The sequence below is a fragment of the Pseudomonas sp. TSRC2-2 genome (assembly GCF_049897785.1).
GTDB lineage: Bacteria > Pseudomonadota > Gammaproteobacteria > Pseudomonadales > Pseudomonadaceae > Aquipseudomonas.
On sequence record NZ_JAFCWZ010000007.1, the window covers coordinates 342,176 to 399,846 of the forward strand.

The 57,671-nt window shown below is 60.3% G+C and carries 44 protein-coding genes and 2 pseudogenes (2 of these 46 running past the window's edge); 32 read left to right on the top strand and 14 right to left on the bottom strand.

The features are described 5' to 3' along the window. Positions 1 to 121: pseudogene (locus ACP7D9_RS16690) on the bottom strand (MCP four helix bundle domain-containing protein); its annotated part reaches 602 nt to the left of the window's first position; the annotation flags it as partial. A gap of 277 nt (positions 122 to 398) precedes the next feature. Here ACP7D9_RS16690 and ACP7D9_RS16695 point away from each other — a divergent pair. From ACP7D9_RS16695 to ACP7D9_RS16710, 4 genes and pseudogenes are all read left to right on the top strand, one after another. Then, the gene (locus ACP7D9_RS16695) at positions 399 to 629 is read left to right on the top strand and encodes a hypothetical protein (RefSeq protein WP_016772015.1); all 231 of its coding nucleotides are present in this window, start codon (positions 399 to 401) and stop codon (positions 627 to 629) included. Beyond that, complete coding sequence (locus ACP7D9_RS16700; RefSeq protein ID WP_101156537.1) at positions 626 to 928, top strand: cell division protein ZapA; 303 nt, start codon at positions 626 to 628, stop codon at positions 926 to 928. The genes ACP7D9_RS16695 and ACP7D9_RS16700 overlap by 4 nt, the downstream gene beginning before the upstream one ends. A 144-nt stretch (positions 929 to 1,072) precedes the next feature. Then, a pseudogene (locus tag ACP7D9_RS16705) lies at positions 1,073 to 2,098 on the top strand (cache domain-containing protein); the annotation flags it as partial. Positions 2,099 to 2,233: 135 nt separating this feature from the next. Next, positions 2,234 to 2,965 (top strand): methyl-accepting chemotaxis protein, encoded by a 732-nt coding sequence (locus tag ACP7D9_RS16710; RefSeq protein WP_425644154.1) that lies wholly within the window; start codon positions 2,234 to 2,236, stop codon positions 2,963 to 2,965. 91 nt (positions 2,966 to 3,056) lie between these two features. Here the strand turns inward: ACP7D9_RS16710 and ACP7D9_RS16715 are convergent, their stop codons facing one another. Beyond that, positions 3,057 to 4,859, bottom strand: a complete 1,803-nt coding sequence (locus ACP7D9_RS16715) for an acyl-CoA dehydrogenase (RefSeq protein WP_426158648.1) — start codon at positions 4,857 to 4,859, stop codon at positions 3,057 to 3,059. Positions 4,860 to 5,079: 220 nt separating this feature from the next. Next, on the bottom strand, positions 5,080 to 9,033 hold the full coding sequence (gene putA, locus ACP7D9_RS16720; protein WP_426158650.1) for a trifunctional transcriptional regulator/proline dehydrogenase/L-glutamate gamma-semialdehyde dehydrogenase: 3,954 nt from the start codon (positions 9,031 to 9,033) through the stop codon (positions 5,080 to 5,082). A 457-nt stretch (positions 9,034 to 9,490) separates the two neighbouring features. Here putA and putP point away from each other — a divergent pair, with 457 nt between their 5' ends. From putP to ACP7D9_RS16740, 4 genes are all read left to right on the top strand, one after another. Then, complete coding sequence (gene putP, locus ACP7D9_RS16725; protein WP_101156529.1) at positions 9,491 to 10,975, top strand: sodium/proline symporter PutP; 1,485 nt, start codon at positions 9,491 to 9,493, stop codon at positions 10,973 to 10,975. A gap of 347 nt (positions 10,976 to 11,322) precedes the next feature. Further along, positions 11,323 to 13,338: a type VI secretion system tip protein VgrG gene (locus ACP7D9_RS16730; protein WP_426158652.1), complete on the top strand. Its 2,016-nt coding sequence runs from the start codon at positions 11,323 to 11,325 to the stop codon at positions 13,336 to 13,338. Beyond that, positions 13,328 to 14,041, top strand: a complete 714-nt coding sequence (locus tag ACP7D9_RS16735; RefSeq protein ID WP_312997726.1) for a DUF4123 domain-containing protein — start codon at positions 13,328 to 13,330, stop codon at positions 14,039 to 14,041. The genes ACP7D9_RS16730 and ACP7D9_RS16735 overlap by 11 nt, the downstream gene beginning before the upstream one ends. Before the next feature lie 326 nt (positions 14,042 to 14,367). Further along, positions 14,368 to 14,688: a hypothetical protein gene (locus tag ACP7D9_RS16740; protein WP_258710895.1), complete on the top strand. Its 321-nt coding sequence runs from the start codon at positions 14,368 to 14,370 to the stop codon at positions 14,686 to 14,688. Positions 14,689 to 14,787: 99 nt separating this feature from the next. Here ACP7D9_RS16740 and ACP7D9_RS16745 read toward each other — a convergent pair whose 3' ends face one another. Next, positions 14,788 to 15,204: a hypothetical protein gene (locus ACP7D9_RS16745; RefSeq protein ID WP_101156521.1), complete on the bottom strand. Its 417-nt coding sequence runs from the start codon at positions 15,202 to 15,204 to the stop codon at positions 14,788 to 14,790. 194 nt (positions 15,205 to 15,398) lie between these two features. Here ACP7D9_RS16745 and ACP7D9_RS16750 point away from each other — a divergent pair, with 194 nt between their 5' ends. Further along, the gene (locus ACP7D9_RS16750; protein WP_249482627.1) at positions 15,399 to 16,238 is read left to right on the top strand and encodes a 23S rRNA (adenine(2030)-N(6))-methyltransferase RlmJ; all 840 of its coding nucleotides are present in this window, start codon (positions 15,399 to 15,401) and stop codon (positions 16,236 to 16,238) included. Between the two features lie 107 nt (positions 16,239 to 16,345). On the opposite strand, the gene msrA is transcribed toward ACP7D9_RS16750, so the two are convergent. The 5 genes from msrA to aceE form a co-directional block, all read right to left on the bottom strand. Then, on the bottom strand, positions 16,346 to 17,011 hold the full coding sequence (gene msrA / locus ACP7D9_RS16755; protein WP_426158655.1) for a peptide-methionine (S)-S-oxide reductase MsrA: 666 nt from the start codon (positions 17,009 to 17,011) through the stop codon (positions 16,346 to 16,348). A 200-nt stretch (positions 17,012 to 17,211) separates the two neighbouring features. After that, the gene (locus tag ACP7D9_RS16760) at positions 17,212 to 19,908 is read right to left on the bottom strand and encodes a putative bifunctional diguanylate cyclase/phosphodiesterase (protein WP_426158657.1); all 2,697 of its coding nucleotides are present in this window, start codon (positions 19,906 to 19,908) and stop codon (positions 17,212 to 17,214) included. A gap of 254 nt (positions 19,909 to 20,162) precedes the next feature. Next, positions 20,163 to 21,560, bottom strand: coding sequence for an alkaline phosphatase D family protein (locus ACP7D9_RS16765; RefSeq protein WP_426158659.1), 1,398 nt, complete (start codon positions 21,558 to 21,560; stop codon positions 20,163 to 20,165). Between the two features lie 278 nt (positions 21,561 to 21,838). Next, positions 21,839 to 23,797 (bottom strand): dihydrolipoyllysine-residue acetyltransferase, encoded by a 1,959-nt coding sequence (aceF, locus tag ACP7D9_RS16770; RefSeq protein ID WP_426158661.1) that lies wholly within the window; start codon positions 23,795 to 23,797, stop codon positions 21,839 to 21,841. An 11-nt stretch (positions 23,798 to 23,808) separates the two neighbouring features. Beyond that, complete coding sequence (gene aceE, locus ACP7D9_RS16775; RefSeq protein ID WP_101156503.1) at positions 23,809 to 26,454, bottom strand: pyruvate dehydrogenase (acetyl-transferring), homodimeric type; 2,646 nt, start codon at positions 26,452 to 26,454, stop codon at positions 23,809 to 23,811. Positions 26,455 to 26,716: 262 nt separating this feature from the next. On the opposite strand from aceE, the gene ACP7D9_RS16780 reads away from it, so the two are divergent. From ACP7D9_RS16780 to ACP7D9_RS16860, 17 genes are all read left to right on the top strand, one after another. Further along, entirely contained in the window at positions 26,717 to 26,842 is a 126-nt protein-coding gene (locus tag ACP7D9_RS16780; RefSeq protein ID WP_256584330.1) for a hypothetical protein, read from the top strand. Next, on the top strand, positions 26,839 to 29,778 hold the full coding sequence (gene glnE, locus ACP7D9_RS16785; RefSeq protein ID WP_426158664.1) for a bifunctional [glutamate--ammonia ligase]-adenylyl-L-tyrosine phosphorylase/[glutamate--ammonia-ligase] adenylyltransferase: 2,940 nt from the start codon (positions 26,839 to 26,841) through the stop codon (positions 29,776 to 29,778). Before ACP7D9_RS16780 ends, glnE begins: the two co-directional genes overlap by 4 nt. Positions 29,779 to 30,033: 255 nt before the next feature. Continuing rightward, positions 30,034 to 31,068 carry a lipopolysaccharide heptosyltransferase II gene (gene waaF, locus ACP7D9_RS16790; RefSeq protein ID WP_101156498.1) on the top strand — a complete coding sequence of 345 codons (1,035 nt, stop codon included), beginning with the start codon at positions 30,034 to 30,036 and terminating at the stop codon, positions 31,066 to 31,068. Between the two features lies 1 nt (position 31,069). Next, on the top strand, positions 31,070 to 32,131 hold the full coding sequence (gene waaC / locus ACP7D9_RS16795; protein WP_426158666.1) for a lipopolysaccharide heptosyltransferase I: 1,062 nt from the start codon (positions 31,070 to 31,072) through the stop codon (positions 32,129 to 32,131). Continuing rightward, positions 32,131 to 33,252: a glycosyltransferase family 4 protein gene (locus ACP7D9_RS16800; protein ID WP_426158668.1), complete on the top strand. Its 1,122-nt coding sequence runs from the start codon at positions 32,131 to 32,133 to the stop codon at positions 33,250 to 33,252. Before waaC ends, ACP7D9_RS16800 begins: the two co-directional genes overlap by 1 nt. Further along, positions 33,252 to 34,058 (top strand): lipopolysaccharide core heptose(I) kinase RfaP, encoded by an 807-nt coding sequence (gene rfaP / locus ACP7D9_RS16805; RefSeq protein ID WP_101156489.1) that lies wholly within the window; start codon positions 33,252 to 33,254, stop codon positions 34,056 to 34,058. Before ACP7D9_RS16800 ends, rfaP begins: the two co-directional genes overlap by 1 nt. Beyond that, entirely contained in the window at positions 34,058 to 34,792 is a 735-nt protein-coding gene (locus ACP7D9_RS16810) for a lipopolysaccharide kinase InaA family protein (RefSeq protein ID WP_101156486.1), read from the top strand. The genes rfaP and ACP7D9_RS16810 overlap by 1 nt, the downstream gene beginning before the upstream one ends. Then, entirely contained in the window at positions 34,789 to 35,541 is a 753-nt protein-coding gene (locus tag ACP7D9_RS16815; protein WP_426158670.1) for a lipopolysaccharide kinase InaA family protein, read from the top strand. Before ACP7D9_RS16810 ends, ACP7D9_RS16815 begins: the two co-directional genes overlap by 4 nt. Next, positions 35,541 to 36,992: a lipopolysaccharide kinase InaA family protein gene (locus tag ACP7D9_RS16820; RefSeq protein WP_426158672.1), complete on the top strand. Its 1,452-nt coding sequence runs from the start codon at positions 35,541 to 35,543 to the stop codon at positions 36,990 to 36,992. Before ACP7D9_RS16815 ends, ACP7D9_RS16820 begins: the two co-directional genes overlap by 1 nt. Before the next feature lie 162 nt (positions 36,993 to 37,154). After that, positions 37,155 to 37,484, top strand: coding sequence for a YceK/YidQ family lipoprotein (locus ACP7D9_RS16825; RefSeq protein ID WP_101156478.1), 330 nt, complete (start codon positions 37,155 to 37,157; stop codon positions 37,482 to 37,484). Positions 37,485 to 37,656: 172 nt separating this feature from the next. Further along, on the top strand, positions 37,657 to 39,414 hold the full coding sequence (locus ACP7D9_RS16830) for a carbamoyltransferase family protein (RefSeq protein ID WP_101156475.1): 1,758 nt from the start codon (positions 37,657 to 37,659) through the stop codon (positions 39,412 to 39,414). Further along, positions 39,398 to 40,528 (top strand): glycosyltransferase, encoded by a 1,131-nt coding sequence (locus ACP7D9_RS16835; RefSeq protein ID WP_101156472.1) that lies wholly within the window; start codon positions 39,398 to 39,400, stop codon positions 40,526 to 40,528. The genes ACP7D9_RS16830 and ACP7D9_RS16835 overlap by 17 nt, the downstream gene beginning before the upstream one ends. Beyond that, positions 40,528 to 41,424, top strand: coding sequence for an antimicrobial resistance protein Mig-14 (locus ACP7D9_RS16840; RefSeq protein ID WP_426158675.1), 897 nt, complete (start codon positions 40,528 to 40,530; stop codon positions 41,422 to 41,424). Before ACP7D9_RS16835 ends, ACP7D9_RS16840 begins: the two co-directional genes overlap by 1 nt. A gap of 8 nt (positions 41,425 to 41,432) precedes the next feature. After that, positions 41,433 to 42,833 (top strand): PIG-L deacetylase family protein, encoded by a 1,401-nt coding sequence (locus ACP7D9_RS16845; protein ID WP_426158677.1) that lies wholly within the window; start codon positions 41,433 to 41,435, stop codon positions 42,831 to 42,833. Positions 42,834 to 42,914: 81 nt separating this feature from the next. Next, positions 42,915 to 43,871: a glycosyltransferase gene (locus tag ACP7D9_RS16850; RefSeq protein WP_101156467.1), complete on the top strand. Its 957-nt coding sequence runs from the start codon at positions 42,915 to 42,917 to the stop codon at positions 43,869 to 43,871. A gap of 54 nt (positions 43,872 to 43,925) precedes the next feature. Continuing rightward, positions 43,926 to 44,687, top strand: coding sequence for a glycosyltransferase family 2 protein (locus ACP7D9_RS16855; RefSeq protein ID WP_426158679.1), 762 nt, complete (start codon positions 43,926 to 43,928; stop codon positions 44,685 to 44,687). A 54-nt stretch (positions 44,688 to 44,741) separates the two neighbouring features. Continuing rightward, the gene (locus ACP7D9_RS16860) at positions 44,742 to 45,833 is read left to right on the top strand and encodes a glycosyltransferase family 4 protein (RefSeq protein WP_426158681.1); all 1,092 of its coding nucleotides are present in this window, start codon (positions 44,742 to 44,744) and stop codon (positions 45,831 to 45,833) included. On the opposite strand, the gene ACP7D9_RS16865 is transcribed toward ACP7D9_RS16860, so the two are convergent. Continuing rightward, positions 45,828 to 46,433: a lipopolysaccharide kinase InaA family protein gene (locus ACP7D9_RS16865; protein WP_426158718.1), complete on the bottom strand. Its 606-nt coding sequence runs from the start codon at positions 46,431 to 46,433 to the stop codon at positions 45,828 to 45,830. The genes ACP7D9_RS16860 and ACP7D9_RS16865 overlap by 6 nt on opposite strands. A 111-nt stretch (positions 46,434 to 46,544) precedes the next feature. Between ACP7D9_RS16865 and ACP7D9_RS16870 the strand changes: the two genes are divergently transcribed. From ACP7D9_RS16870 to hldE, 3 genes are all read left to right on the top strand, one after another. Next, on the top strand, positions 46,545 to 47,717 hold the full coding sequence (locus ACP7D9_RS16870) for an O-antigen ligase family protein (protein WP_426158683.1): 1,173 nt from the start codon (positions 46,545 to 46,547) through the stop codon (positions 47,715 to 47,717). A 15-nt stretch (positions 47,718 to 47,732) separates the two neighbouring features. Beyond that, positions 47,733 to 49,538 carry a lipid A export permease/ATP-binding protein MsbA gene (gene msbA, locus ACP7D9_RS16875; RefSeq protein ID WP_426158685.1) on the top strand — a complete coding sequence of 602 codons (1,806 nt, stop codon included), beginning with the start codon at positions 47,733 to 47,735 and terminating at the stop codon, positions 49,536 to 49,538. A 99-nt stretch (positions 49,539 to 49,637) separates the two neighbouring features. After that, entirely contained in the window at positions 49,638 to 51,059 is a 1,422-nt protein-coding gene (hldE, locus tag ACP7D9_RS16880; protein WP_101156451.1) for a bifunctional D-glycero-beta-D-manno-heptose-7-phosphate kinase/D-glycero-beta-D-manno-heptose 1-phosphate adenylyltransferase HldE, read from the top strand. Between the two features lie 84 nt (positions 51,060 to 51,143). Here the strand turns inward: hldE and ACP7D9_RS16885 are convergent, their stop codons facing one another. The 4 genes from ACP7D9_RS16885 to ACP7D9_RS16900 form a co-directional block, all read right to left on the bottom strand. Beyond that, entirely contained in the window at positions 51,144 to 52,112 is a 969-nt protein-coding gene (locus ACP7D9_RS16885) for a metal ABC transporter ATPase (RefSeq protein WP_101156449.1), read from the bottom strand. A gap of 32 nt (positions 52,113 to 52,144) precedes the next feature. Beyond that, complete coding sequence (locus tag ACP7D9_RS16890) at positions 52,145 to 52,957, bottom strand: aldo/keto reductase (protein WP_426158688.1); 813 nt, start codon at positions 52,955 to 52,957, stop codon at positions 52,145 to 52,147. Continuing rightward, positions 52,954 to 54,129 (bottom strand): NAD(P)/FAD-dependent oxidoreductase, encoded by a 1,176-nt coding sequence (locus ACP7D9_RS16895; RefSeq protein WP_426158690.1) that lies wholly within the window; start codon positions 54,127 to 54,129, stop codon positions 52,954 to 52,956. Before ACP7D9_RS16895 ends, ACP7D9_RS16890 begins: the two co-directional genes overlap by 4 nt. A 186-nt stretch (positions 54,130 to 54,315) precedes the next feature. Then, positions 54,316 to 54,648, bottom strand: a complete 333-nt coding sequence (locus tag ACP7D9_RS16900) for a DMT family transporter (protein WP_426158692.1) — start codon at positions 54,646 to 54,648, stop codon at positions 54,316 to 54,318. 107 nt (positions 54,649 to 54,755) lie between these two features. Here ACP7D9_RS16900 and ACP7D9_RS16905 point away from each other — a divergent pair, with 107 nt between their 5' ends. The 3 genes from ACP7D9_RS16905 to tssI all read left to right on the top strand — a co-directional run. Further along, positions 54,756 to 55,652: a LysR family transcriptional regulator gene (locus ACP7D9_RS16905; RefSeq protein ID WP_426158694.1), complete on the top strand. Its 897-nt coding sequence runs from the start codon at positions 54,756 to 54,758 to the stop codon at positions 55,650 to 55,652. 11 nt (positions 55,653 to 55,663) lie between these two features. After that, positions 55,664 to 56,938: a lipid IV(A) 3-deoxy-D-manno-octulosonic acid transferase gene (gene waaA, locus ACP7D9_RS16910; RefSeq protein WP_426158696.1), complete on the top strand. Its 1,275-nt coding sequence runs from the start codon at positions 55,664 to 55,666 to the stop codon at positions 56,936 to 56,938. 339 nt (positions 56,939 to 57,277) lie between these two features. After that, positions 57,278 to 57,671: the 5' portion of a type VI secretion system tip protein TssI/VgrG gene (tssI, locus tag ACP7D9_RS16915; protein ID WP_426158698.1), read on the top strand. 1,628 nt of this gene lie beyond the right edge of the window; the window shows 394 of its 2,022 coding nt (coding positions 1-394); the start codon lies at positions 57,278 to 57,280; the stop codon falls past the right edge of the window.

The following is a 57,671-nucleotide window of genomic DNA, read 5'->3' on the forward strand; positions in this document are numbered from 1 at the left end:
CGGCCGCGCGGATCTTGCTCATCTGGTTCAGCGCAAACACGCCGAGAATCAACATCAGGCCGCCAATCAGGGCGAAACCGGTGAACGCCCGTGGGGCGATATTCATATTGCGAAGGGACATGGGCGGATACCGAAAAGGGCCGCATCCATGCGGGCTGAGACTGCTGTATGGGTGACTTATCGGTCATACGACTAAAGTCTTGAGGTGGTGTGCGTATTTGTCGCAGACAGCTCTGTGCGACGAAGTGCAGGAACCAGATCGACCATTCACAGTCTTTTAAACTCGCGAGAAGCTTCGCCACCCAGGTAAATCAAGGCCTTGCGCCGGTTTAACCCTGGCATCCGTGGTGACTTTTCTTTATCGTACGCGCCCTTTGAAAAACGCTTGGAAGATCAAAATGTTGGAAGCATCCCTCAGCCAATTGGAACAGCTCGTCAGCGATCTGGTGCAACAGAACCAGACCTTGCTGCAGACCAACCAGACCCTGTCCACGGAACTGGCCCAGGCCAAGGATGAAAACGAAAACCTGCAACTGAACCTGATGGAGCAGGAAGAAAAACACGGCGCCACCGCCGCTCGCATCCAGGCGCTGGTTGATCGCGTCAACGCCGGTCCGGTCAGCGCATGAACCACGGCACAGCGGGGGTAAAAGTCATCTCCATTCTTGGTGAGGACTATTCGATCAAGGCACCGGCCGGGGAAGAACAGACCCTGCTGGACGCGGCGATGATGCTCAAGGCAGCGCTGGAGGACACCAAGCGCAAATACCCGACGCTGATCGGCGACCGCTTGCTGGTGCTGGCAGCGATGAATCTGTGCTCGCAGCAGATTGAAATGAAGAAGCAGCACGAAGAAGAACTCGAGCGTTATCAAGAGCAAGTCAGCGCCACGGTCGAGACCATCACCAAGACCATCAGTCAGGGCTGATGCGGTTGCGCACAACCAGGGAATAGATTGTCGGTTGGCTTGTATACAATCGGCACGGCTGTTGCAGTGTTTCGGCCACTTATTCCCTGGGGGTGCTCCATGCAGTGGTGGCGACGCAGTATTCAGTGGCAGTTGATTCTCGGCATGGGCACGGCCCTGCTGATCAGCATCGTGATTGTGGTTGGCATTTATACCCTGGTGGTCAACCGCCTCGCGCAGAACTATCTGGTCGAGCAAGCGCTGCCGTCGAGCATCGAAGCGACGCGCAACGATATCGAGCGCATCCTCGTCCAGCCACTCACCGCCGCCAAGGACATCGCCAGCAACACCATGGTGCGTGACTGGCTGGCGACGGGCGAAGACAGCAGCAAAACTGCGCTATTTGCGCAGTATCTGGAAGGTATCCGCGCCGAACACAAGGCCTTCACGGCGCTGATCATCGGCACCGAATCCAACCACTACATCACCGAAAAAGGCCTGGATCGCACCCTCAGTCGCTCGAAACCGGCCGATGCCTGGTTCTATTCCTTTCTCGACAGCAATCAGCCGCGCACGCTGAATATCGACAACGACGGCGCCACTGGCGAGCTGGCCCTGTTCATCGATCTGAAGGTCGAGCAGGCCGGCAAAGTGGTTGGCGTTGCCGGGCTCGGGCTGAGCATGAAAGAGCTTTCCGAGTTGATTCACAATTTCAGCTTCGGTGAGCGCGGCAAGGTCTATCTCGTGCGTTCCGACGGTTTGATTCAGGTGCATCCGCAAGCGCAGTTCAGCGGCAAACGCACCTTGACCGAGCAGATCGGCGCCAACGCGGCGCAAGCGGTGATGGGGCATAAGACTGCAGTCAACAGCAGCTTTCAGCGCGAGGGTGAAGATTTTCTCGCCTTCAGTCTGCCGTTGCGCGATCTCGGCTGGACATTGGTGGCCGAAGTGCCGCAGTCGCAGATCTACGCCGAAGCGCGCCAAGCGATATGGATGAGTGGCGGCATCGGCCTGGTGGTGGCATTGGTTTGCCTGGCATTGGTGGTGTGGCTGGCGCAAGGGCTGGTGCGACCGATCCGACAAGTAACACGAGCGCTGGTGGCCATCGGTAGCGGTGGGGGAGATTTGACCCACCGGTTAGATTCCAGTCGCGCCGATGAGTTGGGTGACCTGGCTCGAGGGTTCAACCGGTTCCTCGACAGCCAGCGCGCGATGATCGGCGAAGTGCTGACCACCAGCGAGCGTTTACGCATGGCGGTGGGGCAAGTGGCGACGGTGGTGGACAACACCGCCGATCGTTCCGGTCGGCAGCAGGAAATGACCGACATGGTCGCCACGGCTGTCCACGAAATGGGCCTGACCGTGCAGGAAATCGCGCAGAACGCCGGCAACGCCGCGCTCGCTTCGCAAACTGCACGTGATGAAGCGCTGCAGGCGCGGGAAGTGGTCGGTGGCTCGATCCGCCATATCGAAAGCATGTCCGATGAAATCGGCGTGGCGGCGGGGGCGGTGGCTGAGCTGGCGCAGCAAGTGGCATCGATCGATTCGGTGCTGGCGGTGATTCGTGGCGTTTCCGAGCAGACCAATCTGCTCGCACTCAACGCCGCCATCGAAGCCGCCCGCGCCGGCGATATGGGCCGTGGCTTTGCCGTGGTCGCCGATGAAGTGCGCACCCTGGCACGCAGAACCCAGGCATCGACCGACGAAATCCAACTGATGATCGGCAGTCTCAAGCAAGGCGCGGAAAATGCCGTGTCGTCGATGCGCACCGGTCAGGCCGCGACGGGCACCGGGGTTGAATCGAGCCAGCGCACCGGGGCGTCGTTGACGGCGATTACCGGGCAGGTCGAGCGCATCAGTGACATGAATCATCAAGTAGCGACGGCGACGGAAGAACAGTCGGCGGTGACCGAAGAGATCAATCGCAATGTGCAGGGCATTTCCGATCTGGCGCGGGCGACGGCGGGCGAAGTTCGTGCCTGTCGTGAGGATTGTCAGATGTTGCAGAAGCTGGCGGATGATCTGGCGCGGCAGATGGGTGGGTTCAAGTTGAGCTAAAGGATCAAGATCTAAAGATCGCAGCCTTCGGCAGCTCCTACATTGGAATGCGTTTTCTGCAGGAGCTGCCGAAGGCTGCGATCTTTTGCTTTTAGAACCACGCGTCCCGCATCGCCAGACACGTATCATCCCGCGCCTCCAGCAAGTCCAGCTCATGCTGGCAACCCGGCACTTCCCACGTCAGGAAATATCGCGCTGCCTGCAACTTGCCCTTGTAGAAGTCGACATCCGCCGCATTCCCGTTGGCCAGGCCTTCCTCGGCGCGAATCGCTTGCTCCAGCCAGCGCCAGCCGATCACCGCGTGGCCAAACACTTTCAGGTACAGCGCCGAGTTCGCCAGACTGCTGTTGACCTTGCCCTGCGCCAGATCGGTCAGCAGGCCGATGGTCACGGTTTGCAGGCGGGCAACGAGTTTCTCCAGCGGTTCCCGCAGTGCGGTCAGCGAATCGTACGCAGCGGCGCGTTCAGCGGTGTTGGCGATCAGGCGGATCAATTGCTTCAGCCCAGCGCCACCGTTCTGCGCCAGTTTGCGGCCAAGCAGATCCAGCGACTGAATGCCGTGGGTGCCTTCGTGGATCGGGTTCAGGCGGTTGTCACGGTAGTACTGCTCCACCGGGTATTCGCGCGTGTAACCGTGACCGCCAAGAATCTGGATCGCCAGTTCGTTGGCCTTCAGGCAAAACTCCGATGGCCAGGATTTGACGATCGGCGTCAGCAGGTCCAGCAACTCGTGCGCCTGCTTACGCTCGGCTTCGGTTTGCAGCGTGGTGGTGTCATCGAACAACCGCGCGGCATACAGGCCGAGGTCAAATGCGCCTTCGACGTAGGATTTCTGCGTCAGCAGCATGCGTCTGACGTCCGCGTGCTGGATGATCGCCACCGGCGCGGTGGTCGGATCCTTGCTGTCCGGCACCCGCCCCTGCGGCCGCTCGCGCGCATAGTCCAGCGAATACAGGTAACCGGCATAACCGAGCATCACCGCACCCATGCCGACGCCGATTCGCGCCTCATTCATCATCTGGAACATGTAGCTCAAACCATGGTGCGGCTTGCCCACCAGATAGCCGACGCACTCGCCGTTATCGCCAAAATTCAGTGCCGTCGACGTCGTGCCGCGCCAGCCCATCTTGTGAAACAACCCGGCGAGCAACACGTCGTTGCGCTGGCCGAGGCTGCCGTCGTCGTTGACCAGAAACTTCGGCACGATGAACAGCGAAATACCTTTCACTCCCGGCGGCGCATCCGGCAGTTTCGCCAGCACCATGTGCACGATGTTTTCCGAGAGCGGGTGATCACCGCCGGAGATGAAGATCTTGTTGCCCTTGAGGCGGTAAGTGCCGTCGGACGCAGGCTCGGCGCGGGTACGAATATCCGACAGCGACGAACCGGCGTGCGGCTCGGTCAGGGCCATGGTGCCGAAGAAGCGCCCGTCGATCATCGGTTGCAGAAACCGCTGCTTCTGCTCTTCGCTGCCGAAGCTCTCGATCAGGTTCGCCGCACCCATGGTCAGGAATGGGTACGAGGTCGACGCGGCGTTAGCCGACTGGAAATGCGCGAAGCAGGCTTGCGACAGGAGCGTCGGCAGTTGCATGCCGCCAGCTTCAAAACTGCGTGCGGCGTTGAGAAAACCGGCCTCGAGAAAGGCATCCACCGCCGGTTTCACTTCGGGAATAAGAATCGCCTGGCCGTCTTCATAGCGCGGCTCGTTTTCATCGCCCTTGCGGTTGTGCGGGGCAAAATACTTTTCGGCGATGTTGCGCGCGGTGCCGATGGCAGCGTCGAAGGTCTCGCGATTGTGCTCGGCAAAACGCTCTCGCCGGGTCAGGCCCTCGGCATCAAGGACTTCGTACAGCTCGAAAGCCAGATTGCGGGAACTGAGCAGCGTCTCGGACATGGCGGCTTACCTGTGAATTGAGGTTGGGCCGAGTCTAAGGTGGGGGAATAGAGGCTGGATAGGATGATTGATGAGAGTGATGCAGAAGCAAAAGATCGCAGCCTTCGGCAGCTCCTGCATTTGGAATGCGTTCCCTGTAGGAGCTGCCGAAGGCTGCGATCTTTGATCTTCTGTGGGAGCGAGCCAGGCGACCATTGCAGTCGCCTGAATTTACAGCGGTTTAACCGATCGTCATCAAGCTGGCATTACCCCCCGCCGCAGCGGTGTTGACGCTCAATGCCCGCTCAATTACCAGGCGTTCCAGCGCAATGTTGGTTTCGCCCTGGGACAAGCCCTGAACGCCAACGATCGCGCCGGCACGCTTGGCAATCTGTTGGCAAACGCCGCGCAACTGGTCGGAATGGCCGTGATGCAGAACCGCATCAAACACCACTTCATCTTTATTCCAGTCAGCTACCAACTTGATCCGCGCCTGAATGTCCTTCGGCAGACGTGCGAACAATGCCTTGCTGATGTCCGACTCCGGCCATACAGCCGAACCGCCCACCGCCAGCACCGCCGCCAGTTGCGTCAGCAAGTCACCTTCAACTTCCGCCAGGCACAGCACGTGTTCGCGCGGCAGGATGGCGTAGCTGTTTTTCTCGCCGGTCGGGCCTGCCAGTACGCGGGTGATGCCGCTCTGCGATTGCGCCGCGTACTGCACGCACAGGGTGCTCAGGTCGGCGTACTTGTTGCTTTCAGCCCAGGCTTTCAGCGCGTTCAGCGGTTTGCTCATGGCGTCGCGCAGACGAACGTCCGGGGCGATAACGGCGTCACCGCGAGCGAAGGATTGTTCGATGGCGTCGGTAGGACGCGTCGACAGCAAGCGGTACAGATACAGCGGGCCACCGGCTTTCGGCCCAGTACCCGACAGGCCTTCGCCGCCAAATGGCTGCACGCCGACCACGGCACCGACGATGTTGCGGTTGACGTAGACGTTACCGGCGTTGACGTTGTCGATCACCTTGGCGATGGTCTCGTCGATGCGCGTGTGCACGCCCAGCGTCAGGCCGTAACCGGAGGCGTTGATCTGGCCGATCAGTTGATCCAGCTCTTTGCGCTTGTAGCGCACCACGTGCAGCACTGGGCCGAAGATCTCGCGTTGCAGTTCGTCGAAGCTTTCCAGTTCGATCAGAGTCGGCATGACGAAGGTGCCGCGCTTGACCTCTTCGCTGTCGGCAATTGCCACTTGGTAAACGTTGCGGCCTTTGTCGCGCATGCCCTGGATGTGCTTGTCGATGCCGGCCTTGGCTTCGGCGTCGATCACCGGGCCGATGTCCACGGACAGACGCTCCGGATTGCCGAGACGGCTTTCGGCCATCGCACCTTTGAGCATTTCGATGACGCGATCGGCAGAATCTTCCTGCAGGCACAGTACCCGCAGTGCTGAGCAACGCTGACCGGCGCTGTCGAAGGCCGACGACACTACGTCGATCACCACTTGTTCGGTCAGTGCCGAGGAGTCGACGATCATCGCGTTCTGGCCACCGGTTTCGGCGATCAGCGGGATCGGGCGGCCCTGGCTGTCGAGACGCCCGGCGATGTTGCGTTGCAGCAAGCGCGCGACTTCGGTGGAACCGGTGAACATCACGCCTTTTACGCGTTCGTCACCGACCAGACCGGCGCCGACCGTTTCACCGCGCCCCGGCAGCAGTTGCAGCACGCCTTCCGGGATGCCGGCTTCGAGCATCAAGCGCACGGCTTGAGCGGCGACCAGCGGAGTTTGTTCGGCCGGTTTGGCCAGCACCGGGTTACCGGCGGCCAGTGCCGCAGCGACCTGGCCGCTGAAGATCGCCAGCGGGAAGTTCCACGGGCTGATGCATACGACCGGACCGAGTGGGCGGTGGGCATCATTGCTGAAATCGTTGCGTGCCTGCACCGCGTAATAACGCAGGAAGTCGACCGCTTCGCGGACTTCGGCGATGGCGTTGGCGTAGGTCTTGCCGGCTTCGCGCGCCAACAGGCCCATCAGCGGCTGGATCTCGCCTTCCATCAAATCTGCAGCACGTTCCAGAATCGCCGCGCGCTCGGCCGGCGGGGTGGCCTGCCAGATCGGCGCGGCGTTCAGCGCGCATTGAATGGCGTTGTCGACGTCCTCGACGGTGGCTTCCTGAACGTGACCGACCACATCGCGGTGATCGGACGGGTTCAGCACTGCTGCCGGCGTTTCGTTGCTGGACGCGCAGCCGAGCATCGGCGCGGCTTTCCAGTCATTGTGCGCGGTGGCGAGCAAGGCGCAGGACAGCGAGGCCAGACGATGTTCGTTGGCCATGTCAATGCCGCTGGAGTTGGCGCGCTCGGCACCGTACAGATCACGCGGCAGCGGAATGCGCGGGTGCGGCAGACCGAAACCGCCTTCCATGGTGGCCATCTGCTCGATTTGCGCCACCGGATCGGCGACCAGTTCCTGAATCGAAATCGACTGGTCGGCGATGCGGTTGACGAACGAGGTGTTGGCGCCGTTTTCCAGTAGACGACGCACGAGGTACGCCAGCAGGGTTTCGTGGGTGCCGACCGGAGCGTAAACGCGGCACGGACGGTTCAGCTTGCCCTCGGAAACCTTGCCAACCACTTGTTCGTAAAGCGGCTCGCCCATGCCGTGCAGGCACTGGAATTCGTACTGGCCGGGGTAATAGTTCTGACCGGCAATGTGATAAATCGCCGACAGAGTGTGGGCGTTATGCGTGGCGAATTGCGGGTAGATGACTTCCGGCACCGAGAGCAGTTTGCGTGCGCAAGCGATGTAGGAAACGTCGGTGTACACCTTGCGGGTGTAGACCGGATAGCCTTCCAGACCTTCGACCTGAGCGCGCTTGATTTCGCTGTCCCAGTACGCGCCTTTCACCAGGCGGATCATCAGGCGATGACGGCTGCGGCGGGCCAGATCGATCACGTAGTCGATCACGTACGGGCAACGCTTCTGGTAAGCCTGGATAACGAAACCGATACCGTTCCAGCCGGTCAGCTGCGGCTCGAAGCACAGGCGCTCGAGCAGATCCAGCGACAGCTCGAGGCGGTCGGCTTCTTCGGCGTCGATGTTCAGGCCGATGTCATATTGCTTGGCCAGCAGGGTCAGCGACAGCAGGCGTGGGTACAGCTCGTCCATTACACGCTCGTACTGAGCACGGCTGTAACGCGGGTGCAGTGCCGAGAGCTTGATGGAAATGCCCGGGCCTTCATAAATCCCACGACCGTGGGACGCTTTGCCGATCGAGTGGATGGCTTGTTCGTACGAGGCCAGGTATTTTTGCGCGTCGACTTCGGTGAGTGCCGCTTCACCGAGCATGTCGTACGAATAGCGGAAGCCCTTGGTTTCGAACTTGCTCGCGTTGGCCAGCGCTTCGGCGATGGTTTCGCCGGTAACGAACTGCTCGCCCATCAGGCGCATGGCCATGTCGACGCCCTTGCGGATCATCGGCTCGCCGCTCTTGCCGATGATGCGGCTCAGCGAAGAAGTCAGGCCGGCTTCGTTGTGGGTGGAAACCAGTTTACCGGTCAGCAGCAGGCCCCAGGTCGCGGCGTTGACGAACAGCGAAGGACTGTTGCCCAGGTGTGGATGCCAGTTGCCGGTGCTGATCTTGTCGCGGATCAGCGCATCGCGTGTGCCTTTGTCGGGGATACGCAGCAGCGCTTCGGCCAGGCACATCAGCGCCACACCTTCCTGGGACGACAAAGAAAATTCCTGCAGCAGACCCTGAACAATGCCCGCACGACCACCGGCACTTTTCTGGTTACGCAGTTTTTCGGCGATGGTCGCGGCGAGTTTGTTGGTGGCTTCGGCCATCGGTGCCGGCAGGCGCGCCTGCTCGATTAGCATTGGCACGACTTCCGGCTCAGGGCGGCGGTAGGCGGCGGTGATCGAAGCACGCAGAACCGATTGCGGCAGGATGCTTTCAGCGAATTCGAGGAAGCATTGGTGAGCGTGATCGGTCTGCACTTCGCCAGCGTCATCGGCGTCTTTGGCGGTCAAACCGTTCAACTCGGTCAGGGTTGCACCACCCTCGAGTTTTTCCAGGTAATTGAAAATTGCCTGTTTGATCAGCCAGTGCGGCGTGCGATCAATCGAGGTTGCGGCAGCCTTCAGGCGCTCGCGGGTCGGGTCATCGAGTTTGACCCCAAGGGTGGTGGTAGCCATATTTTTATCCTCATGGTTGCCACAGTTGCGTGGCATCAGCTGGCGGCAAGATTAGCCGTGCGCTGAATGAGGTGCAACCGGGTGCAACCCTTTTTTGTCGGAAAAATCCGCAACGGGTCAGGAATTAATTTCCGCGACCAAAGTACTGCCTCTGCTTGGTGCTTTCACTTCTAGCAAAGAGCCCTGACTGCCTTAAAAGGGAGCAAAAACCCGGTGAGCGTCGATTAATCCGACTGGGTGCAACTAATTCTCGCGAAACTGGTTGCACCTTATTTGCTTTGTTGCATAGCATTCGCCGCCAAGGTGCAACCGGGAATAACCCGGTGTACCGGCTGATGGCTTTCCTGGGGAAACATCAGTCTTAAATGCGCGGGATCCCGGATCGTCTGCCAAACGTCGTCGTTTGCGAGCGGTTCACCACCGCCGCTACATAAAAACAAAGCCAGGGCGTAACTCAATGAGCGTAAGCAATCCAACCCTGATCACATTCGTGATCTACATCGCAGCAATGGTGCTGATCGGCTTGATGGCCTATCGCTCCACCAACAACCTTTCTGACTATATTCTCGGCGGTCGCAGCCTCGGCAGCGTCGTCACCGCGCTGTCTGCCGGTGCCTCCGACATGAGCGGCTGGTTGCTGATGGGCCTGCCGGGCGCCATCTACATGTCCGGTCTTTCCGAAAGCTGGATCGCCATTGGCCTGGTCATCGGGGCCTACCTGAACTGGCTGTTCGTGGCCGGTCGTCTGCGCGTACAGACCGAGCACAACGGCGACGCCTTGACCCTGCCGGACTACTTCGCCAGCCGTTTTGAAGACAAAAGCGGCCTGCTGCGAATCATCTCGGCGATCGTGATTCTGGTGTTCTTCACCATCTACTGCGCATCCGGCATCGTCGCGGGTGCCCGCCTGTTCGAAAGCACGTTCGGCATGACCTACGAAACGGCGCTGTGGGCCGGTGCTGCGGCGACGATTGCCTACACCTTTATCGGTGGTTTCCTGGCTGTGAGCTGGACCGACACCGTACAAGCCACGCTGATGATCTTCGCGCTGATCCTTACGCCGATCATCGTCCTGCTGGCCACTGGCGGCGTCGATACCACATTCCTCGCCATCGAAGCGCAAGATCCGAGCAATTTCGACATGCTCAAGGGCACCACTTTCATCGGCATCATTTCGCTGATGGGTTGGGGGCTGGGCTACTTCGGTCAGCCGCACATCCTCGCGCGTTTCATGGCGGCGGATTCGGTGAAGTCGATCGCCAAGGCGCGTCGCATTTCCATGACCTGGATGATCCTGTGCCTGGGCGGCACCGTGGCGGTGGGCTTCTTCGGTATCGCCTATTTCTCGGCGCACCCGGAAGTGGCCGGCCCGGTCGCTGAAAACCCTGAGCGGGTGTTCATCGAACTGGCAAAACTCCTCTTCAACCCATGGGTTGCCGGTGTGCTGCTGTCGGCCATTCTGGCTGCGGTAATGAGCACCTTGAGCTGCCAGTTGCTGGTGTGCTCGAGCGCCCTGACCGAAGACTTCTACAAGGCCTTCCTGCGCAAGTCCGCCTCGCAACAGGAGCTGGTCTGGGTCGGTCGTGCGATGGTGCTGTTGGTAGCACTGATTGCCATCGCTATGGCTGCCAATCCGGATAACCGCGTACTGGGCCTGGTGTCCTACGCCTGGGCCGGTTTCGGCGCTGCGTTCGGTCCGGTTGTGCTGATCTCGGTCATCTGGAAAGACATGACCCGCAACGGTGCACTGGCCGGTATTCTGGTCGGCGCGATTACCGTGGTGCTCTGGAAGCATTTCGAACTGCTTGGCCTGTACGAAATCATCCCTGGCTTCATCTTCGCCAGCCTGGCCATCTACATCGTCAGCAAGCTCGGCGCGCCGACCGCTGGCATGGTGCAGCGCTTCGAAGCAGCGGAAAAAGATTTCCACCTGAACAAATAATGCGCTGAGCTTCGGCTCACATCAGAACGGCCCGTTTCCTACCGGAGGCGGGCCGTTTTTTATTGCCTGTAGATTTTCGGCGAAGCTGCAAATCCAGTGTGGGAGCGGGCTTGCTCGCGAATGCGGCATATCAGGCGACATCTCAATCGACTGACCCGGCGCCTTCGCGAGCAAGCCCACAGTTCGTTCTGTGTACGGGTTTGGGGGATTTGTCTGTAGTCGAAGGCACCGCGTTCTCAGGCGCTTTCAGCAACCTGCGTAGGGCAAATCTGAATTTCCGGGCACCTGTTCATCACCCCTTGCCTCTCCCGCAGAATCGCCCGCCCCACACTGCAGAGAGACATCGGATGTTCGCCCCTGCCAATCAACCGCGTTTTACGTTGACCCTCGAAGGCGCTCAGGATGACCTCAAGGTCCTTGAGTTCTCGGGCAGGGAAGCCATCAGCCAGCCTTTTCGCTTCGAACTCGAACTGGTCAGCGAGCGGCCGGACCTGGATCTCGAAAGCCTGCTGCACAGTCAGGCGTATCTGAGTTTCGATGCTCAGGGTTGCGGTTTTCATGGTCAGATTTATCAGGTCGGGCAGGGCGATTCCGGGAAACGTCTGACGCGCTATCACCTCAGCCTCGTTCCGCGTCTGATGTATCTGGGGCATCGCATCAACCAGCGGATTTTTCAGCATCAAAGCGTGCCGCAAATTGTCACGCAGATCCTCAAGGATCATTCGATCCTGCGCGATGCCTTTGAATTTCGCCTGGGTAGCGAGTACCCGGAGCGCGAGTACTGCGTGCAGTACGCGGAAAGCGATCTGGCCTTCATCCAGCGTCTGTGTGCCGAAGTCGGCATTCATTATCACTTTCAACACAGCCCCGAAGGCCATCTGCTGGTGTTCGGCGACGACCAGACCGTGTTTCCGAAGCTGGCCGAGCCGACGCTATATTTGCCGGGTAGTGGCATGTCGGGCGGTGCGCCGGCGATTCAGCGTTTCAACGTGCGTGTCGAAACCCGCACCAGCGTTGTCACTCGACGTGACTACAACTTCGAAAAACCGCGCCTGTCTCTGGAAAGCCGCAGTGACGGCGAGCAACGTCCAGTGCTGGAGGACTACCACTTCCCCGGTCAATTCAACGATCGCGACACCGGCAGGCATCTGGCGCGGCGAACGCTTGAACGGCACGTCGCCGATTACCGGCGAGCCGACGGCAGCAGCGACCAGTCCTCACTGGTCTGCGGACATTTCCTGCAACTTGTCGAACATCCGCGCAGCGACTGGAATGATCTGTGGTTACTCACTGCCGTCGAACACCGTGGCCGTCAGCCGCAGGTATTGGAGGAGTCGGTGACCAGCGATGGCGAATCCTTCCAGGGCTATCGCAATATCTTCGTGGCCACGCCGTGGGACGTGTTCTTTCGTCCGGCGCTGGGCCCGGAAAAGCCGCGCGTGTCGGGTTACCAACCCGCCGTGGTCACCGGCCCGAAAGACCTGGAGATCCATTGCGATGAATACGGGCGGGTCAAAGTGCAACTGGCCTGGGATCGCGACGGCGAGCTGAACGAGCACTCCAGTTGCTGGCTGCGCGTCGCGACCGGCTGGGCCCACGATCACTACGGCGGCGTGCTGATTCCGCGCGTCGGCATGGAAGTGCTGGTCGGTTTCATTGATGGCGATGCAGACAAGCCGCTGGTCATGGGTTGCCTGCCCAACGCCGCGACACCGGTGCCGCTCGATCTGCCGGCAGACAAGACTCGCAGCGTTTTCCGCAGCCAGAGCAGCCCCGGCGGTGGCGGTTACAACGAACTGCGCATCGAAGATAAGAAAGGCGCCGAGGAAATCTACCTGCGTGCCCAGCGCAATTGGACCCAGCATGTGCTCAATGATCAGCAACTGCAGGTCGACAACCAGCGCAGTGTGATCGTCACCGGCTCCGCCCGGCATGAACTCAAAGCCGACGAACAGCGCATCACCCACGGCCAGCGCCAGACCGAGGTCAGGCAGGATGATCACTTGTCCGTGCTCGGCGACCAGCACGTTCGGGTAAACAGCCAGGCCACCAGCGCCTCGGCGCAGATCCATATCAGCGCTGGCCAGCAAGTGGTCATCGATGGCGGCGCGAGCGCAACGATTCAGGCCGGCGGACAGTGGATCAATATCGGCCCCGGCGGAATTTTCAGCAGCGTACCGATTGTGGTGGGCGGCGCGCCGATGGCGGCAATGAGTGCGGCACCGGTGGTGCCGGGATTGCTCGAGAAACTGGCCGCTGCGCCGGCGGCGATTCTCACCGCCGCACAAATCATGAGTCTCAAAGGTGATGCGCCTTTTTGCGAAGAGTGTGAGCGATGCAAGGACGGTGTTTGTGCAGCCTGAACAATTAACCGCCGAAGATTGGCTGGCGCGGCAGCCGCTGCTGGCGTCAGAACAACTGTTCGCAATTTTCAGCCGCGCCAGCGACGCCGATGCGTTCAAAGTCTGGCAGGGCACGGCGAACCCGGTTTGGGCCGAGACCATTTATGCCGATTGGGAAGCGGTAATGCCCTATGTGGGAATTGTCGCTGCAGACAGTGAGTTTTTACGTTGGGTAGCGGAAACCGCCTCACGGGACTGGGGTTGGCTGGCGGTGTCTTCGGCGGATCTTGAAGTGCTGGTCGAACACTTCCGCAGCCTGACTCAAGTGCTGATGCCGGACGGTAAAGCGGTGTTTTTCCGCTTCTGGGATGGGCGGTTTTTGCTGCCTCTTTTGCAGTCTGACGAGGTCGATCCTGCGCAATTGCTGCCGGTAATTTCGCGAGGCTTGATCAACGGCCAAGCCGTTGCAATCGGCGGTGGAGCGCTGGGTTCGGGGCGGGTTTTTCCGTGGTGGAACGTGCCGAAATCAGTGTTGGCGCAGACTGATGCAAGCGTACGCATCGTGAATGCTCTGCAATGGCTGAGCGAAGAACACCCTGCCATGTTCGAGGCGTTTCCCGAGGCTGTTTTGCGCTGCAAAGTCGGACAGTTTTTCAAATTATCGATGTCGGAAGATTCGTCACGATCGGCGCTTCTGGAGTTTTTGCTGGCAGAGACAGAGTGAAATTTCGGGGCAAACGCTTCGGACGTTTCCTTCGAATCGCGGCGGTTTTCATGAACTGGTGCGCGCTGAGTTGCAGGGGTAGTCTTTTCGTTGTCGCCGCGAGAGCGGTGGCAGGGGGTAGGATCCCGAACTCTGAAGTGCATAAGTGCCGCAGGCTGAATACAAGGGTCAAAGCGTATTCATGACAAGTTGACGGCGGCTTTGTGCGGGACACGTTTCGACGTGGCTGATTTGGAGTTCTCAGTTCCTACTCCCGCACATGGCTGCCACCCAAACCCGTAGGAAGGTCAATGGCGGCTCCACTCAGAACTTCAGGGATGCTAAGAATGACAACGACAAAACATGATCCGCCCTACAAGAAAATCACGCCTCACCCCGACAACCGCTTCATGGCCCTCACCGGCAATTGCAGCGACATGCCCAGCCTGTTCGTCGACACCCACGTGCCCCTCGATATCCTCATGGACGCCGCCAATTACCGGATTCGCGCTGTCGTCCAGGTGCTGGAAAACATGTGCATGCGCGGCTCGATCGAATGCGACTCCGTGATCCTCAGCGACTTCGCCCTGCTGTGCGCCATCCCGTTGCGTGATGGCTGCGATGTACTTGATGTCATCGGCAAGCGCCTGCGCAGCTTGCCTGCCTGAAGAGATCAAAAGATCGCAGCCTTCGACGGCTCCTGCAAAGTGAACGCCTGTCCCGTGTAGGAGCTGACGAAGGCTGCGATCTTTTGACTTTCGAAGGGGTCAATCATCATTGATGTATGCATCCTGACTGCGGATAAAGCGGTCGAACGCCTCTGAGTTGTAGACGTGAAGGCACGCAAGAAACACTACTTTTTCACTTGAGTGTTTGCTGCGTAAAGATGTCTGCTCGTAAGCCGTCGACACGTAGCTCAGTGTTTCTTTATAGGGGTCATGCAGCACTTGCAGCGTGTCTTCATTTTGCAGGATGGAATGCATGCCTTTGCCCATGAACGAATAGCCATTGGCGGACAGTGCAATGTCTTTTTCCAGAGCGGAGTGTTCGTTGAATGGCTTCAGAATGCAGTGGCTCAGACCATAATTCTTGAGTGTCTGGCGGGCCTGTTCAATGTGGGTTTCGTCGGCGAGGACGAGGCAGGGGCTAAGCAGGCCGAGTAAGCAGATGATCCGATATCGCATGGGTTTTTTGACTTCCTGTCATTCATGTTTAGCCAGTGTAATGCCATAAAAGCAAAGCCCCTCACCCTAACCCTCTCCTTCGGGTACATACAGGGAGAAGGTTAGGGTGAGGGCAGGCTTTTGTCCGCTCGGCTGCGAACCCCTGACTTGCCGCCCGGTAAAAGGTAAACTTTGCGGCCCTCGCAGGAGCAGCCATGAATTATCGTCACGCCTTCCATGCCGGCAATCACGCCGATGTGTTCAAACACCTGACCTTGACCCGCCTCATTGCCCTGATGTCGCGCAAGGAGCAGCCGTTTGCCTATCTCGACAGCCACGCCGGCATCGGTCTGTACGACTTGCAGGGCGATCAGGCCAACCGTACCGGCGAGTATCTGGAAGGCATTGCGCGGTTGTGGGATCAGCCCGATCTGCCGGCGCTGACCGCCGACTACATGAAAGTGCTGCACGAGATGAACCCGGATGGCCAGTTGCGTTTTTACCCGGGTTCGCCGGAGCTGGCGCGGCGCCTGACGCGGCCACAGGATCGGGTGATGCTCAACGAGAAGCACCCCGAAGACGGCGTGCTGCTCAAGGACAACATGGCCGGCGATCGCCGGGTGAAAGTGCACCTGGGCGAGGGCTGGCATGTGGCGCGGGCGATGTTGCCGGTGCAGGAGAAGCGGGCGGTGATGCTGATCGATCCGCCGTTCGAGCAACTGGACGAGATGCAGCGTTGCGCGGCGTCGATGAAAGAAGCCATCGGCCGCATGCGCCAGACCGTGGCAGCGATCTGGTACCCGGTCAAGGATCAGCGTGCATTGCGGCGGTTCTATCAGGACCTGGCAGGCACGGGTGCGCCGAAGTTGCTGCGTGTGGAGTTGCTGGTGCATCCGCTGGACACGCCGAACAGCCTGAACGGTTCGGGCATGGCGATTGCGAATCCGCCGTGGGGGCTGGAGGAAGAATTGCGTGAGTTGCTGCCGTGGTTGTCGAAGAAACTGGGGCAGACTCAGGGTGGCTGGCAGATGGATTGGCTGATTGCCGAGAGCTGATCAGTCAGTTTGGTGGTGTCTGTTCGGACGCCTTCGCGAGCAAGCCCGCTCCCACATAAGAATGCATTCCAAATGTGGGCGCGGGCTTGCTCGCGAAGCTCTTGAATTTAATTACCCGCCAGACTCGGTGGCATGCAAACGCCAGTGCCGCCAATCCCGCAGTAACCTTCCGGATTCTTCGCCAGATACTGCTGGTGATAGGCCTCGGCAAAGTACACGGTCGGGGCCTGATCGATCTCGGTGCTGATTTCACCCAGACCGGCCTTGGCCAGTTCAGCCTGATACACGTCTTTGCTCTTCAGCGCGGCATCCAGTTGCTCTGGCGCGGTGGCGTAGATCACCGAGCGATACTGGGTGCCGATGTCGTTGCCCTGACGCATGCCCTGAGTCGGGTTGTGCAATTCCCAGAACATCGCCAGCAGTTCTTCATAACTGACTTGCGCCTTGTCATACACCACCAATACCACTTCGGCGTGGCCGGTCAGGCCTGAGCAGACTTCTTCATACGTGGGGTTTGGCGTGAAGCCGCCGGCGTAACCGACCACGGTGCTGACCACGCCTTCGCGCTGCCAGAAGCGTCGTTCCGCACCCCAGAAACAGCCCAGGCCGAAGATCGCGAAGTCGACGTCCTGAAAGAATGGGCCGAGCAGCGGCGTGTCTTCGAAGACGAAGTGTTTTTCCGGCAGGGTCATCGGGGTTTCGCGGCCGGGCAGGGCTTGTTCTTTGGTTGGTAGCACGTTTTTGTTCACCAGAATTTCCGAGCGCAGAACCATGATCGTTCCTCTCAGTCAGGTTGGAGGTAAAAAGTCAGACCGCCAGTGTGCCGAATGATGCCCGGTTAATCACTACCCAATGTAGGAGCTGCCGAAGGCTGCGAACTTGATTTTGCTTTTTAAAAACCAGATCAAAAGATCGCAGCCTTCGGCAGCTCCTACAGGGGGCGGCATGTTATGGCGAGAATGGGGTAGAGGGGTTAGAGGCAGAGCGGCCCGCGCGGGTAGCGCTTGAGCGCTTTGATCAGCTCATCGCCGGGGATTGGCCGGTCGAACAGATAACCCTGGCCGACGTCGCATCGATGCCGGCGCAGGAACGCCAGTTGCTCGGCAGTTTCGATGCCTTCAGCCACAACCTTGAGTTTCAGGTTATGAGCCATGGCGATCACCGCAGAGGTAATTTCCATGTCGTCCTGGTTGTCGGGGATTTCATGGATGAAGCTGCGATCGATCTTGATGATGTCGATCGGGAATTTCTTAAGATAGCTCAGCGACGAGTACCCGGTGCCGAAATCGTCCATGGCCAGGGTCAGGCCCAGACGCTTGAGCTGGTCGAGCTGCAAATGCGTGTCTTCGGTGGCTTCCAGCAGCAGGCCTTCGGTCAGCTCCAGTTCGAGCAGATTGGCCGGCAGCGCTTCTTCCCTGAGGATGTTGGCGATGGAAGCGACCAGGTCCGGATCGGAGAACTGTTTCGGCGAAAGATTGATCGCCACTTGCAGATTGCCCAGGCCGGCGGCGGTCAAGGATTTGCTCATGCGGCAGGCCTGGCGGGCGATCCACTTGCCGATCGGAATGATCAGGCCGGTTTCCTCGGCGACGCTGATGAACTGGTCCGGGCGGATCATGCCGCGTTCCGGGTGGTTCCAGCGCAACAGCGCTTCCATGCCCAGCAGACGACCACTGCGCAGGCACAGCTTGGGCTGGTAGAACACGTCCAGTTCGTTCTGCGTGAGGGCGCGGCGCAGGTTGTTCTCGACGAACAGTTTGTAACTGGCTTCGGCGTTCAGCGCTTCAGTGAACACCTGCAATTGATGTTTGCCGTTGGCCTTGGCCTTGTGCAGCGCCAGACCGGCGTTGCGCATCAGGGTTTGCGGATCGCGCCCGTGCAGCGGCGCGCAGGCCAGGCCCACGGAGCCGGTGACGCTGATCAACTGGTTGTCGACGAACATCGGCTTGTCGAGGGTCATCAGCAATTGGCTGGCAATCTGCTGCCCTGCTTCAAGGTCGGTGTCGTCGAGCAACACGGCGAATTCATTACTGGCGAAACGCGCAAGGCTGCCACTCGGGCTGAGGCTATTGCGCAGGCGCCGGGCGAGGCTGATCAACAGTTTGTCGCCGGTCTGATGACCCAGGCTGTCGTTGATGCGCTTGAAATTGTCGATGTCGACCAGCAGCAGGCTGATTGGCGTATCGCTGTCGCGGGCAAAACGCTCATCGAGATTGCGGATGAACGCCGGACGGTTGCCCAGGTTGGTCAGGTTGTCGGTGTAAGCCAGGCGCTCGATACGTTGCTGCGCCAGTTTGGTCTGAGTGATGTCTTCGTAGATGCCGATGTAATGCGTCAGCTCACGGTTGTCGCCGTAGACCTTGGAAATCGATAACTGCCCCCAGTACGGTTCGAGGTTCTTGCGCCGGCTCTTGAATTCGCCCTGCCAGCTGTTGCTCTGGGCCAGCGCCGAGGGCGCGTCGAACAGCAGCTCGCTGAGGTTTTCCAGCGCTGGCAATTCCGACAGGCGCTGGCCGTGGACCTCCTCGGTGGTGTACTGGGTAATGGCAGTGAAGCTCGGGTTGACGTATTCGACGACGCCGTCGCAATTGACCAGCAAAAAGGCGTTGGCGCTCTGCTCGACCGCGCGCTGAAACAGGTGCAGGGCGCTGGTGGCGGTACGACGGTTGTGGTTGTTGATCACTTGCGCGAACTGGTCGGCCAGCTCACCGGCAAAGGCGATTTCATCGGACTGCCAGGCACGGGTGACGCCGGTCTGTTCCAGACACAGCACGCCGACCACCTGCCCATCGACGCGAATGCTGGCGTCAAGCATGGCGTTGACGTCACGCGCACGCATCGCCTCAGCCATCTCGCGGGTGCGCGGGTCGTGCATGGCATTGTGCGCATCAATGGCGCGGCTGCTGTGCAGCGCTTCCATGTAATCGGGGAAGCCGCTGATATCGATCGGCTCCGGCAGCAGATATTCCTGGGTCGCACGATGGTAGGCGGAGATCGGCAGCAAGCGCTGGCCTTCGAGGTTCCACAGGCTGGCGCAGTCGATTTCGTAGATATCGCAGGCGCAGCGGGTGATCAGTTCGGCAGCTTCCTGCAGCGAGTTATGCGTGCTGTAGCGCTGGCGCGCGAGCAGCAGAATCAGATCCTGCTGGGCGCGCACGCGTTCCAGATGCTGCAGTTGTTCCTGCTGGGCGCGCTGGTTCAGCTCAAGAGCGATTTGCAGGCGTGAGTTCTGGGTTTCCAGATCCACCGAAGGCGGCGCCAGGGTTTCGTCGAACACCTCGTCGACCGCCAGCAGGTAGCCGCGCAGCAAATGCCGGTTGTGCTGTTTGTAGGCTTCGCCCAACTCGAGGATGTTCAACGCGCCGGCGGCGGTGTGCAGGGTGTAGCGCACCACGTAATGCGCGCTTTTGCTCAGCTGCTGCTGGATCGCGTCGTGCAGTTGGTAGCGCGCCTCGGGTTCCATCAGGCTGGCGTAGGGCGAGCCGACCAGCGCGCAGAGCTCGACGGCCGGCTGGCCGAACTGGCGTTCGCAATTGGGATCAAGGAACAGCATCGCCCAACTGGCTTCATTCAAGCGCTCGAAACGCAGCATGCCGAGCCGCGAGGGCACAGGCAACTGCGTCACTACCTCGGCCGCCATACGGCTGGCGGCATCGGGTTGGCTCTTCATGAAGGGAACTCGCTTGGAAATATGCTGAATGCGCCGGGCTCTCGCCCTCTTGTCTGTTGGCTGCGGCAAGGTTGCATCATTGCGGCACCGACTGACAAGAGAGATGAAGGCCAAGTGCTATAAGAATATGTCGGCTGCAGTGAACATTTCTCCAGTGCATGACTGAAATGAACAGAAAATCGCAGCTTAACGCAGCCCTTACAGGGTCATGCACCTTGTGCAGGAGCTGCCGACGGCTGCGACCTTTTGGTGTTTCAACGCAACTTCATACTGATCGACTGCAGCTTATTGCCGTCGCGGTCATGGTAATTGACCACGATCTGATCAGCCTCAACGACCACGTGAGCGAAGTTGTCCTGGCTCACCACGGCACTGGTCAGCTCGTGCCGATAATTCCCGGCCGCCGTGCGCACCAGCGGTTGATCGAGGATGAATGTCGAGGCTCTGGCATACGGCAGCAATTTGCTGTTGTGCAACGGCGAGGAGACGATGGTATGCACTTCGAAATCGGCATCTTCGCTATGACTCAGGCGACTGGTCAGCGAGCCATGGACGTCGCCGGAGACGAACACCACGTTCTTGATCCGGTGGCTGCGAATGGTTTCCAGCAGACGCAGACGCTGTTCGGGGAATGCTTTCCACGCATCGTCACCGTTGAATCTGCGATCGGGATAGAACATCACGCTGGTCACCACGAACTTCACCCTTGCCGGGCTGTGGATCAGCCATTGCAGCAACGCCTCCTCCTGCTCGATGTCGAGAATGCGTCGATCTTCTTTCGACAGGTTGCGTCGGGTTCGGCTGTCGGTGACGAACCAGGCGATATCGCTGTCGCCGAACTGATACCAGTAATGCTTCAGCGTATCCCGATCTATCTGGCCTTTACCGTTACATGCATAAACCGGGCTGTGGCTGGCTTGGTAAAGTTCATAAGCGGCCATGGCGTTGCGATATAAGTCCGCGTCCGCTGCGCTGGCTTTGGCGGGCCAGTTATCTTCGATTTCATGATCGTCGAGCATCATGTAAGTCGATGTATTGGACATCAGTCGTTGAATATTGGGTTGCGAAAACGCCGTTCGATATTTTCTCAGGATATCTTTTGCTTCGCGATCCGGCGCAATCATATTCAAATCATCTACATACACTTGATCCCCGGTCATGATCATCGCGCTCACCGGTAACTGGCTGTTTTCGATGAGTCGGCTGATCGAGCCAAAGATGCGGTCGCCCAATTGCGGTAACGAAGCGATGCCGGCGGTGATCCGCAGATAACGGCACGAGCCGACAATAAAGCCCCGGGGCTGGTTGGCCTGCGCGGTGCGAGTACGGAAACGGTAGAGCTGTCGCGGCCACTGCAGTGGAAACTCTATTACGGTGTCGATGGTATGCACCGGATTCATTGGGCTCAGCCAGCCAGCCTGGTATTCATATTCACAGTCGGCTTCGAGGTCCTGCAGGACCAGCACCCCCGACATGTCATTGGCTGGATGCAAAAGTGCAAATACGCTGTTAGACCATTTGTCCGCGCCGGCTTTACGGGCGCGCACTCCGGCAAACACTCTCTTTTTGTCCTGCTGTTCGCCGCGAATAAAAATTCGTATTTCGCTAGTTGTGGCGTGGCCCACGATCGGGCCAATGGTCGGTTTGAACATGATCGATTCCATTCGAAAGTTGGAGTAATAAGAAATAAATAAACGTCGTGCGTTGGTTCAACTTTCCTGAGCAGAGGTTAGTTGGGCGGCGATGGAAAATATTGGCGTTAAGTGGACCAGGCTTGTGGCCGACGTCAGCGCAGGTTGTGGGAAAAAGACGCTGGCCGGTTTATTTCAGGCAAAAAAAAGCCCCGCCAGACTGGCGGGGTTGAGGTACGAGCGTGTGGCGCTCGAAAGGGTGCAGCAAACGGCCCTCCGTTGCCGGAGGGCCGTTCGAGTTACAGCAGGATGGTGCGGATGTCGCCCAACAGGCTGCCCAGACGCTGAGTGAAACGTGCCGCTGCAGCGCCGTTGATCACACGGTGATCGTAGGACAGCGACAGTGGCAGCATCAGCTTCGACTGGAAGGCTTTGCCGTCCCAGACTGGCTGGATGGTCGCCTTGGACACACCGAGGATCGCCACTTCCGGCGCGTTGACGATCGGCGTGAAACCGGTACCGCCAATGTGGCCGAGGCTGGAAATGGTGAAGCAGGCGCCTTGCATTTCGTCCGAGGACAGCTTCTTGGTGCGGGCCTTTTCAGCCAGCGAAGCCGCTTCGGCCGCCAGTTGCAGCAGGCTCTTCTGGTCGACGTTCTTGATCACCGGCACGAGCAGGCCATCCGGGGTGTCGACGGCGAAGCCGATGTTCACGTATTTCTTGCGGATGATTGCCTTGCCGCTTGGTGCCAGCGAACTGTTGAAGTCCGGCAGTTCCTTGAGCAGGTGCGCGCAGGTCTTGAGCAGCAGCGGCAGGATGGTCAGCTTGACGCCAGCCTTCTCGGCCACGGCCTTCTGTGCAACACGGAAGGCTTCCAGCTCGGTGATGTCCGCCGAGTCGAATTGCGTCACGTGTGGCACGTTCAGCCAGCTGCGGTGCAGGTTGGCAGCGCCGACTTGCATCAGGCGAGTCATTGGCACTTCTTCGATTTCACCGAAACGGCTGAAATCGACCACCGGAATCGGCGGGATGCCCGCGCCACCGGTTGCGCCGCCAGCAGCGGCCGGTGCTTCCTTGGCCTTTTGCATCATCGCCTTGACGTAAACCTGCACGTCTTCCTTGAGGATGCGACCGTGCGGACCGCTGGCGCCAACAGCGCTCAGCTCGACGCCGAACTCACGGGCCAGTTGACGCACGGCGGGACCTGCGTGAACTTTCGCGCCTGGCTTGGCCGGTGCGGCGGCTGGAGCGGCAGCAGCAGGTGCAGCGGCAGCCGGGGCAGCGGCAGGTGCCGGAGCGCTCGGTGCAGCAGCGGCCGCTGGAGCCGAAGCAGCAGCAGGCGCCGCGCCTTTGACTTTCAGCTTGAGGATCAGGTCGCCGGTGCCGACTTCGTCATCCAGCTTGATCGAAACGCTTTCGACCACGCCAGCGGCAGGCGATGGAATTTCCATGCTGGCCTTGTCGGATTCCAGGGTGATCAGCGACTGGTCGGCTTCGACGGTGTCGCCGGCCTTGACCAGCACTTCGATGATCTTCGCCTTGCCGGCCGAACCGATGTCCGGAACGTGGATGTCCTGAACGCTGTCGGCGACCGGTGCCGCCGGGGCAGCAGCCGGAGCTGGCGCAGCGGCGGCGGCAGGCGCGGCAGCCTGGGCCGGAGCGGCTGCAGCAGGCGCCGCAGCACCCGCCACTTCCAGATCCAGAATCAGATCGCCAGTGCCGACTTCGTCGTTGAGCTTGACGCTGATGGCCTTGACCACGCCCGCGGCAGGCGAGGGGATTTCCATGCTCGCCTTGTCGGATTCCAGGGTGATCAGCGATTGATCAGCTTCGACGCTGTCGCCGACCTTGACCTGGATCTCGATGATCTGTGCCTTGTCCGACGAACCGATGTCCGGCACGTGCACTTGCTGTACCGAAGCGGCAGCAGGAGCAGCAGCAGGCGCGGCAGCAACAGGTGCGGCCGCCGGTTTCTCTTCGGCTTTCGCAGGAGCAGCGGCAGGTGCAGGGGCCGCTTCAGCAGCGCCCTCGACTTCCAGCTCGAGCAGTTCGTCGCCTTCTTTCAGACGGTCGCCCAGCTTCACTTTCAGGCTTTTGATGACGCCGGCTTTCGGGGCCGGCACTTCCATGCTGGCCTTGTCCGATTCCAGGGTCAGGATGCTCTGGTCGGCTTCGATGCGGTCGCCGACCTTCACAAACAGTTCAATTACTTCACCTTCACCGCTGCCGATGTCAGGTACGCGAATGAGTTCGCTCACAAAATGTCTCCTCAGCAGTCCAGTGGGTTGCGTTTTTCCGGGTCGATGCCGAACTTGGCGATGGCTTCGGCCACAACCTTGGGTTCGATATCACCACGGTCAGCCAGTGCTTCCAGGGCTGCCAACACCACGAAATGACGGTCGACTTCGAAGAAATGACGCAGTTTCTTGCGGCTGTCGCTGCGGCCAAAACCGTCGGTGCCCAGGACCTTGAATTCCTTGGACGGTACCCACTGACGGATCTGCTCGGCGAACAGCTTCATGTAGTCGGTAGAAGCAATGACCGGACCTTTACGGCCGTTCAGGCACTCTTCGACGTAGCTCAGCTTCGGCTTCTGGCCAGGCTTGAGGCGGTTGCTGCGCTCTACGGCCAGGCCGTCGCGACGCAGTTCGTTGAAGCTGGTAACGCTCCACACGTCAGCGCCGACGTTGAACTCTTCACGCAGGATCTTCGCCGCTTCACGCACTTCGCGCAGGATGGTGCCGGAGCCCATCAGCTGAACGTGATGCGCCGCATCGCGAGTGTCTTCCTCGAGCAGGTACATGCCTTTTTTGATGCCTTCTTCGGCACCGGCTGGCATGGCTGGCTGCTGGTACGACTCGTTCATCACGGTGATGTAATAGAAGATGTCCTGTTGCTCTTCGGTCATCTTCTTCATGCCGTCCTGAATGATCACCGCCAGCTCGTAGCCGTAGGTTGGATCGTAGGTGCGGCAGTTCGGGATGGTCGCGGCCAGCAGGTGGCTGTGACCGTCTTCGTGCTGCAGGCCTTCACCGTTCAGGGTGGTACGGCCGGCGGTGCCGCCGATCAGGAAGCCACGGGTGCGGCTGTCGCCAGCAGCCCAGGCCAGGTCGCCAATACGCTGGAAGCCGAACATCGAGTAGAAGATGTAGAACGGCAGCATCGGCTGGTTGTGGCTGGAGTACGAAGTACCGGCAGCGATGAACGAGCTCATGGCGCCTGCTTCGTTGATGCCTTCTTCAAGGATCTGACCTTTCTGGTCTTCCTTGTAGAACATCACCTGGTCTTTATCGACTGGCTCGTAGAGCTGGCCGACGGACGAGTAGATGCCGAGCTGGCGGAACATGCCTTCCATACCGAAGGTACGGGCTTCGTCCGGGATGATCGGCACAATGCGCGGGCCGATTTCCTTGTCCTTGACCAATTGCGCGAGGATCCGCACGAAAGCCATGGTGGTGGAAATTTCACGGTCGCCCGAGCCATCGAGGATGGCTTTCAGGGTGTCCAGATCCGGGGTCGGTACGCTGAAGCTCTGCGCACGGCGCTGCGGCACGAAACCGCCCAGTGCGGCACGACGCTCGGCGAGGTAGCGGGCTTCGGCGCTGTTTGGCTCAGGCTTGAAGAACGGCAGGTTCTCCAGCTCTTCGTCCTTGACCGGAATGTCGAAGCGATCGCGGAACAACTTCAGGCTGTCGACATCGACTTTCTTGGTGTTGTGCGCGGTGTTTTTCGCTTCGCCGGCACCGGTGCCATAACCCTTGATGGTCTTGGCGAGGATGACGGTCGGTTGTTCTTTGTGGTTGACCGCTTCGTGGTACGCCGCGTAGACCTTGTACGGGTCGTGGCCGCCACGGTTGAGTTTCCAGATCTCGTCGTCGGACAGATCGGCAACCATCGCCTTGAGTTCAGGCGTGTTGAAGAAGTGCTCGCGAACGAACGCGCCGTCTTTGGCCTTGTAATTCTGGTACTCGCCGTCGATGACTTCGTCCATGCGACGCTGCAGGATGCCGTCGACGTCCTTGGCCAGCAGTGGGTCCCAGAAACGGCCCCAGATGACTTTGGTCACGTTCCACTGTGCACCGCGGAACACGCCTTCGAGTTCCTGGATGATCTTGCCGTTGCCGCGAACCGGGCCGTCGAGGCGCTGCAGGTTGCAGTTGATGACGAAGATCAGGTTGTCCAGCTTCTCGCGGCCGGCCAGGGAGATTGCGCCCAGGGATTCAGGCTCGTCGCACTCGCCGTCGCCGAGGAAGCACCAGACTTTCTGTTTGCCCGGCTGGATGAAACCGCGGTGCTCCAGGTACTTCATGAAGCGCGCCTGGTAGATCGCCTGGATCGGACCCAGACCCATCGATACGGTCGGGAACTGCCAGAAGTCAGGCATCAGCCAAGGGTGCGGATAGGACGACAGGCCTTGACCATCGACTTCCTGACGGAAGTTGTTCATCTGGTCTTCGGTGATGCGGCCTTCCATGAATGCACGGGCGTAAACGCCTGGCGAGGTGTGGCCCTGGAAGTAGATCAGGTCGCCGCCGTGTTCGTCGGTCGGGGCCTGGAAGAAATAGTTGAAGCCGATGTCATACAGGGTCGCACTGGAAGCGAAGCTGGAGATGTGACCACCCAGGTCCGAATCTCGCAGGTTCGTGCGCATTACCATGGCCATCGCGTTCCAGCGTACCAGCGAGCGAATGCGGCGTTCCATGAACAGGTCGCCAGGCATGCGTGCTTCGTGGGTAACGGGGATCGTGTTGCGGTAAGGCGTGGTGATCGCGTAAGGGAGCTGCGAGCCGCTGCGGGTCGCCAGTTCACCCATACGGGTCATCAGATAGTGAGCACGGTCTTCGCCTTCTTTGTCGAGAACCGATTCCAGGGCGTCCAGCCATTCCTGGGTTTCGACGGGATCGAGGTCTTGCATGGCTTGCTCCAGGGCGGAAAGGCTTCCAGAATCGGTTGCCTGAGTTTGCGACTGGCCTTGTGGGCAGACGATTTAAAATTCTTGGATTGCCGACAGGTTGTTCCGGCGGCGTGTAGTTTTACTACAAATCTTCCGGCATTTCAGCCTTTCGAATGTATAGACGAGTAGTAAAACTACAGATGAAAGGCTTGTGGCCTCCGACTGCGTTGTGAGAATAATCGTTAAGGCGGGTCGATTTCCATCCGAATAAGGTGAAAGCTTGATGCTGGATGCCAAAGAAGAAGAAATTTCAGCTATTTCTAACTTTTGTTCGACAGTCCTTCACGTAGCGGGTTTTCATCATTCACTACAAGCGGCCCTTATTACGCCGATCAAGGATAGACCATGACCCTGCCCGTGCTTGCCGAACTGCCCGCCATTCTCCTGCCGTTGGTCAGCCGATCCGAGCAGTCGTTCCGTACGTCCGTCGCCGCCCTTGAAGACGATCACGGCCTGTCGGACTGGACGCCGGAGCGCTGGGCACAATTGGCCCGCGTCAGCGCCGCCAGCGAATTTGTCATTGAACAGAGCATTCGTGACCCTTTGATGTTGCTGTCGCTGGTGGCGTCCGGCGAACTTGACCGGGCGTTTGCGCCCGGCGAACTGTGCGCACAGATTGCCGCCGCCGTTAGCACCGCGCAGAGCGAAGACGAACTCGGCCGTGCCTTGCGCCGCCAGCGCGCGCGCCATCAGGTGCGGATCATCTGGCGCGACCTGACCCGCCAGGCCGATCTGGTGCAGACCTGCCGCGACCTCTCGGACATGGCCGACGCCACGATCGATCAGGCTTATCAATGGCTGTACAGCCGCCATTGCGAGCAATTCGGCACGCCGACCGGCCGGCGCAGCGGTGAGCCGCAGCAGATGGTTATCCTCGGCATGGGCAAGCTCGGTGCAGTGGAGCTGAATCTGTCTTCCGACATCGACCTGATCTTCGCCTACCCCGAGGGCGGCGAAACCGTCGGCGTGAAGCGCTCGCTGGATAATCAGGAATTCTTCATCCGTCTCGGCCAGCGTCTGATCAAGGCGCTGGATCCGATGACCGTCGACGGTTTTGTTTTCCGCGTCGACATGCGTTTGCGCCCATACGGATCGTCCGGCGCGCTGGTGCTCAGCTTCAACGCGCTGGAGCAGTATTACCAGGATCAGGGTCGCGACTGGGAGCGCTACGCGATGATCAAGGCGCGGGTAGTGGCGGGCGATCAGGTCGCCGGCGCGCAATTGCTCGACATGCTGCGGCCGTTTGTTTACCGCCGTTATCTGGATTTTTCGGCGATCGAAGCGCTGCGCACCATGAAGCAGTTGATCCAGCAGGAAGTGCGGCGCAAGGGCATGGCCGACAATATCAAGCTGGGTTCCGGCGGTATTCGAGAGGTCGAGTTCATCGCTCAGGCCTTTCAACTGATCCACGGCGGCCGCGACTTGAGCCTGCAACAGCGTCCTTTATTAAAGGTGCTGAGCACGCTGGAAGGGCAGGGCTATCTGCCGCCGGCGGTGGTCAGTGAGTTGCGCGAGGGTTACGAGTTTCTGCGTTACACCGAACATGCCATTCAAGCGATTGCCGATCGTCAGACGCAGATGCTGCCGGACAGCGCCCAGGATCAGGCGCGCATCGCCTTCATGCTGGGTTTCGCCGATTGGTCGGCGTTCCACGAACAGCTGATGTACTGGCGCGGGCGCGTGGCCTGGCATTTCGCCCAGGTGATTGCCGATCCCGACGAGGAAGAGGGCAGCGAAAACGAAGTGGTGGTTGGTGGTGAATGGCTGCCCCTGTGGGAAGAAGAACAAGACGAAGAAGCCGCGTGCCGGCAGTTGCAGGAAGGCGGCTTCGCCGATGCCGGCAAAGCCCTGAAGGCGCTCGCCGGTTTGCGCGGCAGTCCGCAACTGCGCGCGATGCAGCGGCTGGGACGCGAACGGCTCGATGCCTTTATTCCGCGACTGCTCGCGCAAGCCGTCGAACATGACAATCCGGACCTGGTGCTCGAGCGTGTGTTGCCGCTGGTGGAAGCGGTGGCGCGGCGTTCGGCGTATCTGGTGTTGCTCACGGAAAACCCCGGTGCGCTGCGTCGCCTGTTGACTCTGTGCGCGGCGAGCCCGTGGATTGCCGAGCAGATCACCCGCTTTCCATTGCTGCTCGACGAATTGCTCAACGAGGGGCGGCTGTTCAAGCCGCCGCTGGCGCCGGAACTGGCAGCCGAGTTGCGCGAACGCCTGACACGAATTCCCGAGGACGACCTCGAGCAACAAATGGAAGCCCTGCGCCATTTCAAACTGGCGCATCGCTTGCGCGTCGCCGCCTCGGAAATCGCCGGCAGCCTGCCGCTGATGAAGGTCAGCGATTACCTGACGTGGCTGGCCGAGGCGATTCTGGAACAAGTGCTCGCGCTGGCCTGGCGCCAGACCGTGGCCAAGTACGGCACGCCGCTGCGCACCGACGGCACCTTGTGCGATCCCGGCTTCATCATTGTCGGGTATGGCAAAGTCGGCGGTATCGAATTGGGGCATGGTTCGGATCTGGATCTGGTGTTCATCCACGACGGCGACCCGCAGGCGGAAACCGACGGGCCGAAATCCATTGATGGTGCGCAGTTCTTCACGCGCCTGGGGCAGCGGATCATCCATCTGCTCACGGCGCAGACCAACTCCGGCCAGTTGTATGAAGTGGATATGCGCCTGCGGCCGTCCGGTGCTTCCGGACTGCTGGTGAGTTCCCTCGGCGCGTTCGCCCGCTATCAGGAAAACGAAGCCTGGACATGGGAGCATCAGGCCTTGGTGCGCGCGCGGGTGTTGGTGGGCAGTCAGGATGTCGGCCAGGCCTTCGAGAAAGTCCGCGCGCAAGTGTTGGGCAAATCACGGGACCTGGCCAAGCTGCAGCAGGAAGTCAGCGAGATGCGTGCGAAGATGCGCGACAACCTCGGTACCCGCAGCACGGCGGCCGGTACGGCAGCTAATGCCTTCGAAGCGACGGTGCCGTTCGACCTCAAGCAGGATGCCGGAGGTATCGTCGATATTGAATTTATGGTGCAATACGCGGCCCTGGCGTGGTCGCAGAGCCATCCGCCGCTGCTGCGCTGGACCGATAACATCCGCATTCTGGAAGAGCTGGAACACGAAGGGCTGATGCCCGCCGAAGATGCCAGCCTGTTGCGCGAGGCCTACAAGGCCTACCGCTCTGCCGCGCACCGGCAGGCCTTGCAGAAAGACGCCGGGGTGATTGCCGGGGATCAGTTCGCCGAAGAACGGCGACAGGTACTGCGGATCTGGAAAGAGTTGGGGCTGAGCTGAAGCCGGTTTATGCAGCACCCAATCCCTTGTGGGAGCGAGCTCCCACAAGGGATCTTCGGTCTTCAACGTTATGCGGCAAAATGAATAACCCTGTGGGAGCGGGCTTGCCCGGATAGCGGAGTATCAGACGACAATAATGTTGGATGTGAAGACCCCATCGCGAGCAGGCTCGCTCCCACAGAAGATCTACAGTGTTTGTAGAATTCTCGAGGCGGGGAGGCGTAAATGCCTCCCCGGTTCGTTTTTGGAAAGCACATGAATATTCTGATCGTTGGGCCCAGTTGGGTCGGTGACATGGTGATGGCGCAGACACTGTTTCAGTGTCTCAAACAGCGCCACCCGCAATGCGCAATCGACGTGCTGGCGCCCGAATGGAGCCGGCCGATCCTCGAACGCATGCCCGAAGTGCGCAAGGCCTTGAGCTTCCCGCTCGGCCACGGCGCGCTGGAGCTGGCGACGCGCCGGCGCATCGGCAAATCCCTGCGCGGTCAGTACGATCAGGCGATCCTGCTGCCCAATTCACTGAAGTCGGCATTGGTGCCCTTTTTCGCCGGCATCCCAAAACGTACCGGCTGGCGCGGCGAATTGCGCTATGGCCTGCTCAACGACGTGCGCACCCTCGACAAAGAACGCTACCCGCTGATGATCGAGCGCTTCATGGCTCTGGCCTACGAGCCGAACGCCGAGTTGCCGAAGCCGTACCCGCGTCCGAGCCTGCAAATCGACCCGGTCACCCGCGCAGCGGCACTGGCCAAATTCGGCCTGACCCTCGATCGCCCGGTCCTGGCGCTGTGCCCCGGCGCCGAGTTCGGCGAATCCAAGCGCTGGCCATCCGAGCATTACGCCAAGGTCGCCGAAGCGCGCATCCGCGAAGGCTGGCAGGTGTGGCTGTTCGGCTCGAAAAACGATCACGCGGTCGGTGAAGACATCCGCGCCCGGCTGATTCCGGGCCTGCGCGAAGAATCGGTCAACCTCAGCGGCGGCACTTCTCTGGCGGAGGCTATCGATCTGCTGTCCTGCGCCGACTCGGTGGTGTCCAACGACTCGGGCCTGATGCACGTCGCTGCGGCGTTGAACCGTCCGCTGGTCGCGGTGTACGGCTCCACCTCGCCGGGCTTCACCCCGCCGCTGGCCGAGCAGGTCGAGATCGTGCGCCTGGGCATCGAATGCAGCCCGTGCTTCGATCGTACTTGCCGGTTCGGCCATTACAACTGCCTGCGCCAGCTGATGCCGGACGCGGTCAACGATGCCTTGCAGAAGTTGCAGGGCTCCGTGGTCGAGGTTCAATAACTTGCGGGTATTGCTGATCAAGACTTCCTCGCTGGGCGATGTGATTCATGCATTGCCGGCGCTGACCGACGCTGCGCGCGCAATCCCGGGCATCAAGTTCGACTGGGTGGTGGAAGAAGGCTTCGCCGAAATTCCGACCTGGCACCCGGCGGTCGACAAGGTAATTCCAGTGGCGATCCGCCGCTGGCGCAAGAGCCTGTGGAAAACCATCACCAGCGGCGAATGGAAACGCTTCAAGCAGAGCGTTCGCACGAACAAATACGACTTGGTGATCGACGCCCAGGGCTTGCTGAAAAGCGCCTGGCTGACTCGCTACGTCAAAGCACCCGTGGCCGGTCTCGATAAAACCTCGGCCCGCGAACCGATGGCCGCACGCTTCTATCATCGCAAGCTCGCCGTTGCCCGTGGCCAGCACGCCGTCGAGCGCGTGCGCCAGCTGTTCGCTATCGCTCTGGGTTACGACCTGCCCAAAGGCCTCGGCGATTACGGCCTCAACGTCGAACGACTGGTCGAATTGCCGCGCAAGAATGCCTACGTGGTGTTCCTGCATGGCACCACCTGGGACAGCAAGCACTGGCCGGAACTCTACTGGCGTGAGCTGACCGAGCGCGTCGGCTACCTCGGCGTCGGCGTGAAGTTGCCGTGGGGCAACCCGCAGGAAAAGGCCCGCGCCGAGCGCATCGCTGCTGGCTTCAAACACGCCGAAGTGCTGCCGAAGCTGAATCTGGCCGGCGTCGGCAAAGCCCTCGCCGGCGCGCAGGCTTGCGTGGCGGTGGATACCGGCCTGGGCCATTTGGCCGCGGCGCTGGACGTGCCGACCATCTCGCTGTTCGGCCCGACCAACCCGGGCCTGACCGGCGCCTACGGGAAACTGCAGATTCATCTGGCCGCTGACTTTCCGTGCGCGCCTTGCATGCAGAAGAAATGTACTTATCAACCGACCGAGCAGGATGCCCGTCAGTTTGATCTGAAACGCGAGCAGCCGTTGTGCTTCACGCGTGTGAATCCCGAGCGTGTCGCCAGCCGACTGAGCACGTTGTTAATGGCTGAGGAGCTGCGCTGATGCAATTGGCATTCGTCCTGTACAAATATTTTCCGTTCGGCGGCCTGCAGCGCGACTTCATGCGTATCGCCCTCGAATGCCAGAAGCGCGGCCATCAGATTCGCGTCTACACGCTGATCTGGGAAGGCGACATACCGCCGGGTTTCGAAGTGCTGGTGGCACCGGTGAAGGCGTTCTTCAATCACCGGCGCAACGAAAAACTCAGCGCGTGGATGGCAGCGGATCTGGCCAGGCGGCCGGTCGATCGCTTGATCGGCTTCAACAAGATGCCAGGCCTGGACGTCTACTACGCCGCCGACGGTTGCTTCGAAGACAAGGCGCAGAATCTGCGCAATTCGCTGTACCGCCGCTGGGGCCGCTATCGCCACTTCGCCGAGTACGAGCGAGCGGTGTTCGCCAGAGATGCGAAGACCGAAGTGCTGATGATTTCCGAAGTGCAGCAGCCGCTGTTCATCAAGCATTACGACACGCCACTTGAGCGCTTTCATCTGCTGCCGCCGGGCATCGCCCAGGATCGTCGGCGTCCGGCGAATGCCGATGAGATTCGCGCCGGTTTTCGCGCCGAATTCAACCTCAAGGACGACGAGTTGCTGCTGGTGCAGATCGGCTCCGGCTTCAAGACCAAGGGTGTCGATCGCAGCCTCAAAGCGCTGGCCGCGTTGCCGGCCGAATTGCGCAAACGCACGCGGCTGTTTGTAATTGGCCAGGATGACCCCAAATTGTTCCAGATGCAGAGCGCGACGCTGGGCCTGGGCGACAACGTGACCTTTCTCAAAGGGCGCAGCGATATCCCGCGTTTTCTGCTCGGCGCCGACCTGTTGATTCACCCGGCCTACAACGAAAACACCGGCACCGTGCTGCTTGAAGCGCTGGTCGCCGGCCTGCCGGTGCTGGTCAGCGCGGTGTGCGGTTACGCCCATTACATTGCCGAGGCCGACGCCGGGCGAGTGCTGGACGAGCCGTTCGAGCAGGCGCAGCTGACGCAATACCTGAGCGAAATGTTGAGCGACGACGCTGCACGGGCGGCCTGGAGCCGCAACGGTCTGGCCTTTGCCGAAACGGCCGACCTCTACAGCATGCCGCAGCACGCGGCGGATGTGATTCTGGCGGAGCACGCTTAATGAAGTTGATGCTGGCTGAACCGTTCAAGAGCCTTTGGGCCGGACGCGACCCGTTCGCTGAAGTCGAGGGCTTGCAGGGCGAGGTATACCGCGAGCTGGAAGCGCGCCGGACATTGCGCACGGAAGTCGATGGCAATGGCTTTTTCGTCAAGATTCACCGTGGCATTGGCTGGGGCGAAATCTTCAAGAACCTGCTGACCGCCAAGCTGCCGGTACTCGGTGCAGGGCAAGAGTGGAAGGCCATCCAGCGTCTGCAGGAAGTCGGCGTGCCAACCATGACCGCCGTCGCCTACGGCGAGAAGGGCAGCAATCCGGCGGATCAGCACTCGTTCATCGTCACCGAAGAACTGGCGCCGACCATCAGCCTCGAAGACTTCAGCATCGATTGGATCAGACAGCCGCCGGAGCCCAAACTCAAACGCGCGCTGATTGCCGAAGTCGCGCGGATGACCGGCATGATGCACCGCGCCGGGGTCAATCACCGCGACTGCTATATCTGCCACTTCCTGCTGCACACCGACAAACCGGTCACGCCGGAAGATTTCAAACTCTCGGTGATTGACCTGCATCGGGCCCAGACCCGCGCAAAAATTACTCAGCGCTGGCGCAATAAAGATCTGGCGGCGCTGTATTTTTCCGCGCTGGACATTGGCCTGACCCGCCGCGACAAGCTGCGTTTCCTTAAAGGCTACTTCCAGCAGCCGCTGCGCCAGGTTCTGGCGCAAGAGGCGCCACTGCTGAGTTGGCTGCAAGGCAAGGCTGACAAACTCTACGCGCGCAAACAGCGTTACGGGGATGCGCTCTGATGGCGGGCTGGACACTTGAACCGCAGTACAGCGACCTCGCCGAAGACTTCGGCAGCCTCGAAGCCGTATTTGCCTTGCAGGGCGAACGTCTGACCCGCGATCCGCTGTCGGAAGTCGTTCGGGTGCAGCGTGACGGGGTCAATTACTACGTCAAACGCTACGTCGGCGCCGGTAAAGGCTTGCGCCGCTACCTCGGCAAGCCGCGCGTGAAGATGGAATGGCAGAACCTCAAGCGCTTCGCCAAGTGGGGCATCCCCACTGCCGAGGTGGTGGCCTGGGGCCTGGAGCGGCGCGGCGCGGCCTATGACCGTGGCGCGATGATCACCCGTGAACTGCCCAATACCGAAGACCTCTCGGCACTGGCCGAGCGCAAGGATCCCAGGCTCAAGGATCGTGCCTGGGTCGACGGGGTCAGCCGACAATTGGCCGGCTACACCCGAACCATGCACGACCATCGGTTCACGCATAACGACCTGAAGTGGCGCAACCTGTTGATCGACGATCAGGCGCGCATCTTCCTCATCGACTGCCCCAACGGCGAATTCTGGCGCGGCTTCTGGCTCAAGTACCGGATCACCAAGGACCTCGCCTGTCTCGACAAACTGGCCAAATATCACCTGTCCAACACTCAGCGCCTGCGCTTCTACAAGCAATATCGCCAGTGTGATCGGCTCGATGTCGCCGACAAGAAACGGATTCGCCACGTGGTGAGATTTTTCGAGGGGCGCGAATGACTGATTTTCTTGCCGAACAGGACCGCGCACTGCTGGAGCGCCACGGTCTCGGCAATTTCGACGCACTGTGGGCCAAACAGCTTGAAGCTGTGGATGAGCCCAACACTGCCGGTGGCGGCTGGAGCAGCGTGTTCCGTCTCGATCTGGAAGGCCAGGGCTATTACCTCAAGCGCCAGAGCAATTATCTGACCCGCACCTTGCAGGCGCCGTTTGGCGAACCGAGCTTTGCCCGCGAATTTCGCAACATCAGCCGTTACCGCAAGCTGGGCATTCCGGCGTTGCAGGCGGCGTTTTTCGGTCAGCGCAAAGTCGCCGGTGAAGTGCGCGCCATTCTGCTCACGCGCGCACTGGATGGCTGGAGTGATCTGGATTCGTTGTTGACGCGCTGGGCGCAGCTCAGTGACGCGCAGCATTCGGCCATTCTCAAGGCTTGCGGGCTGCTGGCGCGACGGCTGCATGGCGCGCGCCAGGTGCATGGCTGTTTTTATCCCAAACATATCTTCCTGCGCGCCACCGGCGACGGCTATGAGGCGCAACTGATCGATCTGGAGAAAACCCGGCCGCTGCTGTTCGGCGTGCGTGATCGGGTCAAGGATCTGGAGCCGTTGCAGCGTCGCGCGCCGCAGTGGCGCGAGGCCGACTTGCGCCAACTGCTCGCGGCTTATCTCGATCAAACAACTGACAGCTCGCTGCTCGACAGCTGGCTGACCCGACTGACAGCGCGGCGCAGCCACAAGGAGACTCGCTGATGCAATTGTCCGAGCTGGCCCGCTCCGGGCGCGCACCTTCCCTGCCACTGACCGTGTGCCTGGCGGACGCCGCCGGTGCGGCGGATTTACAGTTGCTGAGCCTGCTGCGGGTGTTGCCCGGGCAGCGTTACGTGGGCGCCGGCGTCTGGCGCGGACGGCCGGTATTGGCCAAGTTGTTGGTCGGCAGCAAGGCTGCCCGGCATTTCCAACGAGAGCTGGACGGGGTGCGGCTACTCGCTGCGCAGGGCCTGACTACGCCTTTGCTGTTGGCCGATGGACTGAAAGACGGCGAGGGTGGCTGGCTGCTCTTCGAATTTCTCGAGGGCGCCGAAAGCCTTGGCGATGCCTGGGCCAATGTCGAGTCTCTGCCGGCGCTGGCTGATGAACAAACCGCGGTATTGGCCGAAGCACTGGATGCTATCGGTCGGATGCACGGCAAAGGACTCTGGCAAGAGGATCTGCACCTGGACAATCTGCTGCGCCATGGCGGTCAGCTGTACCTGATCGATGGCGCCGGCGTTCGTGCGGAAACGGCTGGGCAGCCACTGTCCCGACAAAAAGTGCTGGAAAACCTCGGGGTATTCTTCGCTCAGCTGCCGAAGTCACTGGAGCCGTTCACCGAAGAGCTGCTGGTGTATTACTTGCTGAGCAACAGCGAGCATGCGTTGCCGCTGGAGGCATTGCAAAAGCAGATCGACAAAGTGCGCAACTGGAGGCTCAGGGATTACCTGATCAAGGTCGGTCGCGACTGCACACTGTTTGCAGTGCATCGCGGCGCGTTTGCCCTGCGCGCCATCCGTCGTGAGGAAGAGGCCGCCATGCTGCCGGTGCTGGAGCAGGCTGACGCCTTGCTCGATCAGGGGCATCTGTACAAAACCGGTGGCGCAGCGAGTGTCGGCAAGGTTCAGGCGGGCGGTCGCTCGCTGGTGATCAAACGCTACAACATCAAAGGCTTCGCCCATTGGCTCAAGCGTTTCTGGCGCCCGAGCCGGGCGTGGCATTCATGGCGCGAGGGCAATCGTCTGGCTTTCCTGGGCATCGCCACGCCGAAACCGCTGGCAATGCTGGAAAAACGCTTTTTGTGGCTGCGCCGCAGCGCTTATCTGGTCACCGAATATCTGCCAGGGCCGGACATCATTGAGCGCTTTGCGCCGTACGTAGAAAATGGCCAGGCACCGGAAGCCGAGTTGCAGGCGCTGGATCAACTGTTTGCCCGATTGATCGCCGAGCGCATCAGTCATGGCGATTTCAAGGGCCACAACCTGTTCTGGCAGACGGATCGCTGGGCGCTGATCGACCTCGATTCGATGTGTCAGCACTCATCGGCCGGAAGTTTCGCCCCGGCTTATGCCCGCGATCGGGCGAGGTTCATGCGTAACTGGCCTGAAAGCAGCGCGTTGTATCAAGTCATTGATCAGCGGTTGCCCAAAGATATCTCCAGCGCGGGCTGAGTCCTGTCGCCAGCAGGCTCGGCAGGCTGCGAAGGCGAGCCTGTTGGCGGCTACGCACAAATAACAGCGACTCGTCCTACAGCTTCGCCAGAAGCCATGAACTGTCTGCAGTTCAGCCTCGATGCTAATTTGCCTGACGATTTCGGATGACGAGTCCCGGGCATGACAAAGATTATGACGCTAGGCGTTTTTCTCTCGGTTCTATCAGGCTGTGGCAGTGTGTCAACGGTGTTGCAACTGGACGCAGATGCTGCTCGGAACCTGCGCAAACAGAAGACTTACTGCCAATCCATTCCGCGTATCTACAGTGGCCTGGCCTTTGACTTCTGCATCTTGAACGCACCGCCCAATCCTGCGGGCTTTATGGTGCCCCTCGTATTGCTTGATCTGCCGTTGTCCGCTGCGTTCGACACGCTTTCGCTGCCCTACACGATCTATCGCCAGGCCGCCGACGGAAATCTGAGTATTTACTGGCGCAGAGACGGCTACTGAGGCTTTGTACCCGTTGAATCGGACCAATCCTGGCAGCGGCAATTCGCACCGGGTCATTCCCCTGATGTTTACGCTATAATCCCGCCCTTTAGCTGCCACTCGCCCCGTGCGAGGGCACATCAATTTTCAAGGCGCATCGCGCCTGCATGCAGACTAAAGAGGCTAGACCCCTGTGGCATTGACGATTCTTGGCCTGTCCGGCGCCCTTAGCCATGATCCTTCCGCAGCCTTGTACATCGACGGCAAGCTGGTCGCGGCGGCTGAGGAAGAGCGCTTCGTACGCGATAAACATGCAAAGAACCGCATGCCCTACGAATCGGCGAAATTCTGCCTTGAGCAGGCCGGTATCAAACCGTCCGACGTTGACGTGGTAGCGATTCCGTTTGCGCCGATCAGCCTGTTCGGCAAAGCCCGCTGGCACTACGCCAAGCGTTACTGGTACGCCCCGGATCGTGCTCTTGACGCGATCCTGATGGGTAACCGTCGCTACAAGCGCTATCGCAACAAGATCGTCTGGTGCCTCGAGCAGCTGGGCTTCGATCCGAAGAAAATCAAGATCGAGCCGGTCGAGCATCACCTTGCCCACGCCTCCAGTGCTTATCACTGCTCGGGTTTCAAGGAAAAAACCGCGATCCTCGGCATCGACGGTAAAGGCGAATACGCCACGACCTTCTTCGGTTATGGCGAAAACGGCAAGATTCACAAGATCAAGGAATTTTTCGACCCGGACTCCCTCGGTGGTCTGTACGGTGCGATCACCGAATTCCTCGGCTTTGAAATGCTCGACGGCGAATTCAAGGTCATGGGCATGGCGCCGTACGGCGACGCCAGCAAGTACGATTTCTCGCGTCTGGCCTCGTTCGAGAATGGCGAGCTGGTGATCAACACCGACTACGCCAACGTCATCGGTCTGCGCCGCTATAAAGAGAAGGGCAAAGGCTTCTACTTCTCACCGAAGCTGATCGAGTGGCTGGGGCCGAAACGCGAAGGTGACATCGCTGACGAGCCGTACATCCACTACGCCGCGAGCATGCAAGCGCTGTTTGAAAAGCTGGCGCTGCAGATGATCGACCACTACCTGGGCGATGTGCTCAGGGAAACCGGCAAACTGGCATTCGCCGGCGGCTGTGCGTTGAACGTCAAGCTGAACCAGAAGATCATTGCTCGCGACGACATTAAAGAATTGTTCGTACAGCCTGCGTCCGGCGATGCCGGCACCGCGGTTGGCGCTGCCGCTTACGTGTCGCACGCCCGTGGCGTACCGGTCGAGAAGATGGAACACGTCTACCTCGGCCCGTCGTACAGCAACGAGGACGTGATTGCCGCCTGCGCGCGCCACGAGAACAAGCCGACCTGGCGCAAGCTCGACAACATGCCCGAGCAGATCGCCAAGATCATGGTCGATGGCAACCCGGTCGCCTGGTTCCAGGGCCGCATGGAGTTTGGCCCGCGTGCACTGGGTGGCCGTTCGATCATCGGGTGCCCGAGCGTGGCCGGTGTCGCCGATCGCATCAACCACCAGATCAAGTTCCGCGAGCGTTGGAGGCCTTTCTGCCCGTCGATGCTCGACACCGTCGCGCCGCAGATGATCAAGATCGATCACCCGGCGCCGTTCATGACCTTCACCTTCGAAGTCGCCGAAGAGTGGAAAACCCGCGTGCCGGAAGTGGTCCACGAAGACGGTACTTCCCGCGCCCAGGTGCTCAAGCGCGAATACAACCCGCGCTACTACGACATGATGAAAGCGCTGGAAAACCTGACCGGCAACGGCGTATCGCTGAACACTTCGCTCAACCGTCGTGGCGAGCCGATGATCTGCTCGCCAACCGACGCGCTGAACATGTTTTTCGGGTCGGATCTGCAATACCTGATCATGGAAGACATCCTGGTGGTGAAAGAGGGCGCGAACGCTTATGACTCGCTCGGCTGAACGCCATGTGCTGCAGTTCTGTCACGGCTATGACGGGCCGTTCCTGGACTGCGCACGGCAGTACGCCAGCCTGTTTGCCGGCACCGGCTATCGGGTGACCACGGTGTTTCTGACCGGGGCCGCCGATAGCGAGGTGGCAGCAGCGTGTGCTTCGGACGAAGTGTTGTTCATGGAGTACAGTTCCAAGGCCATTCGTGGCCTGAAACTGGGTGCTATCGGCGATCTTCGCAAGATCGTCGCCTCGCGCAATTTCAGTCTGTGCATCGCTCATCGCTTCAAGCCCATCTATATCGCCTTGCTCGGCACCTCGCTGCCGGTCATAGGCGTGCACCACGCATTCGGCGATTACCAGCGTCGGACGCGCAAACTGTTCGCGCATGTTTTCCGCAAGCGCCTGAGCCTTCTCGGTGTGTCGGATGCGGTGCGTGACGACATGCGGCGCTGCCTGCCGAAGTGGCCGGCAAGCCGAATCCAGACCCTTTACAACCGCATCGACGTGCCTGCTCTGCAAGCCCGCCAGCTACCGGCCGAAGAAGCACGTGAGATTCTCGGTCTGTCGCCGGATGCCTGGATTGTCGGGAATGTCGGCCGCCTGCACCCGGACAAGGATCAGGCCACGCTGCTGCGCGGTTTTGCCCAGGCGCTGCCTGGACTGCCGGACAACAGTCAACTGGTGATTCTCGGCAGCGGTCGCCTGGAGCAGGATCTCAAGGCGTCGGCGCGGGCGTTGGGCATTGCCGATCGAGTGCTGTTTCTCGGTCAGGTGCCCGATGCGCGCAACTACTTTCGCGCCTTCGATGTGTTTGCCCTGAGCTCCGATCATGAGCCGTTCGGCATGGTATTGCTGGAAGCCATGGCTGCCGGCGTGCCGTTGCTGGCCACCGCGTGCGGCGGGGCGAAGGAGGTGGTCGAGGGCGTGGGCATTCTGTTTCCACTGGGCGATGCCGAACATCTGGCTCAAGGGCTGCAACATCTGGCTGCGATGGATGAGCAGCAGCGTCGTCAATGTGCGCAGATGATGCTCGAGCGACTGCATGAGCGTTTCTCCGACCGTGCGGTGCGCGAGACCTTCTGGCGCCTGCCGCCAGTTACCGATCTGGCAACGAGGGGCTGATGCTCAACCGATTTCAAGGCTGGCGCGAACGTGGCTGGTCGCCCGTTGACGCCTCAACCTATGCCGCTGCCTGGCAGCGTTATGGCGGCAGTGTCGCGACGCATCCGCTGGTCATCGAGCGTCTGGCGGACCTGGCCGGGATACCGGTGCGTTATCTCGCCTGGCAGCAGCAAGGCGATGTTCAAGCCGCCATTGCAACCTGGGGCCGCGACTTGGCCCTGTCCAAGGACGCGCTCAAGCGCCACGGCAAGAAAGGCCTGTTCGATCTCGGCAATGCCGAGCTGATCCTGCCGGCCGCGGTCGATGCTCAGGCACCGCTGCGTCATCGGGCGCGCTATCTGTCGGCGCTCAACGAAAGCCGCTTCAGTGGCATGAAGTTGCAGACTGAACAGTTGGCCATGGCCCGCACACCGGAAGAATTGTCGAAAAAGTTTCGCTACAACCAGCGCCGCGAATTGCGCCTGCTGGAAGAAGCGGGCGGCGTGGTGCGAGCGGTCAGTGAGTTTTCCAGCGTTGAACTGGCCGCGATGTACTGCGATCTGTTTCAGCGTCGTTGGGGTTTTCCCGCCACCGGTGCGGCGCGCATGGCCGAGGTCATCGAGTTGCTGCGCGAGCTGCTGATCGGCTCGGTCATTTTCCTCAACGATGCGCCGATCGCGATTCAACTGGTCTACCGCGTCGAGGCGCCAGACTGGATCAGTGTCGAATACGTGAATGGCGGGGTTGATCCTGAAACTCGCGAATTCAGCCCCGGCAGCGTGTTGAGCTTTCTCAATACGCAAAGCGCCTGGGAGCAGGCACGGGCACTCGGCAAGCCGCTGCGGTTTTCGTTCGGTCGCGCTGACCGTGAATACAAGGATCGCTGGTGCAACCCTGTGCCGGTCTTCACCGTATGAGTCAGACCATGAGCCGCAAACAGCAATTGCTCAAGCGCCATCGACGCAACAAACGCGTGACTGTGCTGGTTGTACTGGCCGCCATCATAGCGCTGAGCGTGCTGGTCGCCTGGTGGCTGGCGCCGCTGTTGCTGACCGGCGCCTGGGTCGCCCATGAGGCGTGGTTTGCCGATCATCTGTTCTATGCCCCCAGCGACGATTACCAGTACAGCTTCCCTGCGTATACCCCGCAGCCGAAGGTGCACCTGCACGGCGAGCAACTGCGTCTGGATGACGGTGTGATGCTGGCCGACGACGCCATGCTGATCCTGGCTGTGCGGGTCAAAAGCACCTGGCTGGGACGTTTCCTTGATCCCCGTATCGAGTTGTCGGGCGGCGCCAATCCTGATGTGCAGACCTTCGAGCGCGGTGTCGGCGGCGTGCGCTATCTGAACCTGAGCGGTCAGGCGCAAGCATTGTCGGCGGGTGTGTTGCGCCTGCGCGGACGTTACTGCCGCGTGTCGGGAGAGCCGGTGCTGTGGGCGCTGGAGCACGCCGATTATCGTCGTCAGCGGGTCATGGTCATTGCGCCACACGCGGACGATGCGGAACTGGCGGCTTTTGGTTTGTACAGTCAGGCTGATGAAGCCTGGATCGTTACCCTCACGGCTGGCGAAATCGAGGCCGAACATTACCAGCAGATGGGCATGAGCAAGGTCGACGCCGCGCGACTGAAGGGACGGTTGCGTGCCTGGGACAGCCTCACCGTGCCGCAATGGGCCGGTGTCGCTCAGGAACGTTGCGTGCAGTTGGGGTATTTCTGCCTGCAACTGGCGGCGATGCGTGACAAGCCGGGTCAACCGGTGGGCTCGCGCGAAGCGGACTTGAGCGATACCCGTCTGTTCCGTCAATTCAATTCATTTGTGCTCCCGGGTGACGCCGATGGCGCGCCGACCTGGAACAATCTGCTGGCCGATCTGCGCGAAACTGTCCTGCGCGCGCGTCCGGACGTCATTGTGCTGCCGCATCCGACGCTGGATCCGCACCCCGACCACCTCTGTGCGCAGCAGGCCGTGCTTGAAGTATTGAAGAGTCTGGACTGGCAGCCGACGCTGCTCGGTTATGCCAACCACCTGCATGACAATGATCGCTGGCCGATGGGCAATAGTGGTGAGGGCGTGGCGCTGCCGCCAGCTTTTGATGCTGGCTTGCCGGTGCAGCCTGTATGCCTGGCGTTATCGGTGGAGCAGCAACGTGACAAGGCCATGGCCCTGGGCATGATGCATGATTTGCAACCGCCCGCGCCGTTCAAGCGCCGCTTGCGTCGAACCTTGCAGCGATGGCTGGCAGGGCGGTCCGGTTCGCCTTATGGCGAGAACGAATTTTTCCGCAAGGCGGTTCGGCGACACGAACTGTTCTGGCGTTTGTAACGACACAGGAGCCCGCGCAAGACTTTCTTGCGGGCGGGCATGTTCAGGTTTGCTCGGGTTGCTGTTGCGGCAAGGAAGACAATGAAAGTTCTATTTCTGGTGCAGAAAGATCAGCGAGCCATTCTCGATCGTTTGTACGAGGGTGTGGCAGCCCATTGTGAGTGTGATCTGCGCTGGTTGAGCGGTGACGAACAGCGCAACCTGCGTCGATACTTTCGCCGCGAAGTCGATGTTTCGCGCTATGACCGCATCGTGTTTTTCCTGCGTTTCAAGCAGGAGATCCGTCAGGTCGGGTTCATCCGCACCGTGCCCAATCTGGTCATTCTGGAGCACGATGCCTATCAGAATTACATTCCCTGCAAATACACCGGCAAGTTCAGTGCGCATTATCGACGGTTGCCCTGGGCACGGGTGATCAGCTCCGGTTTCGTAGTTGCCGAACGTCTGCGCTCGGAGGGCTTCGACGCCGTGTTCGTACCCAAGGGTTATGATCAGACGCAGTTGCAGGACCTGGGGCGCGAGCGGGATATCGAACTCGCTTTCGTCGGCAGCACCAACAGTGTGGCCTACAGTGGGCGCAAGGCATTGCTGGATGAGTTGGGTCAGGTCGAGCCGCTGCTGGTAACGCGTACCAAGTCAGGGAACGAATACCTTGAGACGCTCAACCGTATCCGCTTTTTTGTCAGCGCGGATGTGGGCATGGGCGAGTTCATGATCAAAAACTTCGAAGCCATGGCTTGCGGCTGCGTCCTGCTGGCCTATGATCAAGGCGCCGCCGAAAACGCGGCGCTCGGTTTGCAGGACATGCATAACGTGGTGTTCTATCAGACCATCGCGCAGCTGCAGGAAAAGCTGGCCAGGCTGCGCGAGGATCCGCAACTGGCGCAGCGCATCGCTGCCAACGGTCGTGAGCTGGCGGTGCATCAGTTCAGTTTCGCGCGGATCGGTCAGCGCATCGTTGAAGAACTTGAACCATCGTTGCGTGAGCGTGCTCCGCTGAGTCTGCTGGAAAAAATCCGCCTGAAAGTGGGCATTTGACAAGTCTCATACAGCCAGTGATATTGCTGGCGACTTCTGATTAACGAGATCTCGGTGCAATTTTCCAAAGAAAGCCAGATTACATTGGTGGTTACCAGCTGCGGTCGACTCGATCTGCTCAAGACCACTCTCGATAGCTTCGACCGGTACAACACGGCACCCATTCGTGAAGTGTTCATCACCGAAGATGCTGGCGACGAAGGCGTTGCCGCGATTCTGCCTGCTCATTGGAAAGAGCACAGCACGATCTTCGTCAATCGTCCGAAGCTGGGCCAGCTGGCATCGATCGACCTGGCCTACGGGCAAGTCACTACACCGTATATCTTTCATTGCGAAGACGACTGGGAGTTCTACCGTCCCGGGTTCGTGGAAGACTCCATGACCATTCTGGAGGCCCGGCCGCAAATTCTGCAGATCTGGTTGCGCAGCTATAATCACGATCTGCGTGTGCACAGCCCTTATATCCGTTTGGGCGCGCGCGAGATCGTCGATGGCGTCGCATGCTATCCGCTGATTTCCGACAAGCCGGAGTGGCAGGGTTTCTCGCTGAATCCCGGGTTGCGCCGACTTGAGGATTATCGGTTGTGCGCGCCTTTCGCCGGGCACGGTGGCGAAAAGGCCTTGTCACAGCGCTATTCGCAACTCAACAGGGAGGCCTTGATCCTTGAGGCAGACGCGGTCATGCACACCGGTTTCGGTCTGCATGTGCAAACGGATGTCGAGCGTGAACGCAAAGCGCGCCGCAATCGCCGCGAGCAGATTAAAATTGCCTTGTTTCTGTTGCTGGGAGTCTGCATTGGCTGGTTCATCAACTGAGTTAACGCACGCCGCTGCTTGTCCCAGCAAATCCACGCAACGGCTCTCTGTCCTATGAATATTCTCAACATCATGTGGGCCGGTGGCGCTCCGTTCGCATCAATCCATAAAGTGCACCAGCAAATTCTCTCTCAGGCCTCGCCTTCGGCGGTGGTCAAAACCTGGCTGCTTCAGGGGCAAGGAGCAGAGTGCGGCGCGGATGTGGGCGAGGTGCGGGAGTGGCGGTTATCGTCGGCCCGCCTGAAGGGGCGGCATTTCTGGCGCTTGGCCAAACCCTTTATGCAGGCGCGATTTCGTCAGGCCCTGGTGGAGAGTGACGCTCGATTGGTGTTGCTGGACGGCGTGGGCGTCGCGCGCACGTTATTGCCGGTCCTCAAGAAGCTGGCGCATATCCGCGCCGTGGTGATCTTCCACGGTTCGGCGCGTTTGAACGCTGGAGATCAGGCTCTGTTTCAATCACTCCCAGCGTCCCGGCTGACATTGGTTGCCGTTTCCGCCACCCTTGCCGATTCACTGACCAGCGACCTGCAGATGCCAGTCACCCCGTTGCGAAGTGCATTCGATCCGATGGCGTTTCGCGCTGAACTGTTCACTCGCGAGCAGGCCAGGACACGGTTGGGGTTGCCGCAAGGCGCTCCTGTCATGGGCGCGGTGGGCCGCCTGGTCTCGGAGAAGGGTTTCGGTTATCTGCTTGATGCTTTCGCTGCAGTACGGGTCAATCGTCCGGACTTGCGCCTGGTCATCATTGGTGAAGGTTCCAAACGCGCGGCGCTGCAGCAGCGCATCGAGGCGCTCGGCTTGAGCGACAGCGTCTTGCTGACCGGACATCTGACCGAAGCCGCGCAGCTTTACCGTGCTTTCGACTGGATTGCCATCCCTTCGCTGGAAGAGGGCCTGGGTCTGGTCATGCAGGAAGCGGTGATGGCCGGCGTACCGGTTTTGTGCAGCGATCTGGATGTGTTCAGCGAACAACTGGGCAGCGCCGGCTGGTATGCCCCGGTCAATGACACCAAAGCCTGGTCCGAGGCCATCGACCGCGCCTTCAGTGCCTCATCTCAAGCGATCAATGCCGAGCAATACCGCATGCTTGCACCGGACGAGGCCTGGTCGAGCTTCAGCCAGGCTGCCCGCGCATTGTTTTCATGAGGACAAGACGGCGCGCTCCAGTGCCTGCATCGGAAAGCTGTCGTTCAGCTTTTCGCGCGCAATATAGCGTGCGAAATGCTGCAGGTTGCGTTTGATCAGGCGCTTTGGCAGCGGTCCGCGGGTGAAGCGCATGTCGGCGACGTCGATCAGGCCCATGCGGTCGTCTGGCGTGACGACGATGTTGCCAAGATGCAGGGAGCGGAAATAGATGCCCGACCGGTGCAGGCTGCGTATCAGAGCGGCCAGATCCGGCAACGCCTGCTTCCAGTCGAACCCTTGTTCACTGGCGATCTGACGCAGCGTTTGCCCTGGCAGAGGCTGATACAGCACGGCGGTCATGCCTGGTTTTTCGAGGCAAAAGAACTGGAGGATCTGCAGGGTCGGCACGCCGAGTTTTTGCAACTCGATGGCGTTGTCGATGAATCGCCGGGAGTAGGGGCGAAGCAGCGCGGATGAAAAAAACCGTTTGCGACGGAACAGTTTGAGAATTTTTCCATCCTGCAGCAGGTAGACTTTCGGCCCGTAGCTGTCCGCCTCCAGCACTTTGGCAGCGTCGATCATTTGGTCTAGAGCGGCTTGTGAAAGCCGGGAGCATCGCATCGTAGGAAGCCTTGTCGAAAGTGCAGGGTGTTGTAGCGGGCAATGATGCCGAAAAGTTTCGATTTTAACCATGCCGCGTCGCATGGGCGAACCCTTGTCAGGAGCAGATTGATGCAGGAAACACGCTGGGCGCAACTATGGATGGCGACGGGGCTCTTGTGGTTTCTATTGGCCATTGCCGTAGCGCCCACCAACAAGGTTTACCAACAGGGGCTGGTCGCTCTCGTCTGGTTGCCGGCGTTATTGCTCGGCTGGTCTGCTCGTCATCGCGTCAGGGAAGTACTCCTTGAGCAACGCTGGATCTACCTGCCGTTGCTTGGATTGCTGATCTGGGCGCTGGTCAGTCTGGCATGGACAAACACACCGGAGCCCGGTCGCGAAGCCAAGCGCCTGTTGTATATCGTGGTGTTCCTGCTGTTTTTTCCGGTGTTTGCCAGCGGCCGCCCCGAGCGTTTGATTCGCCTCATGCAATGGGGCGGGCTGGGATTGGCAATCACGGCGCTGGTGGCCATCGTCAGGTTCTACGTCATTGATGGCAACGTCTGGACTGCCCGGGTAGAAGGGCTGGGTGAGCTGGCTCATCCGATTCTCGGCGGCTATGTCATTGGCCTGGCGGCAGTGTGGCTGGCCCTGTGGGCGCCGCAGGGTGCGATGCGTCAAGGGATCTGGGCGCTGGCGTTGGCGGTGCTGGTTATCTTTGTCCTGATGAGTCAGAGCCGAGGCGCGGCGTTGGCGTTGTTTCTGACCATACTGGCCATGCCGATCTGGTGCCGTGACCGCCGCAGCCGAATCGTCGCAGCCGTTGCACTGGTGGTGGCGATTGTGGCGCTGTGGCTGTTCGAGCCGTTGGTGCTGGCGCGTGGGGTCTCTTACCGTCCGCAGATTCTGATGGCTTCTCTGGACATGATCGCCAAACATCCGTGGGGTGGGCTGGGTCTGGGTGGGGATTACCGGGTGTTTTGGTCGGATATGACTTTCGATCACGCCCATAACCTGTTCAGTCATGTCGCGATCGTGCTGGGTTTGCCGGGACTGGTGTTATGGTCTGCCGTTTGGTTCGGCGTGATTTTCCAGGCGTGGAGGGTTCGGGAAACGCTGTATGCCCGCGGGGTTATCGGTATCTGGCTGTTCTCGACGCTGGCGATGCAGTTCGATGCTGCCAGCCTGACCGGCACCCCTCGTGCCGAGTGGTTCATCAGCTGGCTGCCGTTGGGGCTTGCCAGCGTTTTGGTATGGGCGCGGGCCAATGGCGGCGCTTGTGATAAAATTTCGCGTTCTTCTTAACCAGTGAGCTCTACGATGAGTGACGCACCGCTCAAAGCGGAACAGGAATCCAGCCTGAAAATCTACTTTCGGCTGTTGGGGTACGTAAAACCCTATATCGGTCTTTTCCTGCTGAGTATCGTGGGCTTTGTGATCTTTGCCTCCACGCAACCGATGCTCGCCGGGATTCTCAAGTATTTCGTCGATGGCCTGAGCAACCCTGAAGCGGTGCTCTTCCCCAACGTTCCTTATCTGCGAGACGTGCAGCTGTTGATGGCTGTACCGTTGCTGATCATTTTGATCGCCGCGTGGCAAGGCCTTGGGTCGTTTCTTGGCAATTACTACCTGGCGAGAGTTTCGTTGGGCCTGGTGCATGACCTGCGTATCGAGTTGTTCAACAAGCTGTTGGTACTGCCCAACCGCTATTTCGATACCCATAACTCGGGTCATCTGATCTCGCGCATCACGTTCAACGTGACCATGGTCACCGGCGCCGCCACGGACGCCATCAAAGTGGTGATCCGCGAGGGCCTTACGGTCGTTTTCCTGTTCGCGTATCTGCTCTGGATGAACTGGAAGCTGACCCTGGTGATGCTGGCGATCCTGCCCGTGATCGCGTTCATGGTCGGCAACACCAGCAAGAAATTCCGCAAGCAGAGCAAGAAGATTCAAGTGGCCATGGGCGATGTGACCCATGTTGCCTCCGAAACCATTCAAGGCTATCGCGTCGTGCGCAGCTTCGGTGGCGAGGCTTATGAGCAGCAGCGTTTTGCAGCGGCCAGCCAGAGCAACACCGACAAGCAATTGCGCATGACCAAGACCGGCGCGGTGTATACACCGATGCTGCAGCTGGTGATCTACACCGCCATGGCCGTGTTGATGTTCCTGGTGTTGTTCCTGCGCGGCGATGCGACGGCCGGTGATCTGGTTGCGTACATCACGGCTGCGGGCTTGCTGCCGAAACCGATCCGGCAATTGTCCGAAGTCAGCTCGACCATTCAGAAAGGTGTGGCCGGTGCAGAAAGCATTTTCGAGCAGCTGGACGTTGAGCCGGAAATCGATACCGGCACGATCGAGCGTGATCGGGTCAGTGGCCATCTGGCGGTGAACAACCTCAGCTTCACTTACCCGGGCACTGAACGCGAAGTGCTGAAAAACATCAGCTTCACCGCGTCGCCAGGTCAGATGATCGCTTTGGTCGGGCGTTCCGGCAGCGGCAAGTCGACGCTGGCCAGTCTCATTCCGCGTTTCTACCATCACGAAACCGGTGAGATTCTGCTCGATGACGTCGAGATCGAGGATTACCGTCTGCGCAACCTGCGCCGCCACGTGGCGCAGGTCACTCAGCATGTGACGCTGTTCAACGACACCATTGCCAACAACATCGCTTATGGCGATCTGGCAGGGGCGCCGCGCGATGACATCGAGAAGGCCGCTAGGGATGCATTTGCCATGGACTTCATCGCGCAAATGCCTCAAGGCCTCGATACCCAGGTGGGCGAGAACGGTGTGCTGTTGTCTGGCGGACAGCGTCAGCGCCTGGCGATTGCCCGCGCACTGCTGAAAAACGCGCCGCTGCTGATTCTCGACGAAGCGACGTCGGCGCTCGATACCGAGTCCGAGCGGCACATTCAGGCGGCACTCGACCATGTCATGAAAGGCCGCACCACACTGGTCATTGCCCACCGCTTGTCGACCATCGAGAAGGCCGATCTGATTCTGGTCATGGATCAGGGCGAGATTGTCGAACGCGGCACTCATGCCCAGTTGCTTGCCCACAATGGCTACTACGCACGCCTGCATGCGATGGGCCTGGATGCCCCGGCTGAAGACATTGCGTGATCTGCAGACAAGGGTGAGCCAGCCTCACCCGCGTGTATTCCCGGCGCGCGCGATCCTGTTAATATCGCGCCCCTGTTCATTTTGTATGTGGGTTGCTCCATGAAATTGTCGATGCCGCGATTCGATCAAGCCCCTGTCTTGGTGGTCGGCGATGTCATGCTCGACCGTTACTGGCATGGCGGAACCTCACGGATTTCCCCCGAAGCACCGGTGCCGGTGGTCAAGGTCGAGCAGATCGAGGATCGCCCGGGCGGCGCCGCCAACGTGGCGCTGAACATTGCCGCGCTGGGTGCACCGGCATCGCTGGTGGGCGTAACCGGTGATGACGAAGCCGCCGACAGCCTGAGCAACAGTCTCAAAGGTGCTGGCGTTCGCGCCTTGTTTCAGCGCATCGCTCATCAGCCGACCATCGTCAAACTGCGGGTCATGAGCCGGCACCAGCAACTGCTGCGTATCGATTTCGAAGAGGTGTTCGCCACCGATGCGCTGGCCTTGGCCGCGCAGGTCGACGAGCTGCTGGAAGGCATCAAAGTGCTGGTGTTGTCGGATTACGGCAAAGGTGCGCTGAAAAATCACCAGACCCTGATCCAGGCCGCCCGTGCCAAAGGCATTCCGGTGCTGGCCGATCCCAAGGGCAAGGACTTTTCGATTTACCGCGGTGCCAGCCTGATCACGCCGAACCTCAGCGAGTTCGAAACCATCGTCGGCGGTTGCGCCGACGAGCACGAGCTTGTAAGCAAAGGCGCCGTGCTGATGCAGGAGCTCGACCTCGGCGCGTTGCTGGTGACCCGTGGCGAGCACGGCATGACCTTGTTGCGTCCGGATCATCCGGCGTTGCATCTGCCGGCCCGCGCCCGTGAAGTGTTCGATGTGACCGGCGCCGGCGATACAGTGATTTCGACCCTGGCAGCAGCCATCGCCGCTGGCGAAGAACTGCCGCACGCTGTCGCGCTGGCCAATCTGGCCGCAGGCATCGTCGTCGGCAAGCTCGGTACAGCAGCGATCAGCGCCCCGGAGCTGCGCCGCGCCATTCAGCGCGAGGAAGGTTCGGAGCGAGGCGTGCTGGGTCTTGAGCAACTGCTGCTGGCGGTTGACGATGCCCGCGCGCACAACGAGCGAATTGTCTTCACCAATGGCTGCTTCGATATCCTGCATGCCGGCCACGTTACCTATCTGGAACAGGCCCGTGCTCAGGGCGATCGTCTGATCGTGGCGGTCAACGATGACGCCTCGGTCAGCCGCTTGAAAGGCCCGGGCCGGCCGATCAACAGCGTTGACCGGCGTATGGCGGTACTCGCCGGTCTCGGCGCTGTGGACTGGGTGATCAGCTTCTCTGAAGGCACACCGGAAAACCTGCTGCGCGAGGTCAAACCGGATGTGTTGGTCAAGGGTGGCGATTACGGCATCGATCAGGTAGTCGGTGCGGATATCGTCACCGCCTATGGCGGCACGGTGAAAGTGCTGGGGCTGGTGGAGAACAGCTCGACGACAGCAATCGTGGAAAAGATCCGCGGCCAATAAGATCAAAAGATCGCAGACTGCGCCAGTGCCTACAGGGAAATACATTCCAATGTAGGCGCTGACGCAGGCTGCGATCTTTTGCTTTCAGGAATTCACTTTCTTGCGCGGCACGATTTTCTTCAGCAGCTGCCTCGCCTTGCCGCGCAGGCGTGCCAGTCCGGTGGCCTTGTCCGGTGGCGTCAGACCCTGTTGACGCAACCAGTCCTTCCAGCGAATCCGCTCATCGCGCACCAGCCAGCCTTCCTGTCGGGCAAAGCTTTCAGCCAGGTACAGACCGCGGGTACTCGCCGGATACAGTTGATCCTTTTTCAGGGTATACAGCTCAGGCAGCGGCTGACCGTCATGCAATGGCATCAAGTACAGATCAGGCCGTTTGCGATCAAGCCGCGCGACGAGTTGATCGCCTTCCAGACGCTCGTCGACATGAAACAGGCTCAGGGATTTGGCTTCCTTGGGCACGTCCAGGCGCAGGTCATAGATCAATTGCAATGACGCCGTCGGCAAATGCACGTAGGCCCGTGGCCGCTCCAGCAGCTGCAGGTTGGCGCAGCGCACCGGGCGCGCCGAACCGGACAACGGCGTCAGGCGAAACGGCAACGCCTCGCGGTAATGCAGCGCGGCGGAGTAGGGCGCTGGCAGCCAGGTGTCGTTGAAGCGCCCGCCAAGCCAGCCTTCCGGCGTTTCCAGCAAACACTCTTCGGCAATTTCCTGAATTGCCGTATGCAGCGGAATGTTCAGTTCGTGAGCCGGCACATAGCCGGAAATCAGCTTCAGCACCACATCGCCGCGATCCTGCCGACGCTGGCGTACCAGCACCCAGTAATCGCGGTTCTGCCAGTGCAGGGTCAGGCGCACGGAAACGCCGAGGTTGGCCAGTTCCAGGGCAAAGCGTTCGCTGTCGGCGACGCTGACCGGTTTGCGCCGTTGCAGGGTCTGGGCGAAATTCAGCGGCATGCCGACGCTCTGGTAGCTCAAGCCATCAGGCGTGGCTTCGACGAACAGCGGCAGTGTCTTGAAGTTGCTCGGGTTCTTGCGGATCAGCGTGCGCGGCATATCGGCTCCTGGCTTAAGGCCGCGGGGCGGCGTCAGTGATTACGCAGTACCTTGGCAACGGTCGCTACGTTATGGGCGAGGTGCAGCGGATTGATGGTGCCGACAATAGCACTGGCGACACCGGGCTGAGTGAACAGCAACTCGAAGCTGGCGCGCACCGGATCGACTCCCGGACTCAGACAGACATGACCGCTGGCCAGGGCTTTTTTCACCAGAATGGCTTTGCCGTGGGCAGCAGCATAGTCAATGACCGCCTTTTCGTTTTGTTCGTTCAGATTGTAGGTGACCATCGCGCAGTCGCCGTGCTCCAGCGCTTTCAAGCCGCCTTCGACGGTTTTGCCGGAGAAACCGAAGCCGCGAATCTTGCCCTCGGCCTTCAGCGCCGCGAGGGTGGCGTAGACCTCTTCGTGCTCGAGGATCGCCATGTCGTTGCCGTCGGAGTGCACGAGAACCAGATCGATAAAATCCGTTTCCAGACGTTGCAGGCTGCGCTCGACCGACATCCGCGTGTGCGCGGCGCTGAAGTCATGGTGCGACACGCCGTCGGTAAACTCTTCGCCGACCTTGCTGACGATCACCCAGTCCTGACGCTGGCCGCGCAGCAGCGGGCCGAGGCGTTCTTCGCTGCGACCATAGGCCGGCGCGGTGTCGATCAGGTTGATGCCCAGATCCCGCGCCTGGCGCAGCAGCATGCGCGCCTCGTCGTCGCCGGGAATCTGAAAGCCGTTAGGGTATTTCACGCCTTGGTCGCGGCCGAGTTTGACTGTGCCCAGACCCAGCGGCGACACCGTCAGGCCGGTGCTGCCCAGCGGGCGATGCAGTTCGTGCAGAGTGGCGATGGTCATGGCAGCAGTTGCTCCCAGGCGGGTACGCCAAGTGGCGGTTTCGGCAGCGGCGGCAGCGGCTCGGTCGCTTGCGGCTGGATGCCGTCACGCTGCAGCGAAGCGATGACGCGGTCGGCGAAGTCTGGCGCCAGCGCCAGTTTGGTCGGCCAGCCGACGAGCAAGCGACCTTCCTCGGCGAGGAACGCGTTGTCCGGACGGGTCAGGCCGGTCTGCAACGGCTCGGCGCGATCGACGCGCAGGGTTGCCCATTGCGTGGTGCTTAGGTCGATCCATGGCAACAGTTGCGCGACTTCCTTTTGCGCGGTGGCGATCTGTTCGGCCGGCTCGCGAGCGACGCCTTCGCTTTCGGCGATGTCACCGCCCATGTACCAGACCCACTGGCCATCAGCCGCCGGGTGCGTGGTCACGGTGATGCGCGGCTTGGTGCCGCCGCCCAGGCAGTGCGCGTACAGCGGTTTCAAGCCGGGGCCTTTGGCGAGGATCATGTGCAGGGGGCGGCGCTGCATGGCCGGACGGCTCAGGCCCAGGGCTTCGAGCAGTTCGGCAGTGCCGGCACCGGCGCTGAGGACGATGCGCTGGGCACGGATCTCACGGCCGTCGACTTTCAGGCCGACCAGCACGCCGGCTTGCAGCAGTGGTTCGATAACCTGCCCGGCGAGCAGACCGTCACCGGCCAACTCGGCCAGACGCTGGATCAGGCTCGGCACATCCACCACCAGTTCGGCCAGGCGATAGACCTTGCCCTTGAAGCGCTTGTCCTGCAGGGCTGGCGGCAGTTCGTCGCCCTTGACCTGATCGACCCGACCCCGCACGGCTTTGCTGGCGAAGAAACTGGTGAGGTTGCCGGCCAGCGTGCCCGGCGACCACAGGTAATGCGCTTCGGACAGCAGGCGTACGCCGGACAGATCCAGCTCGCCAGTCCCGGCCAGCGCTTCGCGCCAGCGGCGTGGCATGTCGGCGATCGCTTCCGAAGCACCGGTCAGCGCGCCGTGCAGCGCGTACTTGGCGCCGCCGTGAATGATGCCCTGGGACTTCACGCTCTGCCCGCCACCGAGGCTGGCGCTTTCCACCAGCACGGTCGAAAAACCCTGGCGGCGCAGGCGCGCATTCAGCCAGAGGCCGGCGACACCAGCGCCGACAATCAGAACGTCGGTGGAAATAACGGATGGCATGCAGCGACCTCAGTGTTCAAGACGAGGGCGCAGTATACAGACTCGGGAAAGGGGCGGATTTGTCGAAAATCAACCGGGCAGATACAAAACCAATGTGGGAGCGAGCTTGCTCGGGCGTGTCAGTCGATGTATCTGTTGCCTGACACACCGCGTTCGCTCGCTCCCACAGGGGGACGTGTTTTTTCTTTAGTGCCCGGCAGTTTTCGAGAACAGCTGAATCACCACCACGCCCAGCACGATCAGCGCCATCCCCAGCATCGCCGGGATATCCAGTTTCTGCCCGTACAGAAACAGCGCCGCGACGCTGACCATCACGATGCCCATCCCCGCCCAGACAGCGTAGGCAACGCCCACCGGCACGGTGCGCACGACCAGCGTCAGCATCCAGAACGCGATGCCGTAACCGACGATGATCAGCATCAGTGGCAGTGGCGTGCTGAAGCCCTTGACCGCTTTCATCGAAACGGTGGCGATCACTTCGGCGCAGATGGCGATGGCCAGATAGACGTAGGCGTTCATGGTTCGATCCTCAAATAAATCGTTGCTTGCTGAGGTGACATTCTAGTGATTGCTCAGATGGGGTAAAGTCATTACCTATCTGATCCATAGATAGGTGGGAAATCCATATGCAGTGGAATCTTGAGCAGCTACGCATATTTGTCGACGTCGCCGAGCAGCGTTCGTTCTCTGCCGTGGCGCGACGGCAGCGCAAGGCGCAATCGGCGGTCAGTACTGCCGTCGCAATGCTCGAAGAGGATTTGGGCGTGAGCCTGTTCGAGCGCAGCAGCGGTCGCCAGCCAAGTCTGACCGAGGCGGGCGAGGCCTTGCTGGAAGAAGCGCGGGAAGTGCTGCGCCAGTGCGAGCGCCTCAACGGCCGCGCCATGGCCATGCTGCGCGGCCAGGAGGCGCAGCTGCGTGTGGCGCAGGACGAGGCGATGCCCTATCAGGCGCTGGTGGAAAGTTTCGGCGAACTGGCCGAGCAGTTTCCCAGCCTGGAAGTGCAACTGACCAGCGCCGCGCAGGGCGAAGTTGCGCGCAAGCTGGTCGAGCGTCGCGCCGACCTCGGCCTGCTGTTCTACCACGATGAAATCCCCGAGGCGCTTGAGCGCCGCGTACTCGGCAGCGTCGAAATGGTAACGGTGTGCGGCGTCAATCACCCGTTGGCCAAGTTGCCCTACGTGACCTGTCAGCAACTGGCGCAACACCGACAACTGCTGATGTCGACGCAGACCAGCGTCTACCCCGGCAACGAGCCGGCCAGCCCCCAGGTGTGGCGTGCCGACAGCTTTTATGTGATGTCCGAATGGCTGGTGCGTGATCTCGGTTGGGCCTGGTTGCCGCGCCACGTTGTGCAGTACTCGGCGTATCAGGGCCAGATGGTTGAGCTCGACAGCGAATGGACGCCGCCGGCACTGGTGGTGGAATTGGTCTGGCGTCGCGACGAACCGCTCGGCCCGGCCGCGCACTGGCTGGCGGAACGTTTTGCCGTGCACTTGCGGGCGATCGGCGACAAAAGCCGATAAACTCCGCCGCCATGAATAGAACTCTCTACACCGCGCTGTTTTACCTGGGGCTGCCATTGGTGGCGATTCGGCTGTGGCTGCGCGCGCGCAAGGCGCCGGCGTATGCCAAACGCATTGGCGAGCGCTTTACTTATGGCATGCCGACCTTGCAGTCCGGTGGCATCTGGGTGCACGCGGTGTCGGTGGGCGAAAGCATTGCCGCCGCGCCGATGATCCGCGCGCTGCTGGAGCGTTATCCGGCGCTGCCGATCACCGTGACCTGCATGACCCCGACCGGCTCGGAGCGGATTCAGGCACTGTTCGCCAACGAGCCGCGCATCCAGCACTGCTATCTGCCGTACGACTTGCCGTGCGCAGCGGCAAGGTTTCTTGATCGCGTGCAACCCAGGCTCGCCGTGATCATGGAAACCGAGCTGTGGCCCAACCATATTCATCAATGTGCCAAGCGCGGGATTCCAGTGGCGTTGGCCAATGGGCGGTTGTCGGAGCGTTCCGCCAAGGGCTATGGTCGATTGCGCAAACTCACCGCACCAATGCTTGCCGAGATGAGTTTGTTTGCCGTGCAGACCGAAGCCGAAGCCCAGCGCTTCCGTGATCTCGGCGCACGTGCGGAAACCGTCGAAGTCACCGGTTCGATCAAGTTCGACCTGACCATCGACCCGCAACTGCTGCAACGCGCAGCCGAGTTGCGTAGCCAATGGCAGGCACAGGAACGTCCGGTGTGGATCGCGGCCAGCACCCACGAGGGCGAAGACGAAGTAGTGCTCGACGCCCATCGTCGCCTGCTGGCCAATCATCCGGATGCATTGTTGATTCTGGTGCCACGCCATCCGGAGCGCTTCAACTCGGTGTTCGAGCTGTGCCAGCGCGAAGGTTTCGCCACGGTGCGCCGTTCGACCGGGGCCCATGTCGATGCGCAGACGAGCGTGCTGCTCGGCGACACCATGGGCGAGTTGCTGTTTCTCTATGCCCTGGCTGACAGCGCTTTTGTCGGCGGCAGTCTGGTGCCGAATGGCGGGCACAACCTGCTCGAACCTGCCGCGCTGGCGAAACCGGTACTCAGCGGCCCGCACCTGTTCAACTTCCTGGACATCGCCGCGCAATTGCGCGAGGCCGGTGCATTGGCCGAGGTGGATGATGCCCAAGGGCTGGCGGTTGAAGTGCAACGCTTGTTCGAATTGCCGCGTGATGCGCAGCGCATGGCCGAGGCGGGGCTGGCGGTGATGCGCCGCAATCAGGGCGCGTTGCAGCGGCTGCTGGATGGTTTGGGTAGATTGATCAAGTAAGCAAAAAGATCGCAGCGTGCCGCAGCTTCTACAGGAGAAATGCCTTCCTGACTGCAGGAGCTGCGGCATGCTGCGATCTTTTGCTTTTTAAAGCCTAAGGCCGGGCTTTCAACTGCGCCTTGGCCGCCGGCGCAGTGATCCACAAAAAACCGACAGTGATGTCGGTTTTTTTGTGCCTGTTGAATGGCCGAGTTCGTGAGGGAAGTTTCCTTCCGACTTTGAGGAAGCACCCTACATCAATCCTTTTTTCACCTTGATAGCGTGCCCGGCAGTTCTCGCGAGCACAGACCAGGGACGGTTTCCACATCGCTCTTTTCCTCTTTGCTTAAGGACAAGCGTATGTTTCCGTCCACCAATGCAGCGCATTTTGTGTTGCAGATTCCTGCTATCCGTCACGACTTCCAGGTACTGGCTTTCAGCGGCACCGAAGCGATCAGCACCCTCTACCGCATCGATATTGAACTGGTCAGCGAGCACCCGGATTTTGATCTGGAGAGTCTGCTCAGCCAACCGGCATTTCTGCAATTTGGCCACAACGGCGAAGGCATTCACGGGCGTATCGAAGACGTGCTCGTCGGCGAGGCGGGCAAGCGCCTGACCCGCTATCACCTGACGCTGGTACCCGCGCTGCACTATTTGCAGTTCAGCCACGATCAGCGGATTTTCCAGCGAATGACCGTGCCGCAGATCATTGCCGAGGTGCTTGAGGGGCACGGTATTCTGGGCGATGCGT

Coding starts and splice junctions, on each gene's coding strand:
- ACP7D9_RS16740 (WP_258710895.1), top strand. CDS start 14,368: ATGACAACGACAAAACATGATCCGCCCTACAAGAAAATCACGCCTCAC.
- hldE (WP_101156451.1), top strand. CDS start 49,638: ATGAAATTGTCGATGCCGCGATTCGATCAAGCCCCTGTCTTGGTGGTC.
- ACP7D9_RS16885 (WP_101156449.1), bottom strand. CDS start 52,112: ATGCCGCGCACGCTGATCCGCAAGAACCCGAGCAACTTCAAGACACTG.
- ACP7D9_RS16780 (WP_256584330.1), top strand. CDS start 26,717: ATGCTGGATGCCAAAGAAGAAGAAATTTCAGCTATTTCTAACTTTTGT.
- ACP7D9_RS16850 (WP_101156467.1), top strand. CDS start 42,915: ATGAAAGTTCTATTTCTGGTGCAGAAAGATCAGCGAGCCATTCTCGAT.
- msbA (WP_426158685.1), top strand. CDS start 47,733: ATGAGTGACGCACCGCTCAAAGCGGAACAGGAATCCAGCCTGAAAATC.
- ACP7D9_RS16745 (WP_101156521.1), bottom strand. CDS start 15,204: ATGCGATATCGGATCATCTGCTTACTCGGCCTGCTTAGCCCCTGCCTC.
- ACP7D9_RS16695 (WP_016772015.1), top strand. CDS start 399: ATGTTGGAAGCATCCCTCAGCCAATTGGAACAGCTCGTCAGCGATCTG.
- ACP7D9_RS16905 (WP_426158694.1), top strand. CDS start 54,756: ATGCAGTGGAATCTTGAGCAGCTACGCATATTTGTCGACGTCGCCGAG.
- rfaP (WP_101156489.1), top strand. CDS start 33,252: ATGAAGTTGATGCTGGCTGAACCGTTCAAGAGCCTTTGGGCCGGACGC.
- waaA (WP_426158696.1), top strand. CDS start 55,664: ATGAATAGAACTCTCTACACCGCGCTGTTTTACCTGGGGCTGCCATTG.
- ACP7D9_RS16765 (WP_426158659.1), bottom strand. CDS start 21,560: ATGTTCAAACCGACCATTGGCCCGATCGTGGGCCACGCCACAACTAGC.
- ACP7D9_RS16810 (WP_101156486.1), top strand. CDS start 34,058: ATGGCGGGCTGGACACTTGAACCGCAGTACAGCGACCTCGCCGAAGAC.
- ACP7D9_RS16715 (WP_426158648.1), bottom strand. CDS start 4,859: ATGTCCGAGACGCTGCTCAGTTCCCGCAATCTGGCTTTCGAGCTGTAC.
- ACP7D9_RS16890 (WP_426158688.1), bottom strand. CDS start 52,957: ATGACCATCGCCACTCTGCACGAACTGCATCGCCCGCTGGGCAGCACC.
- ACP7D9_RS16840 (WP_426158675.1), top strand. CDS start 40,528: ATGCTCAACCGATTTCAAGGCTGGCGCGAACGTGGCTGGTCGCCCGTT.
- ACP7D9_RS16750 (WP_249482627.1), top strand. CDS start 15,399: ATGAATTATCGTCACGCCTTCCATGCCGGCAATCACGCCGATGTGTTC.
- ACP7D9_RS16730 (WP_426158652.1), top strand. CDS start 11,323: ATGTTCGCCCCTGCCAATCAACCGCGTTTTACGTTGACCCTCGAAGGC.
- ACP7D9_RS16760 (WP_426158657.1), bottom strand. CDS start 19,908: ATGAAGAGCCAACCCGATGCCGCCAGCCGTATGGCGGCCGAGGTAGTG.
- ACP7D9_RS16825 (WP_101156478.1), top strand. CDS start 37,155: ATGACAAAGATTATGACGCTAGGCGTTTTTCTCTCGGTTCTATCAGGC.
- ACP7D9_RS16800 (WP_426158668.1), top strand. CDS start 32,131: ATGCAATTGGCATTCGTCCTGTACAAATATTTTCCGTTCGGCGGCCTG.
- putP (WP_101156529.1), top strand. CDS start 9,491: ATGAGCGTAAGCAATCCAACCCTGATCACATTCGTGATCTACATCGCA.
- waaF (WP_101156498.1), top strand. CDS start 30,034: ATGAATATTCTGATCGTTGGGCCCAGTTGGGTCGGTGACATGGTGATG.
- ACP7D9_RS16815 (WP_426158670.1), top strand. CDS start 34,789: ATGACTGATTTTCTTGCCGAACAGGACCGCGCACTGCTGGAGCGCCAC.
- ACP7D9_RS16900 (WP_426158692.1), bottom strand. CDS start 54,648: ATGAACGCCTACGTCTATCTGGCCATCGCCATCTGCGCCGAAGTGATC.
- ACP7D9_RS16860 (WP_426158681.1), top strand. CDS start 44,742: ATGAATATTCTCAACATCATGTGGGCCGGTGGCGCTCCGTTCGCATCA.
- ACP7D9_RS16710 (WP_425644154.1), top strand. CDS start 2,234: ATGGTCGCCACGGCTGTCCACGAAATGGGCCTGACCGTGCAGGAAATC.
- ACP7D9_RS16870 (WP_426158683.1), top strand. CDS start 46,545: ATGCAGGAAACACGCTGGGCGCAACTATGGATGGCGACGGGGCTCTTG.
- ACP7D9_RS16895 (WP_426158690.1), bottom strand. CDS start 54,129: ATGCCATCCGTTATTTCCACCGACGTTCTGATTGTCGGCGCTGGTGTC.
- ACP7D9_RS16845 (WP_426158677.1), top strand. CDS start 41,433: ATGAGCCGCAAACAGCAATTGCTCAAGCGCCATCGACGCAACAAACGC.
- glnE (WP_426158664.1), top strand. CDS start 26,839: ATGACCCTGCCCGTGCTTGCCGAACTGCCCGCCATTCTCCTGCCGTTG.
- ACP7D9_RS16865 (WP_426158718.1), bottom strand. CDS start 46,433: ATGCGATGCTCCCGGCTTTCACAAGCCGCTCTAGACCAAATGATCGAC.
- msrA (WP_426158655.1), bottom strand. CDS start 17,011: ATGGTTCTGCGCTCGGAAATTCTGGTGAACAAAAACGTGCTACCAACC.
- ACP7D9_RS16700 (WP_101156537.1), top strand. CDS start 626: ATGAACCACGGCACAGCGGGGGTAAAAGTCATCTCCATTCTTGGTGAG.
- ACP7D9_RS16820 (WP_426158672.1), top strand. CDS start 35,541: ATGCAATTGTCCGAGCTGGCCCGCTCCGGGCGCGCACCTTCCCTGCCA.
- aceE (WP_101156503.1), bottom strand. CDS start 26,454: ATGCAAGACCTCGATCCCGTCGAAACCCAGGAATGGCTGGACGCCCTG.
- putA (WP_426158650.1), bottom strand. CDS start 9,033: ATGGCTACCACCACCCTTGGGGTCAAACTCGATGACCCGACCCGCGAG.
- ACP7D9_RS16835 (WP_101156472.1), top strand. CDS start 39,398: ATGACTCGCTCGGCTGAACGCCATGTGCTGCAGTTCTGTCACGGCTAT.